Annotated in this window: 62 protein-coding genes and 2 pseudogenes; 42 read left to right on the top strand and 22 right to left on the bottom strand. The window is 36.7% G+C overall.

The features are described 5' to 3' along the window. Positions 1 to 95: 95 nt before the first annotated feature. Positions 96 to 296, bottom strand: a complete 201-nt coding sequence (locus ACIQLB_RS00320) for a hypothetical protein (RefSeq protein WP_400719643.1) — start codon at positions 294 to 296, stop codon at positions 96 to 98. A 64-nt stretch (positions 297 to 360) separates the two neighbouring features. Here ACIQLB_RS00320 and ACIQLB_RS00315 point away from each other — a divergent pair, with 64 nt between their 5' ends. Next, positions 361 to 597, top strand: a complete 237-nt coding sequence (locus ACIQLB_RS00315; RefSeq protein WP_400719641.1) for a hypothetical protein — start codon at positions 361 to 363, stop codon at positions 595 to 597. Between the two features lie 58 nt (positions 598 to 655). On the opposite strand, the gene ACIQLB_RS00310 is transcribed toward ACIQLB_RS00315, so the two are convergent. Further along, positions 656 to 877: a hypothetical protein gene (locus tag ACIQLB_RS00310; RefSeq protein WP_400719639.1), complete on the bottom strand. Its 222-nt coding sequence runs from the start codon at positions 875 to 877 to the stop codon at positions 656 to 658. Between the two features lie 650 nt (positions 878 to 1,527). Between ACIQLB_RS00310 and ACIQLB_RS00305 the strand changes: the two genes are divergently transcribed. Further along, the gene (locus ACIQLB_RS00305) at positions 1,528 to 2,742 is read left to right on the top strand and encodes a translocation protein TolB (RefSeq protein ID WP_400719637.1); all 1,215 of its coding nucleotides are present in this window, start codon (positions 1,528 to 1,530) and stop codon (positions 2,740 to 2,742) included. Positions 2,743 to 2,936: 194 nt separating this feature from the next. Here the strand turns inward: ACIQLB_RS00305 and ACIQLB_RS00300 are convergent, their stop codons facing one another. From ACIQLB_RS00300 to ACIQLB_RS00285, 4 genes and pseudogenes are all read right to left on the bottom strand, one after another. After that, positions 2,937 to 3,308 (bottom strand): hypothetical protein, encoded by a 372-nt coding sequence (locus tag ACIQLB_RS00300; protein WP_400719635.1) that lies wholly within the window; start codon positions 3,306 to 3,308, stop codon positions 2,937 to 2,939. Between the two features lie 509 nt (positions 3,309 to 3,817). Beyond that, complete coding sequence (locus ACIQLB_RS00295) at positions 3,818 to 4,243, bottom strand: cupin domain-containing protein (RefSeq protein ID WP_400719633.1); 426 nt, start codon at positions 4,241 to 4,243, stop codon at positions 3,818 to 3,820. 148 nt (positions 4,244 to 4,391) lie between these two features. After that, complete coding sequence (locus tag ACIQLB_RS00290; protein WP_400719631.1) at positions 4,392 to 4,853, bottom strand: DUF2975 domain-containing protein; 462 nt, start codon at positions 4,851 to 4,853, stop codon at positions 4,392 to 4,394. Positions 4,854 to 5,010: 157 nt separating this feature from the next. Further along, positions 5,011 to 6,038 (bottom strand): annotated as a pseudogene (locus ACIQLB_RS00285) (IS1595 family transposase). A gap of 259 nt (positions 6,039 to 6,297) precedes the next feature. Between ACIQLB_RS00285 and ACIQLB_RS00280 the strand changes: the two are divergent. The 3 genes from ACIQLB_RS00280 to ACIQLB_RS00270 all read left to right on the top strand — a co-directional run bounded on the left by ACIQLB_RS00280 (position 6,298) and on the right by ACIQLB_RS00270 (position 7,562). Beyond that, positions 6,298 to 6,750, top strand: a complete 453-nt coding sequence (locus tag ACIQLB_RS00280) for an NUDIX hydrolase (RefSeq protein WP_400719629.1) — start codon at positions 6,298 to 6,300, stop codon at positions 6,748 to 6,750. 214 nt (positions 6,751 to 6,964) lie between these two features. Beyond that, complete coding sequence (locus ACIQLB_RS00275; protein WP_400719627.1) at positions 6,965 to 7,369, top strand: GNAT family N-acetyltransferase; 405 nt, start codon at positions 6,965 to 6,967, stop codon at positions 7,367 to 7,369. 22 nt (positions 7,370 to 7,391) lie between these two features. After that, complete coding sequence (locus ACIQLB_RS00270) at positions 7,392 to 7,562, top strand: hypothetical protein (RefSeq protein ID WP_400719625.1); 171 nt, start codon at positions 7,392 to 7,394, stop codon at positions 7,560 to 7,562. A 274-nt stretch (positions 7,563 to 7,836) separates the two neighbouring features. On the opposite strand, the gene ACIQLB_RS00265 is transcribed toward ACIQLB_RS00270, so the two are convergent. Together ACIQLB_RS00265 and ACIQLB_RS00260 are read right to left on the bottom strand one after the other, a co-directional pair. Then, positions 7,837 to 8,310, bottom strand: coding sequence for a hypothetical protein (locus ACIQLB_RS00265; protein ID WP_400719623.1), 474 nt, complete (start codon positions 8,308 to 8,310; stop codon positions 7,837 to 7,839). Then, positions 8,276 to 8,635 (bottom strand): annotated as a pseudogene (locus ACIQLB_RS00260) (site-specific integrase); the annotation flags it as partial. The pseudogene ACIQLB_RS00260 and the gene ACIQLB_RS00265, both read right to left, overlap by 35 nt. 279 nt (positions 8,636 to 8,914) lie before the next feature. On the opposite strand from ACIQLB_RS00260, the gene ACIQLB_RS00255 reads away from it, so the two are divergent. Both ACIQLB_RS00255 and ACIQLB_RS00250 read left to right on the top strand, forming a co-directional pair. Further along, entirely contained in the window at positions 8,915 to 9,616 is a 702-nt protein-coding gene (locus ACIQLB_RS00255) for a hypothetical protein (protein ID WP_400719621.1), read from the top strand. Beyond that, complete coding sequence (locus ACIQLB_RS00250; RefSeq protein WP_400719619.1) at positions 9,558 to 9,893, top strand: GyrI-like domain-containing protein; 336 nt, start codon at positions 9,558 to 9,560, stop codon at positions 9,891 to 9,893. Before ACIQLB_RS00255 ends, ACIQLB_RS00250 begins: the two co-directional genes overlap by 59 nt. 219 nt (positions 9,894 to 10,112) lie before the next feature. On the opposite strand, the gene ACIQLB_RS00245 is transcribed toward ACIQLB_RS00250, so the two are convergent. Beyond that, entirely contained in the window at positions 10,113 to 10,934 is an 822-nt protein-coding gene (locus tag ACIQLB_RS00245; RefSeq protein WP_400719617.1) for a squalene/phytoene synthase family protein, read from the bottom strand. A gap of 693 nt (positions 10,935 to 11,627) precedes the next feature. Here ACIQLB_RS00245 and coaW point away from each other — a divergent pair. After that, a complete protein-coding gene (gene coaW, locus ACIQLB_RS00240; protein ID WP_400719615.1) occupies positions 11,628 to 12,464 on the top strand; it encodes a type II pantothenate kinase in 837 nt (278 codons plus the stop codon). 224 nt (positions 12,465 to 12,688) lie between these two features. On the opposite strand, the gene ACIQLB_RS00235 is transcribed toward coaW, so the two are convergent. Further along, positions 12,689 to 12,901, bottom strand: coding sequence for a hypothetical protein (locus ACIQLB_RS00235; RefSeq protein ID WP_400719613.1), 213 nt, complete (start codon positions 12,899 to 12,901; stop codon positions 12,689 to 12,691). Between the two features lie 130 nt (positions 12,902 to 13,031). On the opposite strand from ACIQLB_RS00235, the gene ACIQLB_RS00230 reads away from it, so the two are divergent. From ACIQLB_RS00230 to ACIQLB_RS00220, 3 genes are all read left to right on the top strand, one after another. Then, positions 13,032 to 13,268, top strand: coding sequence for a hypothetical protein (locus ACIQLB_RS00230; protein ID WP_400719611.1), 237 nt, complete (start codon positions 13,032 to 13,034; stop codon positions 13,266 to 13,268). A 23-nt stretch (positions 13,269 to 13,291) separates the two neighbouring features. Beyond that, positions 13,292 to 13,435, top strand: a complete 144-nt coding sequence (locus tag ACIQLB_RS00225; protein WP_185903432.1) for a hypothetical protein — start codon at positions 13,292 to 13,294, stop codon at positions 13,433 to 13,435. 111 nt (positions 13,436 to 13,546) lie between these two features. Further along, on the top strand, positions 13,547 to 13,861 hold the full coding sequence (locus tag ACIQLB_RS00220) for a DUF3889 domain-containing protein (protein WP_400719608.1): 315 nt from the start codon (positions 13,547 to 13,549) through the stop codon (positions 13,859 to 13,861). A gap of 37 nt (positions 13,862 to 13,898) precedes the next feature. Here ACIQLB_RS00220 and ACIQLB_RS00215 read toward each other — a convergent pair whose 3' ends face one another. Beyond that, positions 13,899 to 14,453, bottom strand: coding sequence for a DJ-1/PfpI family protein (locus ACIQLB_RS00215; protein WP_400719606.1), 555 nt, complete (start codon positions 14,451 to 14,453; stop codon positions 13,899 to 13,901). Positions 14,454 to 14,714: 261 nt separating this feature from the next. Between ACIQLB_RS00215 and ACIQLB_RS00210 the strand changes: the two genes are divergently transcribed. After that, on the top strand, positions 14,715 to 15,113 hold the full coding sequence (locus ACIQLB_RS00210) for a MarR family winged helix-turn-helix transcriptional regulator (protein ID WP_400719603.1): 399 nt from the start codon (positions 14,715 to 14,717) through the stop codon (positions 15,111 to 15,113). A 5-nt stretch (positions 15,114 to 15,118) separates the two neighbouring features. Then, entirely contained in the window at positions 15,119 to 16,309 is a 1,191-nt protein-coding gene (locus ACIQLB_RS00205) for an MFS transporter (protein WP_400719601.1), read from the top strand. Positions 16,310 to 16,351: 42 nt separating this feature from the next. Here the strand turns inward: ACIQLB_RS00205 and ACIQLB_RS00200 are convergent, their stop codons facing one another. Both ACIQLB_RS00200 and ACIQLB_RS00195 read right to left on the bottom strand, forming a co-directional pair. Continuing rightward, on the bottom strand, positions 16,352 to 16,996 hold the full coding sequence (locus ACIQLB_RS00200; RefSeq protein ID WP_400719599.1) for a C40 family peptidase: 645 nt from the start codon (positions 16,994 to 16,996) through the stop codon (positions 16,352 to 16,354). 376 nt (positions 16,997 to 17,372) lie between these two features. Then, positions 17,373 to 17,765 carry a ribonuclease HI family protein gene (locus ACIQLB_RS00195; RefSeq protein ID WP_400719597.1) on the bottom strand — a complete coding sequence of 131 codons (393 nt, stop codon included), beginning with the start codon at positions 17,763 to 17,765 and terminating at the stop codon, positions 17,373 to 17,375. Between the two features lie 169 nt (positions 17,766 to 17,934). On the opposite strand from ACIQLB_RS00195, the gene ACIQLB_RS00190 reads away from it, so the two are divergent. After that, complete coding sequence (locus tag ACIQLB_RS00190; protein ID WP_400719595.1) at positions 17,935 to 18,126, top strand: zinc-finger domain-containing protein; 192 nt, start codon at positions 17,935 to 17,937, stop codon at positions 18,124 to 18,126. Positions 18,127 to 18,435: 309 nt separating this feature from the next. Here ACIQLB_RS00190 and ACIQLB_RS00185 read toward each other — a convergent pair whose 3' ends face one another. Together ACIQLB_RS00185 and pepF are read right to left on the bottom strand one after the other, a co-directional pair. Further along, positions 18,436 to 19,419: an SEC-C domain-containing protein gene (locus tag ACIQLB_RS00185; RefSeq protein WP_400719593.1), complete on the bottom strand. Its 984-nt coding sequence runs from the start codon at positions 19,417 to 19,419 to the stop codon at positions 18,436 to 18,438. Positions 19,420 to 19,647: 228 nt separating this feature from the next. Next, positions 19,648 to 21,462, bottom strand: coding sequence for an oligoendopeptidase F (pepF, locus tag ACIQLB_RS00180; protein WP_400719591.1), 1,815 nt, complete (start codon positions 21,460 to 21,462; stop codon positions 19,648 to 19,650). Between the two features lie 169 nt (positions 21,463 to 21,631). On the opposite strand from pepF, the gene ACIQLB_RS00175 reads away from it, so the two are divergent. The 4 genes from ACIQLB_RS00175 (at position 21,632) to ACIQLB_RS00160 (ending at position 24,178) form a co-directional block, all read left to right on the top strand. Continuing rightward, entirely contained in the window at positions 21,632 to 22,570 is a 939-nt protein-coding gene (locus ACIQLB_RS00175; protein ID WP_400719589.1) for an RpnC/YadD family protein, read from the top strand. Between the two features lie 141 nt (positions 22,571 to 22,711). Next, positions 22,712 to 22,894, top strand: a complete 183-nt coding sequence (locus ACIQLB_RS00170) for a hypothetical protein (protein ID WP_400719587.1) — start codon at positions 22,712 to 22,714, stop codon at positions 22,892 to 22,894. Between the two features lie 275 nt (positions 22,895 to 23,169). Continuing rightward, positions 23,170 to 23,613: a Dps family protein gene (locus ACIQLB_RS00165; protein ID WP_400719585.1), complete on the top strand. Its 444-nt coding sequence runs from the start codon at positions 23,170 to 23,172 to the stop codon at positions 23,611 to 23,613. Between the two features lie 217 nt (positions 23,614 to 23,830). Continuing rightward, on the top strand, positions 23,831 to 24,178 hold the full coding sequence (locus tag ACIQLB_RS00160; RefSeq protein ID WP_400719583.1) for a general stress protein: 348 nt from the start codon (positions 23,831 to 23,833) through the stop codon (positions 24,176 to 24,178). Positions 24,179 to 24,339: 161 nt separating this feature from the next. Here the strand turns inward: ACIQLB_RS00160 and ACIQLB_RS00155 are convergent, their stop codons facing one another. Continuing rightward, the gene (locus ACIQLB_RS00155; RefSeq protein WP_400719581.1) at positions 24,340 to 25,239 is read right to left on the bottom strand and encodes a DMT family transporter; all 900 of its coding nucleotides are present in this window, start codon (positions 25,237 to 25,239) and stop codon (positions 24,340 to 24,342) included. Positions 25,240 to 25,373: 134 nt separating this feature from the next. Between ACIQLB_RS00155 and ACIQLB_RS00150 the strand changes: the two genes are divergently transcribed. From ACIQLB_RS00150 to ACIQLB_RS00140, 3 genes are all read left to right on the top strand, one after another. Continuing rightward, positions 25,374 to 26,249, top strand: a complete 876-nt coding sequence (locus ACIQLB_RS00150; RefSeq protein ID WP_400719579.1) for a LysR family transcriptional regulator — start codon at positions 25,374 to 25,376, stop codon at positions 26,247 to 26,249. 102 nt (positions 26,250 to 26,351) lie between these two features. After that, positions 26,352 to 27,026 (top strand): phosphopantothenoylcysteine decarboxylase domain-containing protein, encoded by a 675-nt coding sequence (locus ACIQLB_RS00145; protein WP_400719577.1) that lies wholly within the window; start codon positions 26,352 to 26,354, stop codon positions 27,024 to 27,026. A 360-nt stretch (positions 27,027 to 27,386) separates the two neighbouring features. Next, complete coding sequence (locus tag ACIQLB_RS00140) at positions 27,387 to 27,542, top strand: YezD family protein (protein WP_370043566.1); 156 nt, start codon at positions 27,387 to 27,389, stop codon at positions 27,540 to 27,542. A 252-nt stretch (positions 27,543 to 27,794) separates the two neighbouring features. Here the strand turns inward: ACIQLB_RS00140 and ACIQLB_RS00135 are convergent, their stop codons facing one another. After that, positions 27,795 to 28,283 carry a flavin reductase family protein gene (locus ACIQLB_RS00135; RefSeq protein WP_400719574.1) on the bottom strand — a complete coding sequence of 163 codons (489 nt, stop codon included), beginning with the start codon at positions 28,281 to 28,283 and terminating at the stop codon, positions 27,795 to 27,797. Between the two features lie 204 nt (positions 28,284 to 28,487). On the opposite strand from ACIQLB_RS00135, the gene ACIQLB_RS00130 reads away from it, so the two are divergent. After that, entirely contained in the window at positions 28,488 to 29,273 is a 786-nt protein-coding gene (locus ACIQLB_RS00130; RefSeq protein ID WP_400719572.1) for a VOC family protein, read from the top strand. A 93-nt stretch (positions 29,274 to 29,366) separates the two neighbouring features. On the opposite strand, the gene ACIQLB_RS00125 is transcribed toward ACIQLB_RS00130, so the two are convergent. Continuing rightward, the gene (locus ACIQLB_RS00125) at positions 29,367 to 29,567 is read right to left on the bottom strand and encodes a cold-shock protein (protein ID WP_079560081.1); all 201 of its coding nucleotides are present in this window, start codon (positions 29,565 to 29,567) and stop codon (positions 29,367 to 29,369) included. A 213-nt stretch (positions 29,568 to 29,780) separates the two neighbouring features. On the opposite strand from ACIQLB_RS00125, the gene ACIQLB_RS00120 reads away from it, so the two are divergent. From ACIQLB_RS00120 to ACIQLB_RS00090, 7 genes are all read left to right on the top strand, one after another. After that, complete coding sequence (locus ACIQLB_RS00120) at positions 29,781 to 31,460, top strand: formate--tetrahydrofolate ligase (RefSeq protein ID WP_400719569.1); 1,680 nt, start codon at positions 29,781 to 29,783, stop codon at positions 31,458 to 31,460. A 100-nt stretch (positions 31,461 to 31,560) separates the two neighbouring features. Beyond that, entirely contained in the window at positions 31,561 to 31,971 is a 411-nt protein-coding gene (locus ACIQLB_RS00115) for an Rpn family recombination-promoting nuclease/putative transposase (protein ID WP_400719567.1), read from the top strand. A gap of 103 nt (positions 31,972 to 32,074) precedes the next feature. Next, positions 32,075 to 32,302 (top strand): RpnC/YadD family protein, encoded by a 228-nt coding sequence (locus ACIQLB_RS00110; protein ID WP_400719565.1) that lies wholly within the window; start codon positions 32,075 to 32,077, stop codon positions 32,300 to 32,302. A 902-nt stretch (positions 32,303 to 33,204) separates the two neighbouring features. Further along, the gene (locus ACIQLB_RS00105; protein WP_400719563.1) at positions 33,205 to 33,819 is read left to right on the top strand and encodes an HD domain-containing protein; all 615 of its coding nucleotides are present in this window, start codon (positions 33,205 to 33,207) and stop codon (positions 33,817 to 33,819) included. Positions 33,820 to 34,375: 556 nt separating this feature from the next. Beyond that, the gene (locus ACIQLB_RS00100) at positions 34,376 to 35,800 is read left to right on the top strand and encodes an anion permease (RefSeq protein WP_400719561.1); all 1,425 of its coding nucleotides are present in this window, start codon (positions 34,376 to 34,378) and stop codon (positions 35,798 to 35,800) included. Positions 35,801 to 36,042: 242 nt separating this feature from the next. After that, entirely contained in the window at positions 36,043 to 37,929 is a 1,887-nt protein-coding gene (locus ACIQLB_RS00095; RefSeq protein ID WP_400719559.1) for an ABC-F family ATP-binding cassette domain-containing protein, read from the top strand. A 12-nt stretch (positions 37,930 to 37,941) separates the two neighbouring features. Then, positions 37,942 to 39,066, top strand: coding sequence for a conserved virulence factor C family protein (locus ACIQLB_RS00090; RefSeq protein ID WP_400719558.1), 1,125 nt, complete (start codon positions 37,942 to 37,944; stop codon positions 39,064 to 39,066). Positions 39,067 to 39,507: 441 nt separating this feature from the next. Here the strand turns inward: ACIQLB_RS00090 and ACIQLB_RS00085 are convergent, their stop codons facing one another. Then, on the bottom strand, positions 39,508 to 39,876 hold the full coding sequence (locus ACIQLB_RS00085) for a hypothetical protein (RefSeq protein ID WP_400719556.1): 369 nt from the start codon (positions 39,874 to 39,876) through the stop codon (positions 39,508 to 39,510). A 237-nt stretch (positions 39,877 to 40,113) separates the two neighbouring features. On the opposite strand from ACIQLB_RS00085, the gene ACIQLB_RS00080 reads away from it, so the two are divergent. Next, the gene (locus ACIQLB_RS00080; RefSeq protein ID WP_400719554.1) at positions 40,114 to 40,308 is read left to right on the top strand and encodes a hypothetical protein; all 195 of its coding nucleotides are present in this window, start codon (positions 40,114 to 40,116) and stop codon (positions 40,306 to 40,308) included. A 100-nt stretch (positions 40,309 to 40,408) separates the two neighbouring features. Then, complete coding sequence (locus tag ACIQLB_RS00075) at positions 40,409 to 40,498, top strand: DUF2196 domain-containing protein (RefSeq protein ID WP_400721616.1); 90 nt, start codon at positions 40,409 to 40,411, stop codon at positions 40,496 to 40,498. Between the two features lie 776 nt (positions 40,499 to 41,274). On the opposite strand, the gene ACIQLB_RS00070 is transcribed toward ACIQLB_RS00075, so the two are convergent. Then, a complete protein-coding gene (locus ACIQLB_RS00070; RefSeq protein WP_400719552.1) occupies positions 41,275 to 41,670 on the bottom strand; it encodes a DUF6262 family protein in 396 nt (131 codons plus the stop codon). A 945-nt stretch (positions 41,671 to 42,615) separates the two neighbouring features. Here ACIQLB_RS00070 and ACIQLB_RS00065 point away from each other — a divergent pair. The 10 genes from ACIQLB_RS00065 to ACIQLB_RS00020 are packed head-to-tail and all read left to right on the top strand — an operon-like array spanning position 42,616 to position 53,516. Further along, positions 42,616 to 43,848: a M20 family metallopeptidase gene (locus ACIQLB_RS00065; RefSeq protein ID WP_400719550.1), complete on the top strand. Its 1,233-nt coding sequence runs from the start codon at positions 42,616 to 42,618 to the stop codon at positions 43,846 to 43,848. After that, the gene (locus ACIQLB_RS00060; RefSeq protein WP_400719548.1) at positions 43,845 to 44,933 is read left to right on the top strand and encodes a tartrate dehydrogenase; all 1,089 of its coding nucleotides are present in this window, start codon (positions 43,845 to 43,847) and stop codon (positions 44,931 to 44,933) included. Before ACIQLB_RS00065 ends, ACIQLB_RS00060 begins: the two co-directional genes overlap by 4 nt. 1 nt (position 44,934) lies before the next feature. After that, on the top strand, positions 44,935 to 45,681 hold the full coding sequence (locus tag ACIQLB_RS00055; RefSeq protein ID WP_400719546.1) for an SDR family NAD(P)-dependent oxidoreductase: 747 nt from the start codon (positions 44,935 to 44,937) through the stop codon (positions 45,679 to 45,681). Between the two features lie 10 nt (positions 45,682 to 45,691). After that, positions 45,692 to 47,146, top strand: coding sequence for an aldehyde dehydrogenase family protein (locus ACIQLB_RS00050; RefSeq protein ID WP_400719544.1), 1,455 nt, complete (start codon positions 45,692 to 45,694; stop codon positions 47,144 to 47,146). A gap of 15 nt (positions 47,147 to 47,161) precedes the next feature. Next, complete coding sequence (locus ACIQLB_RS00045) at positions 47,162 to 48,190, top strand: ABC transporter ATP-binding protein (protein ID WP_400719542.1); 1,029 nt, start codon at positions 47,162 to 47,164, stop codon at positions 48,188 to 48,190. Then, a complete protein-coding gene (locus tag ACIQLB_RS00040) occupies positions 48,165 to 49,142 on the top strand; it encodes an ABC transporter ATP-binding protein (RefSeq protein ID WP_400719540.1) in 978 nt (325 codons plus the stop codon). The genes ACIQLB_RS00045 and ACIQLB_RS00040 overlap by 26 nt, the downstream gene beginning before the upstream one ends. Before the next feature lie 37 nt (positions 49,143 to 49,179). Beyond that, positions 49,180 to 50,151 carry a P1 family peptidase gene (locus ACIQLB_RS00035; RefSeq protein ID WP_400719538.1) on the top strand — a complete coding sequence of 324 codons (972 nt, stop codon included), beginning with the start codon at positions 49,180 to 49,182 and terminating at the stop codon, positions 50,149 to 50,151. A gap of 18 nt (positions 50,152 to 50,169) precedes the next feature. Further along, positions 50,170 to 51,717 (top strand): ABC transporter substrate-binding protein, encoded by a 1,548-nt coding sequence (locus tag ACIQLB_RS00030; protein ID WP_400719536.1) that lies wholly within the window; start codon positions 50,170 to 50,172, stop codon positions 51,715 to 51,717. Positions 51,718 to 51,734: 17 nt separating this feature from the next. Then, positions 51,735 to 52,676: an ABC transporter permease gene (locus ACIQLB_RS00025; RefSeq protein ID WP_400719534.1), complete on the top strand. Its 942-nt coding sequence runs from the start codon at positions 51,735 to 51,737 to the stop codon at positions 52,674 to 52,676. Positions 52,677 to 52,688: 12 nt separating this feature from the next. After that, positions 52,689 to 53,516, top strand: coding sequence for an ABC transporter permease (locus ACIQLB_RS00020; protein WP_400719532.1), 828 nt, complete (start codon positions 52,689 to 52,691; stop codon positions 53,514 to 53,516). Here the strand turns inward: ACIQLB_RS00020 and ACIQLB_RS00015 are convergent. After that, positions 53,505 to 55,142 carry a PucR family transcriptional regulator gene (locus ACIQLB_RS00015; protein ID WP_400719530.1) on the bottom strand — a complete coding sequence of 546 codons (1,638 nt, stop codon included), beginning with the start codon at positions 55,140 to 55,142 and terminating at the stop codon, positions 53,505 to 53,507. The two genes, ACIQLB_RS00020 and ACIQLB_RS00015, sit on opposite strands and share 12 nt — an antisense overlap. Positions 55,143 to 55,347: 205 nt before the next feature. Beyond that, positions 55,348 to 55,800, bottom strand: coding sequence for a MarR family winged helix-turn-helix transcriptional regulator (locus ACIQLB_RS00010; RefSeq protein ID WP_400719528.1), 453 nt, complete (start codon positions 55,798 to 55,800; stop codon positions 55,348 to 55,350). Positions 55,801 to 56,138: 338 nt separating this feature from the next. Here ACIQLB_RS00010 and ACIQLB_RS00005 point away from each other — a divergent pair, with 338 nt between their 5' ends. Beyond that, positions 56,139 to 56,570 (top strand): GNAT family N-acetyltransferase, encoded by a 432-nt coding sequence (locus ACIQLB_RS00005; RefSeq protein ID WP_400719526.1) that lies wholly within the window; start codon positions 56,139 to 56,141, stop codon positions 56,568 to 56,570. The last annotated feature ends 132 nt before the right edge of the window (positions 56,571 to 56,702 follow it).

Here is a 56,702-nt window from a genome sequence, read left to right as displayed (position 1 = left end):
GCCAAAATAAAAAAACTCTCATTCATAAGAGAACTCGTCGATTTGAATGGCACTAGCAACCCTTACAGGGGGTTTTAGTTCTACTTGATATAAAACTACTTCATTTGACTTTCAATAGTGTTCAGTTTGTTGTATATTCTATCGTTTTCTTGTGTCGAAAGTGTTTTGAACTCGTTTATATCCATTTTCAAGCCCTCGATCGCCTTATCAAGTTTATCAAAGCGTTGATTCATTCCTGTCATTTCTTGTCTCATCTCAGCTATTTCAGACTTCAACTCAGTTTTCATTGCTGCCATACATTCAGTAATGTTTGAGTGTTCTGAAGAGTATTTTGCAAATCGAATAGTTGATGAATCTGAAATGTTAGAAGGCAATGAATTGGTGACAGCAGCGACTGAACTTATTGATGAACTTTATGATAAACGGGATCGTGAAGAGCCCTCAGAAGGTTCTGAGTGCTTTAAAGCTTATGTTCTAAAACGAATGGTCAAAGAACTCGGAACAGATTTGGAAGGAGAAGTATCAATTAAAACGACTACTAAATTTTTGTCAAAGATCACGGAGGAACATAAAGATTATTTAGAGAGCGCTGTTTAGAAATGAGACACCAAATTTAAAAATCAGGTTTTTTTTGAATTATGTATATAAGAATTGGCTAAACTTCAAAATTCGCTACAATACTATAATCTACTTTAGAAGGTATGTCTCCTATAAACATTAAATCACGTAGCATCGTTAAACGAATGGCAACGTCCATATCGAAGTATTCATTCTCTCCAGCATTTAATTCAGAATAGGGAACTTTTTCGACTATATATTGTTTGCCATCAATAGTCCATACTACGCTTTTTGTTAAAAATGTGGTTTCTGGTTTCACAATGGCAACCTCCTTAGCTAACTGCTTTGAAATTATTTCTACCTCTTGTACATATTTTTCCCGAACGTATGGATATTAAAACATATTCTTTATATATTCTACTCTCTTTCCTATGTTCCTCTAAAGTGGAGGAACGATAGCCGGTGGAAAGCTTCCTTGATATCATTTCACCTTTCAGTTATCAATCATATTGAGATTCTATTATGCTACACAAGCTATGCAGCCACTTTTACCATCCTCTCAAAACTTCCAGTTACAAAAATTGTAATTATCCCTAATTATTAAAATTCGGTATGCAGCTAGAAAAAACCTTTAAATCTACATAAACGTTATTAATCCACATTCGGTACTGGAAAGAGCCTTAGCATAAAAGCTCAGGCTCTTTTTTTCAATTACCATACCGACTCCCCTAAACATATCCTTCTCTTCACCTTCAAAAAAAGATTATCTGCGCCCAATGGAAACACAACATTTGAAAGCAACAATCTTGAACAGCCTTTTTAAAAGATTATTGCTCCACAACTATTGAGGAAGATTGTTCAATTAGAGCAATCTCTTCTTGTGCTAACGGTGCAGAATAATTGAACAATGTTCGGAAACAATATCTCTAAAAAGAGGTCGAGAAAATGAAAAAAGCAGAGGTGTGATAAATGACAATTAGAATTTTATTATTAATACTATTCGTTAGTTTTAATCTTTCAATAGATGCTTCTGCTGAAGTTCTTCTTAAAGCTGCTTATATACGAAATCATCAGCTATGGATGAAGGAAGGAGATAAAGAAATACAGCTTACAACAGATAAGTATGTATCCTCTCCAAAGTGGTCAAAAGATGGTCAGTATATTGCCTATTTAGCAGGTAACGAGAATGGAGAAAAAACGTATCTGTATATTTATGATTTAAAGAAAAAGGAAAGCTATCAACCGTATCCATCAATTGAAACAAGTCAAATAAAATGGTCGCCAACATCAAATCAACTAGCTTACAATTCGGGTGGTGTCTTGAGTGTTACAAAAACAAAAAATGGGCGACCACACGGCTTTGAAAATGTATCCCTAGGTGTTAGTGATTTTGAATGGTTCCCCAATGGAAAAGCGTTTATCGTTTCATCTCAATCTAATTTACTTCCTATTGGATGGGAACCAGTTCGTCTTTTTAAAGTGCCCGTAGATGCCAATCTAGATACGAATAAAATCAAGCCTTTTTACACCATTCAAACAAATACACCCGACTTATTTGCAATTGATGCTAATTATTTTAAGTGGAGCCCTGATGGGAGCTGGGTTAGCTTTCTATTAACACCAACTGCGTCTTGGTCTAATGATAGCAATATATTAGGTGTACTTTCATCAGTTGGAGATCACTTTCAAGTTATAGGGAAAATGCTCGGGTATGAAAAATGGATAAAGTGGGCTCCTACAAGAAATCAACTAGCCTTCATATCGGGTGAAGGAAGATTTTTTGTTGTAAACAAAAGTACAGCCGTTACCGAGATTCCTACATTGAATAAACAAAAGGACTACACACCTAAAGGATATGTAGACCTAGATTTAGAATGGCTTTCTCCAGATGAAATAATTGTTGCTCGGGCGAAAGAAAACAAAGCGTGGAAAGTGGGACCGGTTCCAACTATGTTTACAGCGTTGTATGTAATTAATCTTGAATCAGGAGAACAAAAGCAGCTTACATTTCCAAACAATAAAATAGACAATACACCTCAAGTAGTTGGCTCAACTATTACTTGGTATCGAACATCCGAAAAAGAAGACCGAGGAGATGTTTGGATTAAAGATAGTATGGATGCTCAAGAACATCGGTGGTTAAAAAATGTAGACTCTCCACCAACCTTTTTCTATAAAAAGTAACTGGAACAAGGAATTCAGGAGCTAAAAAAATCATTAATGCAAGATCTAGGCCAAGACTTTAATGATTTAACAAGAGAAGATAAACCTTATGTGATTCTCTCGCTAACCTAACTTTTCAAAATATGGTAAGGTTAAAATGCAGAGTTAATTCTACACTTGTAGATTAGCTCTGCAAATTTGTTTGATATCGTTGCCTAACTAATTTTTCTTGCTTTAATAATTTGGAGTATTTCATTTACAAATTTTAATTTGTGAAGCTTGTGGATGAATATTTCAAACACCGTATAAGTTAACGTATGAGTTTTAATATAAATAATAACATCGTGAAAACCATTATCTTTCGCTTCCATAATAGTTTCTTTAACTTCGGGGAGATCCCTTATTTCACTATAAAGTACTTGCCATATATTTTCTTGATCTTCACATATAATATGACGTGTAACAAAATATTCATATTCACTCAAGAAGTTCTGAGATATCTCTACTGGTTTTAGATCTGCTATCTCCTCCTTCGAAAGTATATAAACCCCATTATCATAATAAGAATATTTAACCTGCCTAATCATAAACTTCATCCTCTCTTGTTTTTCAAAGGAATTATATTCAACTAAATTTCAAAAAACCACACACAAGAGAATGAATTACAAAATATCTACACAGCATAGAATGTTCTGATGAATAAGTATGAAAAATCGTAATTTGTAAGTTTGATGTTATGAGGGCTGAGTAAGAATAATTACTAATAGAGAATAGATAGTATGTAAATCACACTATTCCTAAAATGTTCGCTATTTTTTTATTTCAGTAAAGGGGGAGAAATTATTCTACAGTTTTGTAGATTAAATCTGCCTTTTTGTTTTAGGCTCTTTTCTTAAGGCTGTTTTCGTAAAGATTGTTGCTCTTTAACTAACGGAGCAGGTTAGTACAATAAAGTTAAAAAAACAATGGTAAGTACATCATAATCTTGCAAGAAAATCTAACAAGATTAGTAAAGAAATCACCCCAAATAAAAAGTACTCTCAATAAGAGGTGATTTTATGTGTATTTAAAAGTTATAAGAAATAATAGAAATGTATTATCTGTGTTCCAAAAATATTTCCATTGATCTTTTGTCATCTTTTTCGAGTTGTGCAAAATCTAATACGAACTTAACCCAATTTGATATCTGAGAGTTTTTCTGGGTACTTGTAGCAAACTGAATATCTTTGTAAACAGGATAGAGATCTTGAGAAACTTCATTAAGAAAAGAAGGGTTTAATTCGATTAAAAATTTTCTGTCATCTATTGCTAATTGTTTATGTTCATCTTGGGGGTTAAATAAAATAAATTGTTGATTATTAAGGGTAATCTGACTTCTGTTCGTCTGATAATCTATAGTTCCCATTAAAGAGTAAATAAATTTATAACAATCATCTGAACGCCAGTTGCTCTCTTGACTGAAATCTTTTTTATATAAGAAAACTCCATTATTGTTTTCTAGTAGTAATTTTGTTGAGCTCACATAATCACCTTCTTAGTTATTATAATAATTGTATCATAATGAATAAATGAAGCACGCATTAGTAGTTGGAACGGATAGTCATTCACTTCGAATAAAGATACGCAGCGTATGTTGCAATAGCTACCACTGGCCTCGGAGTGGTCTTTCATCAATTAGATAACTTCAATTGATTTTTTATAAGTACATTTTTTATAAAAGCTGATCCTGCCGCCACCATTATTGTAACGATAAGTATACCAAATCCCATTACCGCAATTACTGGTGGTAACGCATTTGCATAATAAAGGGAAAAAATTCCTAAGACATACAAAACAATAATGACAAATGCACAATATTTTATATGATTTAATCCTTGAACAATGCGACTTGAAAAGATAGATTTACGCTCAATGACTTGAATCATTTTCACTGTTTCATAAATTGCATAAAAAAAGGGCAGCGCTGTCGCATACATTCCTAATAAAATCGGATATCTTAGATATGCAACTTCTGGGTGTATTAGTACGGTTTCCTGTGCTGCCCTTGGCAAAACAAACACACACAATAACAAAATGATAGTACCTATTAAAACAATGACTGAACTTAAAATGGTGGAATTGATTTTTTGCATAGTATTCCCCCTTAATTTTTATAGTTATCAATATAACGTCAGAAAATTCTGAAGGTTCCCGAAAACATTTATGTTGGTTAAAAAATATCCAATAACACAGGTTTTTATTGAATTATCCTGCTTCGTTAGATGAATAACATTAAACCACTGAATCCGCTTAAAAAGCATCTGATAAATGATGCTCTTTACCTTTTCTTAATGCTTCAACTGTGAAATAGTTAGATTTTTGACAAGCTGAAATAAGCATTTGCTCTACCCGATTTTCAAATGCTAATTTTTTATGTAACTCAAGCCGACGATACCAATAAAGATATTTATCTAAATAATATGTGCCAACGCCTTGGAAACGTTCCATCCATCCTTTCAAACGGCGATGGAAGTTATTAACGTGTTGTATGTGGAATATCCCTTTTTTTACTCGTTGATTTTGATTAAGATTAACTGTTTCGTGTTTTAGATTTTTTGCTGCTGCAAATTTTTTATAGTTGGTAGCTGTATCCGTGCATAATAAAGAAGAATGGGCTATATAATCCCCGATAACCCCATCAATTTCTTCTGCTTTCACACGACCTCTACCCGCCATCCTCGCAATAATATTGTTATTTCGATCTTGTGCTACAACTACAGCAATTTTCTGATTTGAAATTCCTCGTTTTTCATCCTTTTCTCCTCGTTTTTTTGGTTTGCGATGTGTAAATCTACGACCTTTTAAAGATTCGCGAAAGAAAGTCTCATCACCTTCAATAATGCCAGATAATTGGTTGAAGCCGTGACTTCCTAAAGCGTTTAAAATCTTATGTCTCCAATGGTAGATATATGAATCTTTAAAGAGTCTGAAATCTTGGGTAATGTAACACCGTTTATCATCATTTTAATGTATTTAATCCATTTTTCCGGATAACGCGAACCTGAAAAAGGCGTATTTGTCATATCATTAAATGTTTTTCCGCAGTCCTTACATAAATATCTTTGTCTAGAACGATATTTACCGTTACGTTTTACGGCAGTACTACCACAATGAAGACAACCTAAACCAGGCGAAAAGCGAGACTCCTTGATCTTAGGAAGTAATTCGTCCATTTTATTTTCCTCTTTTGGATATAGATCTTGTTTCATTGCCCTAAATAAGGCTAGTTGATCTGCTTTTCCTAATTCTCCAACTGCTTCATATACATATCTCCACATTATTGAACGCCTCCTGAAAATGCATTATATTCAACCATATTCAGTATTTTCAAGAGAGCAACAATCTATAAGAAAACAGCCTTTCTTAAAGATTGTTGTTCTTCAACTAACGGGGCAGGTTAGTTGAATAGTGCTGTTTAACTTGTGTTCAACAATCGGGCCAGATTATTGAATATCTGATCAATCTTTTAATTGGATTTTTATGTTAAAATTAATAATTAACAATTAGATTAAAATATATCTGATATTGGAGGAAACCATGGGATACATTATGGATTTAAGAAATTTAGTGGGCAGTCGTCCTCTAATTATGGCTGGTGCATGTGTAATTCTTGTAAATAGTAAAAATGAATTACTGCTACAACTTCGTAAGGACAATAATTGTTGGGGATTGGCTGGTGGTTCCATGGAGATCGGGGAAGCATTAGAACAAGTAGCCAAAAGAGAATTATTAGAAGAGACGGGTTTGATTGCAAATGATTTGACCTTGTTCAATGTTTTTTCTGGACAAGAATTCTACTATAAATATCCTCATGGTGATGAAGTACATAATGTAGTAGCAGCTTATATTTGTAGAGATTATAAAGGGACATTAAAAAGAGAAGAAAATGAAGTTGATGCCTTAAAATTCTTTAATATGACTGACCTTCCTTCGAATATCAGTCCACCAGATTTACCAATTGTTAATGAATATTTACATAAGTTTTTATAAAGCAAACGGCCGCGATTGTTGAATAAGCTTCACTTTTCTTCTTCAACTAACGGGGTGCTTTACTTGAAGATCTTTGAGTTGCATAGGCAGCTCTTTTTTTCTTTATTGAACTAACGGGGCAGGTTAGTTCAGCAAAATAGAGAGAGCCTATATATGGTACAATCTTGATAAAGAGTAAATTATAGATAAACAGTTACTTGAAAGGAAGTCAAATATGAAAAATCATAATACACCAACTTTAGAAACAGAACGTTTGGTATTAAGAAAATTCACTGAAAATGACATAGAAGCCCTATTTGCTATCTACAAAGATGAAGAAGTGAATACCTATTTGCCGTGGTTTCCTTTAAAATCATTGGAAGAAGCTGAGAATTTTTTCAAAGACAAATATATCGAAGCCTATAAGCAGTCAAAAGGATATAAATATGCTATCTGCTTAAAGGAAGATAATATACCAATAGGCTATGTAAACGTGAGTATTGAAGAGAACCACGATTTAGGGTATGGACTGAGAAAAGAATTTTGGCATAAAGGAATTGTAACAGAAGCGAGTAGAGCTGTTGTTGAACAAGTAAAAAAAAGACGGTTTTCTTTATATCACTGCTACTCACGATATTGAAAATCCTCGCAGTGGCGGAGTTATGAAGCAGTTAGGTATGGAATATAAATATTCCTTTGAAGAACAATGGCAGCCTAAAGATATACTGGTTATATTCCGAATGTATCAATTAAACTTTGACGGGCAAAATGCTCGTGTGTATAAAGAATACTGGAATAAATATGCTGTTCATTTTATAGAAAATGATATATAAATTCCAGTTTGACAAGTAGTTGATTGTAACAGAATGAAAGAAAGTTAATCGTTGTGAAATATTGCACTTAAACTATCGGGTGCTTTAGTTGAATAAGGCTCATTTAATTGAACAAGCTTTTTTAAAAATGGAGTTTTTGCACTTTCTGATAAATAAAGGTTGAAGGGGATTTTTTATTCTAAAGCTACACGAGGACTTTAGTTGAACAAGATAGTTAAAAACTAGTCTTGTTAAAAGTAATTTAACAAGGCTAGTTTTGTATCTCGTTAATTATCTATTTGAACTGCTCAAATTGATTAGTTACCCATCGTTCTTGATTTTCTGCAATGTATTTTTCAACTGCTATTAATCTATTCACCAAATCCTCTTTTGAAAGCTGCAAATACCTCTTTTTGGTGATATTTACATCACGTTTAGATGAAATCCTTCTTATAGATGCTTCGTCAAATGTAGAAGGTATTACTGGTTTTTTACGCGTGTTTTTTACTTTATACGTTCTGCTATGCTTTCGATAATAAGAATGTAGTTCTTCATTGCGTTTAATCGTATTTAGATGGATGCCTTTTCCTTTTTCATCAAACGCTTTTGAATACTCACTAATGTTGTGATAAGTTACTGGAATCTCTTGTTCTACGAGAAAATCAATCGTTTGAATACCAATAGTAAGTGAACGGTCTCTACGTTTTTGATACACTTTATCAATCCATTGCCGCTTATCTGAATGGATTGCGCTTTGTGATTGGTTCATAATGACGTTCCTCTCTATCTTGTTTTATCAAGCCAATCTCTTTTAGTTCGATTTTTGCTTGCTTTGCCATTTCTTTCGCTTTACGAACTTCAACTTCTAACCCCATCTGCTTGAAGCGTTTCTCCATATCTTTTGATAATTGAATAACTTCTAAAAGTTCATCTTCTTGGTCCGGTTCAGGTACTTTCGCTTTACAACCCAAACATTCCATTTTAGTGGGGCAAACGTAATCAGTTACACATGTACCACCTAATACCTTATTAAACACACCGACTTTTTCCATGTAATCGTCTAATTCTTCTTGTAACTCTTTTGGGCTTCTTACATACGATACTTGCTTTCTATATGCTTTGGGCAGTATTCATACCAATACAAAAGCATTCACCTCCACTAATTAAAAACAACTAATATTACTTTAACTTTTTACTTTGTAATATGGTACATACTTTAATAAATTACAATGTAATACTTAACAAAATAAAAAATGTACACCACTAAAATTTATTTTAGTAATGTACATCTTCATAATTTGTGCAACATTATAAACAAGTTATGATCGAATCAAACACCATGTACAATTACTTGTTTTTAACCTTACAGAGTAATGTCTACTGTTTTTTTAAATGCAATATTCCCTGGAGTCCCTCACGCCCTGTGGATTATCCTATTAACTGCAACTATTGTAATACCTAGCATCTTGGGTGTTAAGTTCACCGCATCCACTGGTAAGATTTTTGTTATTGCACAAGTCATATTTGTTTTCATCTTCTGGATTTTGACGATCAAAAGCTTATTGGCAGATGTAGGAGCAGTTACACTTTTTTCCATTCAGCCTTTGTTCAATGCAGAAATCAAATTGCCAGTGATTTTGGCAGGAGCATCAATTCTTTGTTTCAGTTTTCTTGGCTTCGACTCTCTTACTACATTGTCTGAAGAAACGATGACTACAGATGAGATCAAGGAATATCTTAATGAACGCAATTTCAGTAAATCGTTAGATATCATGAAAATCAAACACGCAGAACTTGTTTCAAATCTGAAAGAATTGAACGAGATGGAAGAAAACATCAGGGGGAAGATTGCCTATTTGGAACAAGTGGAAAGAGAAAGTGAACTTCAGAAAGTCATATTCTGTGAAATGAAAAGTAGGCGATTACTTACCTTGCATGAGAAAATCAATAATAACTTCGAACTTTGTTATGGTGTATTGAATTTAGAAAATATGCTTACGGAGAAGACACCGATTCTTGCTACCAACAGACGGCATTATTATCGAAGAAACGAATCTAAAATTGGGGCGTTTTGAGGAACCTTCCACTATTTTCATCGTGGCAAAAAACAAGGAAGATATTCCAAATACATATCAATTAACGATTCCAGGGGGATTATTTGCATGTATCCGTTACAATGGAGAATTATTGTCGAGTCGTAGTGAAAGTTTAAGAAAAATACTTCATTATCTTAACAAAAACAGCTATCAGATCACTGGTGATGCATTGCAAATCATGCATCTAGATATTACGATTACGGATAAACCGAATGAGATAACCTTTGAAATCCAAGTTCCCTTTCGAAAACTATGATGCATGACAAACTTGTGAGAAATTATTTCAGTGAAACCATTTTTATTAAATTTTTTGTATAAATTTTCTTGATAAACAAACATTGGATTTGTAATAAAGAACGAACTAAATAACGAGTAAACGGCTTAAGTCTATTAAATACAGGCTCAAGCCGTTTAAATATTTTATAATGGTCACTGTCTACTTGATAGGTGGTTTATTTAAGGTAAGGCAACGGTTCTAGTCACCTTGTACCTCTTCAACCGTTTGCTCTACTTCTGCTCGTGACATTTTTTCACGACCTTCTTGCATTGCCTTCAATGTTTTGTGGGCTAATGCAAGTGGTAATCGACAGAATAATAATACCGTTCGTTTATTAATATCTTTCATATAAAGATCAGCTTTCGCAAGATTTTCCTCTGCGTATGCAAATAAATCTTCGCTTGTCCAGCCATCAGGAACGAAACTTACTCCACGCTCGTCCAAATCCTCATGCTGATTGCGTAAAATATTGACTGCTTGGAGACCTCGGCCATAGCCAATCGCTAAATCGCGATCTGTTTGAATGTCTGCACCCCACGCCCAAAGCTCGGACAACATTGTCCCAACAAGCCCAGCAACGTAGTATGTATAATCATCTAAATCCTCTCGCGTATGCACCTGCCAGTTTGCTTTTGCCCACTTCGCCATCCCAAATGCCATTTCACTCGTTGAATCTTGGACAATTTTACGTGAGCCTTCAGGACAAAACGTTAGCCAATCTGCTAAACGAAGAGATACCTCAGGTAGCTGCTCTGCATATGGCGCTAATAATGCTTCATAGGCTTCAGCATTAAATGGTTCACTTAATAACTCGCTTGTTGCCGTAAGTAAATCGAATTTCACATCATTAGAAAGGTTTTCATGATCTTCAATTTCATCTATAGCACGCATTGCTAAATATGCGGCTGCCACTGACAATTTTAAATCATTTTTTAAAAAAGTAATCGGTATATAAAAAGTGCGACTAGTATCCTTTAAAACTTGCATCGCTTCTTTATAAAGTTTCTTTTGATCTTTCACTTGTATTCCTCCGTTCAAATGGTAACACATCTATAGTATATCGTATCGTAAAAGTGATGAAAGATAAAACAGATTGTTCAATTTATAATCAACTATTTTCAAATGGTATAGATTAAGACAAAGAGAGTGTTGATAACGATGTTGTAATTTTTACAGGTAGGGACGGGCACAGCAATGGCAAAAATTGATTTCAATAAGCGAACTAGTGATTGTTGGTGAATTTCAGCTAGAATTGCAAAAGAAGTGATAATGCATCGAGTATCATTGCATTTTCACTTCTTTTGTTTTTATAGTAGAATAATGTTAAAGTTATAAAAATGCGACGAATATCGTGTGATTAATAGAAAATAATTGATATTTTTCGTGTTTTTTTCATGAAAGTTTGCTAAGTTATTGCACATTTATTTCAACAGCGTTAAAGTTTAGGAAGGACAAAGATACAACTTCACTTTTCGAGTAATTGCTGCTGACGCTTCGCTTTCGCGCAGTAAACAATTGTAGCTGTAGATTTGCTTTCGGTACTGAAATACAATTCATCGGATTTTGGCACAATAACTCCTTGCAAAATCCGTGACATTTGTTGATGCATGAACGTTATTCACAGGCTTCAAACGCCTCTTGAATAAAAGCAAAATCTAGTATATATCTCACCTTCTGAAATAGAGATTATACGTAAAGTCAAAGGAGAATGGTATGCCAAAGGCTATAGGTATTGATGCAGGCGGAACATTGACAAAAGTTGCTTATTTAGATGAGCATAATGAGCTCGTTTTAACAACTTTCCCGTCAAATGATTTGCTAGCTGTGCAGAATTGGATTATTAATCATCCAGATATTGAGGATATTGGTGTTACGGGAGGGCGTACAGAACAATTACTGGATGTCATCAAAACAATGAAATCGATTCATTATATAGTAGAGTTTGAAGCCACATTGAAGGGCGTTCGATTTTTGTTGCATAAAGAGGGGTACTTCTTCGAGCGAAGTATGATTACTAATATTGGTACTGGTACTTCAATTCATTATATGGAAGATAATACGCATATTCGTGTTGGTGGGACAGGCGTTGGTGGTGGAACATTGATTGGATTGTCAGCGCTTACAACCGGCATCACGGATTATAATGAAATAAGAGAACTGGCCTCTAAGGGTAATCGAGAAGAAATTGATTTACTAGTAAAGGATATTTATCAAGGGATGGACACACCTATTGATGGGCAATTGACAGCTAGTAATTTTGGGAAAGTTGGTATTACAGAGTCTGTCAAACATCCAACTGAAGATATTATTGCAACTGTACAAGGGCTTGTCGGTGAGGTTATTACTACACTTAGTATTCAATATGCCGAAGAAAAAAATACTCAACATATCGTTTATATCGGTTCAACTTTAAGTAATAATGAACATCTTACACGTGTTATTGCCAATTACACACGTACGAAAAAACATACACCAGTCTTTATAAATGACCACGGTTTTTCAGGTGCAGTTGGTGCATTATTAAATATAACTGAATATACAATTGTCTAACTACAATGTACATTACTAATTAATATTAGTGATGTACATTTTTTTTATCTTCATTCAGTAGAAGAGTTCTACCTATAAAGGTGGTGAGACGAATGCAGATGTGGTTCCTTTTCAGTGAGTGTCCAAACACCTACGAAAATAGAGGAACTCAGTCTAAGAACGCCACGTCCTGTGACAACGACTGAGTGACCAACATCACGTTGGCCCAAAGCCTCCGGCGGATGTCACGGATTTTGAAAGGAAGGAATAAAGGATGTTAGCCTAAAACCTTCGCATCCTGCGAAAACGGCTAACTGACCTGCATCGGTAAAAACGCCACGTCCTGTGGCATTACCGAAATGACCAACATCGTGTTGGCCCTCGGTAAAAACGCCACGTCCTGTGGCATTACCGAAATGACCGACATCGTGTCGGCCCTCGTGCAGGCCTAGGCACAATTCAAAATCCGGACGCAATTACGCCAAGGCGAAATTGATTGGACTGGAAACCTTTTAGTAATGCCTGCAGTTATCCCCAAAGCATAAAACCTTTTATCCTGAGCACATTACATGTAGGAGGTGAATATCCGTGGCCAATAGAAACACCAATAGAAACAACAAAAACAACAATAAAACAATGAATGTTAGAACGCATAATCCTTTTGATACCTATAAAAAAATAGACCTCGATAAATCCAATAGTAATAACAATAACCCGAATGACAATCTAAATGAAGAATTCGCTGCAGAATTTGATGCGAAAGCCAAAAATAAAGATAATAAAACGAACCATAAGAAAAATCAGCAGTCCAACAAAAACAAATAACTGAAATATTGGAGGCTTAAATAATGGCAAAGAAGAATAAAACAAGCTTCAAAAAGAAAAAGAAAGAAGATACACATAAAAGAAATGATCGTGAAGAATACTCAGCAGAATTTAATCAAGTAATTCATAACAATCCTCAACAACCAAAACAATCCAGTAAAAGATAACGAAAACTGCTCCTTAAGGTTGAGAATACTTAAGGAGCACTTATTTTTTGCTGTTTTGGCTACTTTATACCAAAAGAATATGAAAGGTTGATTAACTTGCGAAAATTTTGTGTGAAACTTGGCATTTTTCTTGTATTGTTTGCTGTATTTATAAATACCCCAAAAATTACTTATGCTCAACAGGGAATACCAGCCCATGCTCAATGGGGAAAAGTAGCGATAAAAGAGACACATGCAAAATACCCTCAAGCAAAAATCCTCGATTATTTGCATGAGGGAAGCGAGGTTATTGAAGACTCCACTATTGAAAAATTTAAGCTTTGGCTAAAACAAAGTGACAAGGAATTCGGTGTAAAGGTTCGAATCAAATATGTAACCAATACAAATAAAGTAGTGAAAATTGAATTCCAAGAAACCACTCCATAAAATAAGAGGATGCCTACTTTCAGGCATCCTCATTCCGTTAGCTTTCTAGCTTTTTAATAAATTCTCGCATTAATCCAGGTAAATCTGGCCATGCATGACCACTAATTAAATTGCCGTCTGTGTGAAGATTAGCATCGATATACGTTGCACCTGCTACTTGAACTTCGGGCTTGCAGGCAATATAGGCTGTTAGTTCACGTCCTTTCAGAACTTCTGGAATGGTCGCGAAAATTTGAGCTGCGTGACATACAGCAGCGATTGGTTTATTTGTTTCAAAGAAATGGCTCACTAGTGCTGGAACATGTTCATTTAAACGAATGTATTCTGGCGCTCGTCCACCAGGAATGATGAGCCCGTCAAATCGTGCTGGATCTACTTCTGCAAAGGATGAGTGTGCTTCTAAGCCATATGCTGTACGCTCGATGTATGTATCGACACCATCGACAAAATCGTGCAATACAGTCTGTAATTTCTTTGCAGATGGTGCTGCAATCGTTACATCATAGCCAGCCTCAAGACAACGATAATAAGGATAAAAAATTTCTAAAGCTTCAACTGCGTCTCCTGCAAGTATTAATACCTTTTTCCCCATGCTTCCATCTCCTTTTATTTGTAATCTATTAGCTTAATTCGACATTTTCAAAAATTTCCCTTCTGATATTTAGTACGTCGGAGAAAATCGCTGATAAATGCAAGCTAATAGCTGATGATAATGAATCATACGTCAGTCGGCTAAGAATCATTACGCTTAAAATGCACGCCATCAAATCTTCAAACAACTTGCTTTACAACGAAAAAAATGAAGCGTATAGTACTTATTTAGCTAGGTAAATAAATTCAGGAGGACAATAACATGAATCCTATATTTCATGCTTTATTCCAAAAAAGTCGTTATTTAACGAATTGTTTAAATGAAGTACTGAAACAGCACAACTTGTATAGCTCACAATGGGCTATTTTATATTGCTTACATAATCATGGGCCAATGACATTAACACAAATTTGGAAGTATTTAAACGTTGAGGCACCAAGTATAACTAGAGCAATTACTCGACTCGAGACTTTAGGTTGGGTACTTAGAATTGATGGTGAAGATAAACGTGAAAAAATCGTTACCTTATCACCATATGCAGAGGAACATTTGCCTGCTATCACTAAAACTATCTTAGCTTTTGAGGAAGAAATGGTAGGGGCATTGACTGTCGAGGAACAACAGCAATTTATAATTTTATTGGAAAAAATGAAAGGTTGATAGACGTGCAGCAAGAGGAGAATACAAAAATATGGACGAAGCGGTTTATTAGTCTCTTTTTAACAAATATCTCGGTATTTTTTGTTTTTTATGGATTGGTAACGACTTTGCCGCTATATGCGATTGGTGAGTTGCACCAGACAGACAAGGAAGCGGGATTGTTGATATCAGGATTTTTATTATCAGCCATTATCGTTCGTCCTTTTTCGGGTAAACTATTAGATGTTTTTGGGAAGAAAAAGCTTTTAGTTATTTCAATTATAGGCTATTTTTTATGTACAGTTTTATATTTATTTATTCATCCTTTTGGACTTTTACTAGGACTACGTTTTATTCAAGGGATTTTCTTTAGTATTATTACAACAGCAGCTGGCTCTTTAGCTGCAGATATAGTGCCAGCCAATCGAAAAGGTGCAGGTCTAGGCTATTTCGCAATGTCTACTAACTTAGCAGTAGTTATTGGACCATTTATCGGTTTGCTGCTTATTCAATATTGTAGCTTCAATGTATTATTTATTGTGATGAGTATTTGTATATTAGCAGGGGGCAGCCTAGCTGTAACGATAAAAACTGATGATTTACCCAACCCTAAACATCAGGGTAAATTGACGTTTAAATTTGATGATTTATTTGAACGTCGTGCACTTCCAGTTGCGGCGATTGCTAGTTTAGTAGCTTTTTCATATTCGAGTGTTTTATCGTTTTTATCAGTCTACGCACAGCAAAAAGATTTAATGGCTGTAGCGAGTCTATTTTATGCAGTTTTTGCAGCAGCAATGCTTATTACACGTCCGTATACAGGTAAACTTTATGATACAAAAGGGCCGCAGTTTGTTATTATACCTGGTATTATACTCTTTGCTATCGGTCTTGTTATGCTTGCATTTGTCACAGGAGCAGCATTGTTTTTATTTGCAGCCATCTTTATTGGATTTGGCTATGGGGCAGTGACTACAAGCTTACAAGCAATAGCTATACAGTCTACATCACATACACGTAGTGGCTATGCAACAGCAACGTTCTTTACCATGTTTGACATAGGCATTGCGCTTGGCTCTTATATTTTAGGAATGGTGGCCGTGCAAGCAGGCTATGCTTCAGTATATCTAGCTGGAGCAGGCCTACTAGTTGTTGTCTTTATCATTTATTTAATACGTTTAGCAAAAATAAAATCGAAAAAAGTAGCACATGTATAAAGAAAAAAACAGTTGGGATTTCCCAACTGTTTTTGTTATTTACTATATACGACCATATCCAGCAAAGTGTGTTTTCCAATAAGAGCTATTGATGTTAGCAACAGAAACACCACCGTCACTTGCGCTAATCATTTGATTATTACCAATATAAATGCCTACATGTGAGATACCAGCTTTATATGTATTAGCGAAAAATACTAAATCTCCTACTTGAGGTGCACTTACTTTTTTAGTTGTACTGTAAAATCCAGCTGCTGACTTACGAGCTGTAGAAATACCAGCATTATTATATACGTAAGTGACATAGCCTGAGCAATCAAAACCTGTACTCGGTTTACTTCCACCAAATGTATATTTTACGCCTAATTGTTGTTTAGCAACTTGCACTAGGTTTGTTGGTTTAGGTGTAATTGAAACTGTTGGTTTAGGTGTAGGTGTTGATATTGTTGATGTGGTATTGAGGTTTAACTTTTGTCCAACGCGAATTGTTGAAGAAGATAAGTTATTCCATTTCATCAATGTTTGATAAGTAACACCGTACTGATTGGCAATCTTCCATAAAGAATCACCAGATTTTACTGTATAAGTTGCCGCTGATGCTGTGTCAATTGTTGAAAAAAGTACAGATGAACTGAAAGCCAATGTAGCTAATTTCAATCCCCATCTATACTTTTTATTCTTTTTCATAATATGTATCCTCCTAAAAACTTTAAAAGCTTAATATATATATGATATTAACATTGTAATATTACAATAGTATGTCAATAAAATAACATTAAGGATACAAATTATACTAATGATAATTGGAAAATATATTATTTTATGGATCATCATCAAAAATCAGGGGTGATATTTGTATACATATGCCATGTATATAAGTTATTGGATGGGGACTTGGTGATTCCTATGCGGTCCTTAATGAGCATATATTTTGTTTATTTATGAAAACGAAGATGATAAAAATGAAATATTGGGGGATATTAAGTATCTGAATGAAGTTAGGCAGATGAAGGGAGGAGACCGACTCTTTGCATAATTGATTGCAAGGGACAGTCCCCATAGTTTAATTTTTTTCTTTTTGAATTGCTTTACGTGCAAGTGCATCTGCAGCTTTATTTTGCGTATCTGGAACCCATTTAATAAAAAATAAATCGAAGCTACTCGCAAGTGTAAGTGCCTGCTCAAGATAAGGTTTAAATTCCTCATTTTTCACATATTCTTTTTCCATAGAGGCAACAACAATTTTTGAATCGGAGCGCACTGAGACTAGGTTTGAACTTAGCTTTAGTGCTTCTTCAAGGCCACGTACTAAGGCTGTAAACTCAGCAATATGATTATTGGCTTGCCCTATATACTCACTGATTTGTATATGATGGCCTTCGCCTTTAATAAATATGCCAATACCACTGGGGCCAGGATTTCCTGCACTAGCAGCATCTATATATACTTCTAACATAAAATCCCTACTTTTTGATTTAGATTTTACTTTAATTGTACATCAATAGTGCTTTTTCACAATATCTAAGTAGATGTTTAATGGAAAAACAAAATAGTTGCTTGTTCAAAATGTTCACTTCATAATAGTAAGAAGCGAAATTTGGACGTGAAAGGAGCGAGAGTTCAATTTGGATAAAGTGGCGGTTATGAAAGATATTGATGAACTGCATGATACGTATTGTGCTGATTGCTTAGTGATAAAGCAATTACGAAAAGAGCGTGGGAAACATGGAGCTCATCGTTTCTGTATTGAAGCCTGCTCAGTAGGAGAGCGACTACAATTTCTCGGAGAAGAGCTCTTGAAGGTATATAGTAAATAATGTTTTTAACATATAACAGAAATGTCTTTTCTACTGTGGCAAAGCAATCATAGGTACTTAACGGACTATGTTTAAATAAAGTAAAGCTTAATGATAAAAGTTTCATTTTTGATCAATAAATAATCATATTTACTAAATTCGATGCATAAATAACAATATGTTCGGAAAAAATTGTATTGGTTGGTTACCATAGAAAAAGCTACTTTGTTGTCGGCTCACTGCCGATAACAACTGTAGCTTTTTTCTATGTAGACTAAAATGCGCCGCACACTCCAAGATTGCTTAGAGCGTGTGGCGCTATTTTAAACATTATTTAGCTGAAGCATAGTTACTTAAGTCTTGGTAGTATTTTGTAAGAGAGGAAGCTGAAATATCGAACGTCGCTGCAATTTCTTTTACTGTCATTGATAGCGACTCGAATAGCTCTTTTTCTTGACCATATCGAATCGCGCCAGCAGCAATGGCAGCCTCTTTACGCGCAGATGGTTGTCCTTCAATTAAATAGTCCTCTAAAAGCTCTAACATAGGAGCTGTTTCTCGCTCATTTTGCTCAAGGAAATCTTTAACTTGTGTGATTACATTGCTCTCAAAGTTCGTGAATTCCTCGCCTTTATAACCATTCGACACAAGTAACTCCCAGAAGGATAAATGCTCTTCTTTTAAGAATGTACTAACCTTCTTCTCAGAAGCCTCAAAATTTTGCTTAAATTGCTCAAATACTTTTGCATGATCTTCCGGGAAGAAGATAAGCGTTGAAACAGCTAAATAATACTCTGATTTTTTTGTACCATCTGGTAAGATGAATGCAAAAACATGCATACCTTCAGGGATCGGTTTGTCATTTTCACGACGAATATAAATTTCTTCATTTGTTAACACATGTGTAGCTTTGAAATATTTTTCCTCTACAACTGACACGGAACCAATAAATAGATGAGGTTGTGACCAGTCTTCTAATACTTTTACTGTAGAAGGTCTTACCGTTTTTTTCTTTATTTTCTTTAAGTAACCTTTCCAAATAGATGGCTCTTGATGGAAGAAGAAGTCGTCTAACGCGATCGCCTCAATTAGCTCTCTTTGTAGTACGCTCTCTAATTTAGGCTGCCATGTACCTACATGTTCGATATAAGCACGAACATCTTTGCGTTCTGGATATTCTAAGTAAAATGTTTGTAGTACACGCTCTAATTCTTCAATTGCTACAGCTTCTACTGTAACTTGCTGTTTACCTTCACAACATTTTTTATATTTTTTGCCGCTACCGCATGGGCATGGATCATTACGTTTTACCATAATTAGAAACACTTCCTTTGAAAATTGTTAGTCGAATATTGCTAAATAAATTGCTTACATTTAATAATAACGGTACATTTGTACGAAGGAAAATGATAGTCTATTTAGAAATATCAAAAAATGTGGATGGACGCCCTGATTCTAGTATATGTACTAAATTACCAGCTTAGAACTAAAAAAAGAAAACCATCTACGCTTTAGAAATAGCATAGATGGTTCTCGCAATGTTTAGCCTTTGATAGCTTCCATTTCTGTCGTTAATCGTTCAAGCTCTTCTATAAGGTGACCAATGTAAGCAATCGTATCTCGAAGCGGCTGGTCTGTTGTAACATCGACACCCGCCATTTGAGCTAGCTCTACAGGTGATTTCGTACCTCCAGCTTGCAGGACTGCTAACCATTCATCTACAGCCGTCTTACCTTCTTTTAAGATCCGCTTGGATACTTGTGTCGAAATTGTTAAGCCAGCGCTATATGTGTATGGATATAGGCCCATATAATAGTGTGGTTGACGCATCCAAGTTAGCTCGGCTCCCTCAGTAATATCGACAGTGTCACCCCAGAAATCTTCTAATACTGAGCGTTTTAATTGATTTAAAACGGTAGCATTCACAGCTTCTCCAGCGTCGATTAATTCATACACTTTTCGTTGATAAGCTGCCTCTAGTAAGTGTGTGACGAAGTTATGATAATACGTTTTGGACACAATATTTGAAATTACCCAACGTTTGAAGCGAAGATCATCGTTATGGGTTAATAAATAATTGGCTAGCAGCATTTCATTCATTGTCGACGGTGCCTCGATGAAGTATAAAGAAGGACGACTGTTAAAATAAGATTGATGGGCATGTGCATTCGCAAAATGCCCTGCGTGCCCAAGCTCATGAATTAAAGTGAATACCTCATTCATACGTTCATTCCAAGACATTAAAATATACGGATGACTACCATATGGACTTGAACAGAATGCCCCAGTCGATTTTCCTTTGTTTGGTGCATAGTCAATCCAGCGTTCGTTAAACGCCTTTTCGATCATCTCTTTGTAATCCTCACCCATAACGTCTAATGCTTTTTCAACATATTCTTTTGCTTCAGCTATTGTTAATTTCGGATCATAGTCTGGATCAAGGGCGATCTTTAAATCAGCAAATGTCATTTTTTCAATGCCATTTGCTTGTTGAATAAGCTTTGCGTAACGGCGCATATGAGGTGCAAGCTCTTTTGTAATAAGATCTATTTGACGATTATAAAGTGATCGATCAACATCCTGATCAAAAAGTAAGTAATCAATGATAGAGTCAAAGCCACGTAAATCCGCCATTGTTTTTTCCTGTTGAATATGTGTGTTATAGATTTTCGCAGTGGTGTGTTGATAATCGCGTAATTTATTCGTAAATGCTTGGAATGCAGCATGGCGTACTTTTGTATCAGCGTCAAACTCCCAGTCATTTTCGTATAATACAAAACTAAGTGGATGTTTTTCGCCATTGGCCTCAAACTCTCCAAAATGCATATCTACAAGCTTTGTCGTGTTATACGTTTCATATGGTGCATAAAAAGTAGAGCTAAATGCAGCTAGTGCTTTTTCTACCTCTGGATGCAGCTGATGAGGCTTTTGTTTTAATAATTCCTCTAAATAGACTTTATAATTAGGGCTCAATGTAGCAGCTTCCTCTAAAATAGACTCATCTAGAGCTAGCAATTCACTCCGTACGAAAGAAAATGTACTACTTATTTTTCCGACTGCCGTACCATATTTTGCAGCACGCATTTGGGCTTCATTATCTGTATGATCAGCTTGATTATTTAAGCTTGCATAAGTACCAATAGGAATTATGCTTTCATATAGTGCTTCATAAGCTGTTAAAACATCAATTACCTTTTGGGCATCCGTAATTGTACCTTGATACGTGCGTTCGAAATTTTTTGCATCTTCCACAAGCTTCGCTAATTCAGGCTCAAAATCCGCGTCATTTTCAAGTAAATCTGTTAAATCCCATGTTTGCTTCACTGGTACATCTTTTCGTAATGGCAATACCTCCATTAATTAACACCCCTTTTTAAGTAAGTGATTTCATTATAACGAAACTATTTCGGAAAGTGAAATGATTATAGAGAATAGTTTTAATGTTCGTAAAAATATAACAATGATGTAGAAACCTATGTTCGTGTTAGCTATAATGGATTTAAGGTAAAGGGGGGATGTAATTATAATGCAGTTAGTTTGGGAGAAACCAGATGTGTATAAGCTTAGTCACGTAAATCAAGATAATCTATGGAAGAAGTTAATTGCGGATTTGTTTGAAGATTTTTTGTTGTTCTTTTTGCCAGACTTACATGCTGAAGTGGATTTTTCAAAGCAAGTTGAGCTTTTACAGCAGGAGCTTTTCAAAGAAATTATTGAACATCGTCAAGGGCGCAAAGTAGCTGATCAAATTGCGAAGGTTCATCTGAAAAGTGGTAAAGAGCAATGGATCCTTGTCCATACAGAAATACAAGCTGTAGATGAAGTGCATTTTGCAAAGCGTATGTTTGAGTATTTCTATCGTATCAGTGATCGCTATGGTAAAAAGATTGTGGCTATTGCTATCTTTACAAATAAGAGTACAAAAAGCACGAATCAGTATCATGAAAAATATTTTGGTACAGAAATAATGTATACTTTTAACAAGTTTGTCGTGTCAGATTTTGATGAAGAAGAATTAAAAAAATCACCGAAGCTGTTTAGTAAGGCTATCCTAGCATCTATTTATTTGTATCAGACAAAAAACAAAATGAGTCTTCGGAGCGCTTACAAAAGAGTATTACTAAGCGAAGTATGGTTATTAAGTAATGTTGAACGAACAGAAATACGTGCGCTTCTTTACTTCATTGATTATTTATTAAACCTACCAAAATCTATGTCTGAGCAGCTTATAAGAGATGTAAAAGACGAAATTAAAGGGGAGGAAGAAATTTTGCATCTATCTAAAGAAGATTTACCACCGACACTTGCTGGAGTTTTGGAATTAGAAAGGCAGGAAGGAATTGAACAAACCATTAAACAAATAATCAGTGGTTTGATTGAAACGGGTGCTGACGATGAGTGGATTGCTGAAGTTTCAAAGCTTCCAGTGACAAAGATAAAAGAAATTCGTAAGGAACTTAAATAATTAAAAAGTATTTAGAATGTTGAACGAACAGAAGTAAGTGCGTTGCTTTACATCATAGATTACTTATTAAAACTATCAAGTACTATGTCTAAACAGCTTGTAAGAGAAATGAAAGATTAAATTAGAGAGGAGGAAGAAATTTTGCATCTAAATAAAGAAGATTTACCACCGACACTTGTTGGAGTTTTGGATTTAGAGAGACTGGAAGGATTTGAGCAAGGTTTCAAGGAAGGCTTTGAGAAAGGCATGAAACAGATAATCACTGGTTTGATTGAAAAGGTGCTGAGGACGAATGGATTGCTGAGGTTTCAAATCTTCCAGTGAATAATATAAAGGAAATTCGAAAGAAACGGAAATAGACTAATTGTGTCGAAAGATAAAAATGATAATCCCGCATTAGGTTTGTTGGAAGTTTTTAACATCCGATTGATGGAATTCATTTGTTTTTAAGGAATGTCTTTATAGTGGAAAATGTTTTGGTTTGTATTTACAAATGTCCTTAAAAATTGTTTGTGTCAATGAGAAAAATGTGTGTATAGTCAGCATACTTTGCAACGCATACTAATGGCTAGAATGACTGGCACATTGGAGGAGAAATAATGACACAAAACTTAAATAAACAATTGAATAAGCTTGTCGCTACATGGTCTGTACTTTATACGAAATTGCACAATTATCATTGGTATGTTACGGGAAATGCCTTTTTTACACTACATGCAAAATTTGAAGAATTATATAATGAAACAACGTTAAATTTAGATGAAATTGCAGAGCGTATTCTTTCGAAAGATGGAAAACCAGTGGCTACATTAAAAGAACATCTTGAGCTATCCTGTATAGAGGAAGCGACAGGGAATGAGACTACAGAGGAAATGGTGGCTACAACCATTGCTGATTTCCAAAAACTTATGAAAGCTTTAAATTCAACAATGGAACTTTCGGCAGAAGAAGGGGACGATCGAACAGAGGATTTACTAAATGCTATGTACCAGTCCCTTGAAAAGCATACATGGATGTTGAAAGCCTTCCTTGGTCACAAATAACCGCAAGTAAATGATAGACAATGGGAGCTCTTAGTGAGCTCCCATTGTCTATTTTTTTGACGTTTCATAAAACTATATAACCATTGTTTCAATTCGTGAACATGTATCGCAAAGAGACAACATATATTACAGTTCGATAAAGAACGGACAAAATAGGTTTTATTTATAAATAGGTAGGGTAGATATCTAGTAAGCCATAGATTAGGAGGAATTGAACATGAAGAATGAACAAAATCCGGAAATTGAAGTGGCCCATACAAGGGAAGAAATGCTTCATATTTTAGACAGTATGCGATTAGAAGCATATCAAATAGAGGACATTCACGTTATAGCAAAGGATCCGAGCCATTTTGAGGATGTAAAATGGGATCATAATGTAAAAACACATGAGGTAGGGAATTGGATGGATCATTTTAAATCATGGTTTACCGGTGAATCGGCTGTAACAGAGGGAATAAAGCGATTTGATCTTACAGAAGGACAAACAGCTTACTATGCCCATCTCGTAGAACAAGGTGTTATTGTATTATTGACTGAGCAGTCAATTGCATCTAAGACAACATAATCAGATGATTGCTAGTCGTCTTGATTCACGTGTTAGATGGAGATTTTCCTCTCAAAAAATACGTGAGCGTTTAAATGCAGAAGTAAAATATATATTTAGAATAAACAGAGTGAGTGCACGTGCATCACTCTGTTTTTTGCATAGGGAGGACTCAAAGCTGTTTAATGTACAGCTTTTTCATGTTCATGTTTTTTAATAAAGCGTAATACATGGAGATGCTCTAATTGAGCAACAAGGTTACCCAATAGAATAAAGCTACCACCTATAATTAATTTTATTGTTATTCCTTCCCCGATAAACATCATGGCAAACATCGCTGCAAAAATGGGTTCTAAGGAAAATATTAGTCCTGTATGTGTAGCAGAAGTAAACTGTTGTGCAACAGTTTGACCTACGAAGCAAAATGCACTGCAAATGACACCGAGTCCTATAATAGCAATCCAAGAAGTCGTTGAATTTGGAAGTGATGGTGTTTCGAAAATTAATGTTAAAACGAGTGCATAAAGTCCAGCAAAACCGAGCTGGTAAATGCCATAGGAAATTGATTCAACGCTCCGTGTAAATGTACTGTTTAACAGTAAGTAAATCGAATAACATAGTGCAGCGATGGCTACTAGAATATCCCCTTTTTGAAAGGTAAGTGAGCCATGAACAGTTAACACTGTAATCCCGATCATTGTGCAAACAATCGCAAAGCTAACTGCTCTTGAAGGTAGTTTCTTTTCAATAAAACTGCTGAAAATAGGTACTAAGACAACTGTTAGACTTAAAATAAATCCAGCATTTGATACCGATGTTGTTGCTAGTCCATATAAGCTTAGAACGAACACAATGAATAGTAGAAACCCTTGAATAGCTGCATATTTTAAAGTTTTAGCATTGACCTTAATCATGCGTTTATAAAAGATGATACCTGCTGCGAAAAATGCGATGATACAACGCAATGCCACCACATTATAAACCGCCAATGTTTCAAGCCCCATGACCATAAAGGTATAAGATAATCCCCAAAACATTGTCACTATAACCATTAATAAATTTGCTTTTCCTTGGACACTCATTATGCTCACCTACATTCTGTGTACTAAAACAGTTTTCATACTAAAATTTACTATATATCTTGTATTGTGATTAGTAAAACGAATGTTTATAATAATTAGTATTAAAAAAATTCATGTATATAGAGGACAAGCCAATGAGTTTAGTCAAATATGAGATTTTGAATAAAGTGGCTGAGGTAGCTAGCTTTACAAAAGCAGCAGATGCATTAGGGTTAACCCAATCTGCTGTAAGTCATGCTGTTTCAAGTTTAGAAAAGGAGTTCGGCTTTGCACTCATTCACAGAAGTCGAGCAGGTGTCACGTTAACGAGTGAAGGAGATACAATGCTAAGGGCAATGAGACATGTCCTCGATGCAGAGGAACTGTTAGAGCAAGAAGCAGCACATATACTTGGTGTTACTCGTGGGAAAGTGCGAATCGGTGTAATTTCAAGTATTTCTTCAAACTGGATGCCTGAAATTGTTCGTATTATGGACAATCAATTTCCTGGTATTCAAGTTGAATTACGTGAGGGAGATTATTATGAAATTGAACAATGGCTATTAAGTGGAGAGGTTGATGCAGGATTTCTAAATGGTCAAAAGTCTAAGCAATTTCGGTATACTGAACTACAGCAGGATCCATTGCTGTGTATTGTCTCCGATAAAAGTCCGCTTTATGATAAAGCAGAAATTGATATTGTTGAACTAGAAGATTTGCCATTTATCATGACTTCATATAAAGGGACAAATGATGTGAAAGTACTGTTAGAGCAATATCACGTGAAGCCAAATATTCGCTTTGAATTATCGGAAGAGGTAGGGATTATTTCGATGATTTCTCACCAGCTTGGAATTAGTATTTTACCAAAATTAGTGATAAATAACTTGCCACCTACGATAAAAGCCATACCTTTAAAACAAGGTGGCTATCGCACAATTGGATTAGCTATGAAACACCAAGCATCACCAGTAACGAAGAAATTTGCGGAGATATTAAGCTCCTGGTTAAAAGAACAAAATATGAAATGATTTTTTTTGGAGAGCAACATGCTCTATAAAAACAACATTGAAGCATCACATAGCATTACGTTAAAATAGTATTTGTATATTTTCAAGAAAAAAGGTGAGTGTATGGGGACATTACGAGGTAAGACCGTACTCATTACAAGTGGGGGAACACTTGAAAAATGGGATCGTGTGCGTGGGCATACGAATTTATCGAAAGGGTCGATGGGCTGTTATTTAGCTGAAGCGGCACTAGAGGCTGGGGCAAACGTATTGTATATGCATGGTTATTTCGCACAGCTTCCGACGAATAAAGATAAAATGCGTACCATTCGATTTGAAGGCATTGAAGATTTAGGCGAGAAAGTTAGACATGCTATTCAGGAAGAACAGGTGGATATCGTTATTATGGCAGCTGCAGGTTCTGATTGGCTCATTGACAAAGTGTATGACCAATGTGGGAACTTAATGGAGGAAGCAGGTAAAATGCCATCTGATGAGCCACCTATCATTCACTTTAAAAAGGCACCTAAAATTTTAGGTCAAATAAAAGGGTGGCAGTCGAAAGTTACTTTAGTGGGCTTTAAACTTGAGGCAACAGATGATGAGGAATTTTTACTGTCCCGTGCACGTCTACGAATGGAATCGGCCAACGCTCAATTTATGGTAGCTAATAGCTCACAGTCTTTATATGGTGGGGATGAGCCACACTGGATTGTACCGGCTCAAGGCGAACCGCTAAAGATTATGGGCAAGCAAAAGACAGCGAAAGCATTAATGGATGTTTTACAAAATGATTAAAACAAAAACTGTGTAGAGGTAAATATTTCTACACAGTTTTTGTTTTTTTGTACTATGAAGACTGGTGATACTTATTGGCAAAAAAAAATAAACGAAAAAATACTTCCTTTTTCTCAATTACATAGTATTCAGCTAGGTTTTATAATATTTATATTGACAATAGGTTTTCTGAATTATAGAATTATTTCCAAGAAACGTAATACTCTTATCTAAAGAGGTGCAGGACTTGGTCCAAAATGAAGCTTCGATAACAAATAGTGTAGGTCAAGTCTAATAGAGCTACCTAAGAGATAAGAGAGCTATGATTGACGTGTTGGTCTCTTTTGTACAAAAAATATGGTAAAAGAAGGTGTGTATCGGATGACTCAACAGGTAAAGGTAGATGACAAAAAACTAGAGGCAATTGCAAAGGCAATTCAAAATTTGGAATTTGGAGAAGTACACGTTACGATTCAAGATGGTGTCATTGTGCAAATTAACAGACTTGAAAAGCAAAGATTTCCACAGAAAAAGTAACCGATATGACGATAGTTGAACGGATGTTTGGAGGCCACAGAAATTATTTCCTTGTGGACATTTTTTTGTTTAGGTACTGCTAAGTGGGCTATTCTTAATAGTGATTTTGAAGGTGCTTTTCATTATATTACTCCTAGAATTACTTTTCATCAACCAAACTTAATATTTCGATAAAGGGCTGGAGAATACGACAAAAAACAGGATGATTACGATGAATCACCCTGTTTTTGCGTATATTTTCCTTGCAATAGCCTATTCATAAAAACTTTTTGGGATTTCACCAATATGTCTGCGATGATACAGTAAGGGCTCCTTCTGTGAATCATCAATTTCTAGGACCTGCCCAATAAATATCGTATGATCTCCAGCATCAATTTGCTGAGATATTTTGCATTGCAAAATGGCTGCAGTATCATGCAAAACTGGTAGACCTAAAGCAGAGGTTGACCATTTAGCCTGGGCGAAACGATCGGGAATTTTACTTGAAAATAGCGTACATAAGTGTTCTTGATTGCTCGCTAAAATATTAACAGCAAACTTCTGAGCTGCAGTAAAATATGGATGCAGCTGTGATTTTTTATCGAGCGACCATAAAATAAGGAGTGGATCTATGGAAACTGACGTAAAGGAATTGACAGTTAAGCCAATAGGTTCATTTACGTCATTACAAGCAGTGACAATTGTAACACCTGTTGGATAATTACCTAATGCAAGTTTAAAAGCAGCTACTTTGTCTGTCATTCTAATCACCTCTTCATTGATTTGCGGAAATGAAAAATCTTCTTTTGATGAACCATCGGCATCGAAATCATTTCGTTGCCGAGCATTTTAAAATAGATATCATAAAATAGCAACTTCTCAATAATTATAATATTCTTAATTTTATTTTAAACCAACAAAACTAACAGGTAAAGTATATAATAGAGGAAAAAAGGAGGTTTAGTCATGACTTTATATTTTGACCATCTAGTTCATCAAGTTCAATCGCCAGAGAATACAAAGGTTTTCTTAAATAAACGTAATATCCTTACAGTTAACGGTGGTCAACATACAATGTGGGGGACATACAATACGTTAAGCTATTTTGGATTAAACTATATTGAGCAAATAGCCATTTATGATCGTAATTTATTTGAAAATGCAGTGAAACTACCTTATTCCCTACATTATACGTTTAAAAGTGCTAACGAGCGCTATGGTTTTTCAAGAATTGCATTACGTACAAAAAAAATCGAGGAAGAGGCACAACGTTTACGTGCACTTGGCTTTGATGTTTATGGACCTGATGCTTGTAGTCGTACTAGACCGGATGGCTCCGTAGTCGAATGGAAGCTATTGCATTTTGGCAAGCCAGAGCAGGTAATTGATTTTCCATTTTTGATTGAGTGGGCTGATACAGATGAGGAACGTATTGCACAAATAAAAGCAAATGGAGCTATTGATACGAATCAATCAATAGCGATGGAATCTGTACAATTTTATGTAAAAGATGTGCAAGCTACTGTGAATTTGTGGAGGGAAGTATTACAACTACCAGAGCCTGAACAACAAGAACAGTTTATTTCCTTACAGTTACCAAATATACGTCTAGATTTTTATGACGAAGTCGCGGCAGCTACTATGACGCTAGGCCATTTAAATGAAGGGCCGATTGGGGTTACACTTACGGATACTGACAGAACGAAGGAAACGCTAGTTTTTCCAGGAGCATTTTATTGGATCAATCGCTGAAGTTAGCGTATTTAGATGATAAAGCAACGCTAATACAATTAAGAGCATTTGAAAAAAAAGGAGCCGTTCATCCAACGAACAGCTCCCTTGTGATTAAAATTTAACAACATTTGACGCCTGTGGTCCTCGATTACCTTCCACTACATCAAATGATACCTTTTGACCTTCTTCAAGTGTACGGAAGCCTTCCTCTTGGATTCCCGTAAAATGTACAAATACATCTTCTCCATCATCACATTCAATAAAGCCATAACCTTTTTCATTATTGAACCACTTTACGATTCCCTGTTGCATAAGCATTCGCCTCCCATGCGCTTGAAATGTAGAATAAAATCAATTAAGTCGTGACATAACCTGCGAAAATGTGAAAAAATGCATTTTCATTAAGAACATACATGAATTGAGCAAAGTTGTCAATTGATTGTCGAAATGCTTGTATAACTAACTATGATTTATTTCACAATAAAGTCTATAATGGACTTATTAATATTGAAAGTAGGATGCCAAATGACAACGAAAAATCAACCTTTAACAGATCTAGAAATCGCTAGTCAAGCGGTTATGAAGCCTATTACAGAAATAGCGAAAGCTGCAGGCATTCCAGAGGATGCTCTTGAGCAGTATGGTCGCTACAAAGCAAAAATTGATCCATTAAAAATAACAGCACATGGTGAGGACGCAAAAGTTGTATTAGTTACAGCCATTAGTCCAACTCCAGCAGGTGAAGGGAAATCAACTGTAACGGTTGGCCTTGCTGATGCACTGCATCAATTGAATAAAAATGTTGTTGTGGCTTTACGTGAGCCATCACTCGGCCCTGTGATGGGTGTGAAAGGTGGAGCAACAGGTGGTGGATACGCACAGGTTGTACCGATGGAGGATATTAACTTGCATTTTACTGGTGACCTTCACGCGATTACGACTGCGAATAATGCATTATCAGCCTTTATTGATAATCATATCCACCAAGGAAATGCTTTAAACATTGATCCTCGCCGTATTATTTGGAAGCGTGTAATGGATTTAAATGATCGCGCCCTTCGTAAAGTTGTTGTGGGTCTCGGTGGTCCTGTTCAAGGGATGCCACGTGAGGACGGCTTTGACATTACCGTTGCATCAGAAATTATGGCAGTTTTCTGTTTAGCTACAAGTATTGAAGATTTACGTGAACGTATAGCAAGTATCGTAATTGGCTATACATTTGAGCGTGAGCCTGTATTCGTGCGTGATCTTCAAGTTGAAGGTGCCTTAACATTATTATTAAAAGATGCCTTTAAACCAAACTTAGTGCAAACACTTGAGGGGACACCTGCCATTATTCACGGTGGACCATTTGCCAACATCGCACATGGCTGTAACTCGATTATGGCGACGCAAACAGCACGTAAACTAGCCGATATTGTTGTGACAGAAGCGGGCTTTGGTTCAGATTTAGGCGCTGAAAAATTCATGAACATTAAAGCGCGTAAAGCCGGCTTTAAGCCAAGTGCAGTTGTGATCGTAGCTACTATTCGTGCATTAAAAATGCATGGCGGTGTAGAGAAAACAGAATTAGTTGGCGAAAATGTAGAGGCGCTTTTACAAGGAATTGAAAACTTAGAGAAGCATGTCGAGACGATTCGTACATTTGGTGTAGAGCCAATTATTGCGCTTAATCGCTTTATTACAGATACAGAGGCTGAACTTACTGCCGTATTAGATTGGTGTCAAGAAAAGCATGTTCGCATTGCTCGTACGAACGTTTGGGAGGAAGGCGGAAAAGGTGGTCTAGGCTTAGCTGAACAAGTGCTAGCTGTTCTTAATGAAGAAAACAATTTCTCACCTTTATATGATGTAACTGAATCTATTGAGGAAAAAGTACGTACAATTGTGCAAAAAGTTTATGGTGGGAAAGATGTGCAATTTACCGATCAAGCGAAGAAGCAAATTGCCCAAATCGAAAAATTTGGCTGGAATGTACTACCGATTTGTATGGCCAAAACGCAATACTCATTATCGGACCAACCGAAACTGTTAGGACGTCCAGAAGGATTTACAATCACTATTCGTGAAGTCATTCCTAAGCTTGGTGCAGGCTTCCTAGTTTGCTTAACTGGGGATATTATGACAATGCCAGGTTTACCAAAAGCACCTGCTGCTTTACGTATGGGTGTTGATAATGAAGGACGTGCGGTAGGATTGTTCTAGAAAAGAAAAAAATAAATACAACATACAAAGCTGTTCCTTTAAGTTATAAAGGGCAGCTTTTTCAAGATTAGATATTGTTGTGAAAACGTAGGATCAGCAAATGATTAATATTGAAATTCAATTGTCTAATCAGCACGATATGTTTAAGCGTACATTATTTTACTGGGCTCAACTTTATACACCACAATTACAAAAGGGTATGGGGTATCATAAACTGCTACCGACGATTACCATTAATATATGTAATTTCACGGTGTTTCCTCAAAGTGCATATTATCACAGTACCTTCCGATTATATGAGGATAAAACATTAAAGCGATTAGTTATACAAGATGATGCTTTGGAAGTGCACTTTATTGAAATGAATAAATTCCTTGAACAATGGCAGAGGGGAGTTCTTAAGCCACTGGATGATATTTTAGCACGCTGGTTATTGTTGTTAGGAATGGTCGATGCACGAAAGAATAAGGTCTATGATAAAATTTATCGTGAATTGGAGGAACTAGTTTAATGTTTGAGAAGAGCTAAGTTTATCACAGGAAGATGTTATTGCCTATCAATCTCGCTTAAAGTATATCCTTGATGAAGAGGGAAAGTTAGAGGATATAAAGCATATGGCAGAGCAACAAGGGATAGAAAAAGGGATAGAAAAAGGGATAGAAAAAGGAAGGAAAGAAGGGAAAAGGGAAGGTAAAATAGAAGAAAAAGAAGAAACCGCTAACAAACTTTTAGTGAATGATATGGATATTGATTTTATTTGTAAAATAACAGGCTTATCTACGGAGCGTATTGAAGAAATCAAAGAAAGACTAATTCAAAATCATGATGATAAACAACCATAAGGTTAACAAGGTTAGTCATGTCTCTAAAATCTCCCGTGTCCAGAATAATTTTTTTCCTTAGGTTTGTCTTAGAAGGGAATGGGGAAAAACATGAAGCAGGGAAAAGGGAGTTAGGAGATAGGAGATATATGTCTTTAAAATGGAAATTGAAGAAACAATAAAAGCTGCCTTCATCTATTATAAATAAGATGGGCAGCTTTTATTGTTTCTTCAGCGGGTGGGTATTACATAACATAACTATCGTTCCTACTTCCTTCATAACTTAATACTTCATTTACGGCATAAATGAAATTCGAAAAAAATTTTGCCTAAAAAAGTATTCCCTAGTTTTGTTAGCACGACTCTGATGATTCAGCTTTTCGCATATGTTGGCAAGAAATTGGTGTACTATTTGCCACTAATGGGAGGAGTTACGTTCACACATATTCAAGATCATGAATAGAAGAAGGTAACATCAATTAATGATAAAGATATCACACGTTTGCGACATTTGGTCAAAGCCTTCTTGGTCGTGAAAACAGGCTAATTGTTTGTTCACTCATTTCGTCATGTACATTCACTATGCGGGTTAAAACAAAGAATTTCTAAGGGAAAGTGTTCACTTTTATTTTTTTTTTAGATGATTGCTATACTCTATAAGCACGTCATCTTCAACACAATATTCAATTGTAATCCCGCTGAAGTTGTTAAATTTGTCAAAACATAGTTCTTGTACACCACTGAAATAGTGAGCTTACAGAACAAAACTAGTTGTTCTGTATATTTATCTTACAATATTCTGAAAAATTAGTCAATTGAAAACAACTTTCCGTGTTGTCTTTTTGTTGAGCCAAGAGATTCATAACTACTAACTATTCTAAGCAATACAGTATAATAAAGTATGAAGGGACTGAACAAAGAATATGAACAATTTAATGAACAAAGTACGAGATATTTATGAGCAATTTGATGCTAGTCATGATTTTCAACACATTGAACGTGTTTATCAAAATGCATTATCGATATTATTTACAGAGCCGGAAGCCGATGCAGAAGTCGTGAAAATTGCTGTTCTTTTGCATGATGTAAGTGATAAAAAGTATACCGATAGCAAGGAACAAGAAAGTAAGCTAATTGCCGAGCTGTCTTTAAGCGAAGAGAAAAAGCAGCATATTCGAGATTGCATCGCACAAGTATCGTTTAATGGTGGCAATGAGCTAGAAGCAACTTCTATCGAAGCAAAAATAGTGCGAGATGCAGATCGCTTAGATGCGATTGGGGCAATCGGTATTGCACGCACATTTGCTTTTGGTGGAGCTAAAGGTCGAAAGCTTTATGATAAGGAAGAGGATGCACGTACGGATATGACAGAGGAGGAGTATCGTCGTAAAAATACATCCTCAGTTACACATTTTTATGAGAAGTTATTATTGCTGAAGGATTTAATGATTACAGAAAAGGGCAAGCAAATGGCTGAAGAACGCCATCAATTTATGGTACAGTTTTTAGAGCAATTACAAAATGAAATAGGTAAGTAATTCCTCACGCTATTAAAAAAATCCGCTGTCTATTTCAATAGACAACGGATTTTTTGATTCATTTACTTCGGAAGGAGAGTGAATAAAAAATCAGGTAAGTTTTTTTTACTTCAATTTTTTTCTGCCGCTAGAGCAGGATATGAGTCTGCAATTGTATTATCACTGTGAAACCATACCTCTACTTTATTACCGGGTGATTTCACTTTTTTTACAGTATGAAATTTGAGGGATTGATTCTCGCATTGAAGCTAATTTAAACGAAATGAGTATCTTTTCAGTGGATCTGGCACATGCTAAATTCGATGGATTTGATATTGCCGAAAATTTCTAACAAGAAAATTAATATAAAAAAGGGCGATATTTCTAATTTTTATTCATTTTTTTAAAAGAAATGAACCAAAACTCTTTTCATCCATTACATAAAGCATATATAATTATTTATGTTTTTTCGACAAGGGGGATCTAGAATTAGGTCTATTTTTCATTCACATATTAGATCGTGGGAGAAATCTCCTTTTAAATACATTGGGGTAACCGTCAAAGGAGTCTTAACATCATGAAAGAAGAAGCAAAAAGCGCAGTCAAATGGGTTCCTTTCTTTATTACCCTTGCTGTTGGCGTAGCTATCTGGTTTTGTCCAGTACCTTCAGGAGTAGAGGAAAAAGCGTGGCATCTGTTTGCTATTTTTGTTGCGACAATTATAGGATTTATAACGAAACCATTGCCAATGGGAGCTATATCCTTTATTGCTATGGCTATGATTGCCATAACGAATACATTAACCATTGAAGAGACATTAAGCGGTTTTGGCAATTCAACGATTTGGCTAATTGTTATTGCCTTCTTTATTTCTCGTGGATTTATTAAAACGGGATTAGGAGAACGAATTGCCTATGTATTTGTTCGTCTTTTTGGGAAAAAAACCTTGAGTCTGTCTTACTCTTTACTAGCTAGTGACCTAATATTAGCGCCAGCTATTCCTAGTAATACAGCTCGTGCTGGTGGTGTTATATTTCCAATCATCCAGTCACTATCTCATACTTTCGGATCTAAACCAGAAGACGGAACAGAGCGTAAGATGGGTGCCTTTCTTTTAAAGGTAGGCTTTCAAGGGAATTTAATAACGTCTGCTATGTTTATGACAGCCATGGCAGCAAATCCTTTAATTGTTAAACTAGCTAGTGATTCAGCTGGCGTAACTATTACTTGGTTTGGTTGGGCAGTAGCCATGATTGTTCCTGGGTTAACAGCTTTAATTGTTGTTCCTTATGTTATTTATAAAATTTATCCACCTGAAATCAAGGAAACACCTGAGGCAGCAGCAATCGCTAAACAGAAACTGGATGAATTTGGTCCACTGAAAAGTTCTGAAAAACGAATGATCGTAGTATTTGTTGCTGTGTTGTCGTTATGGATTGGCGGAGACTACTTAGGGATTAGTGCCACTACAGCAGCACTTATTGGTCTTTCATTGCTTTTATTGTTAGATGTATTAACATGGGCAGATATTAAGAAGGAAGAAGGCGCATGGGATACACTAATCTGGTTTGCAACATTATTTATGATGGCATCTTTTATGAACAAACTAGGGTTGATTCCATGGTTTAGTAATGAAGTGGGTGGACTTGTATCTGGATATAGTTGGATATGGGCTGTGTTAATATTAGCATTAGTCTATTTCTATTCTCATTATTTCTTTGCGAGTTCCACTGCTCATATTAGTGCGATGTATGCAGCATTTTTATCTGTTATGCTGCAAGCAGGAGCACCTGCTATGTTGGCAGCTATATTATTAGCGGCATTTAGTAATTTATTTGGCGCCACTACTCATTATGGTTCTGGTCCAGCACCGGTCTTCTTTGGTGCAGGTTATATTGACCAAAAGAAATGGTGGACAGTTGGATTTGTAGTTTCCATTGTTACCATCCTGATTTTTGTTATAGTAGGAGGACTATGGTGGAAGCTTCTTGGCTATTGGTGAAATAATTAGCTTCTGTATCCGGATAGAAATATTTTCTATCCGGATATTTTTTTGTGATTTTTAACTCTTCTTCATTTTTGCAATTAATGGAGGAGGTTTTTTTAGATAGGTAAGAAGAGTTTGTTGTCCTTTGTTTACCTGTCGTTTGGTGTTATGATAAAAATGGATAGCAATAATAAACTACATATTAAAAGTAGTAAGGACACTAAACAACACCTAAATGAAAGAGATGGATCAGTGTAATGAGTCATTTAATAGTACAAAATTTAACGAAAACAGTGGGCGATAAAACGCTCTTTCAAAATATTGAATTTACGATTTATGAAGGGGAGCGAGCTGGGCTAATTGGTATTAATGGTACTGGTAAATCCACATTGCTTTCTATTTTAGCTGGTGAAATCGAAGCGGATTCAATGAATGTTGACCGCCCAAATAAATACCGTGTGGCTTATCTACCACAGGAGCCTATTTTTGAAAGCGGAGAAACTGTGTTACAAGCAGTGTTTGCAGGGGATTCACCTATTTTAAAACTTAATCGTGAATATGAGGAAACGGTTGCTGCACTTGCGTTAAATCCGACTTCAGAAAGTTTACAAAAAACGCTATTTAGCTTGCAGCATCGTATGGATGAGGAGCAAGCATGGGATGTCAATGCACTCGCTAAGACAGCACTTACGAAGTTTGGAATTGAAATGTTTGATAAAGAAGTATTAACACTGTCAGGTGGTCAGCAAAAGCGCGTTGCTTTAGCTAAAGTATTAATAGAGCCGGCAGATCTTTATTTATTGGACGAGCCTACCAATCATTTGGATGTGCAGTCAACGGAGTGGCTGCAGGAAATGGTATTGCGATTAAAGGGAGCAGTTATATTTATTACCCATGATCGTTATTTCTTAGATGAGCTGTCTACTCATATTTACGAGCTAGCTGATCAAACATTATATCGACATACTGGGAATTATGGGGATTATTTAGAAGCCCGTGCTATTCGTGAGGAAATGAAAGCAGCCTCTGCACAAAAAGACCGTAACCGCTATCGCTCAGAACTAAAATGGATTCGTCGTGGAGCGAAAGCGCGTTCTACGAAGCAAAAGGCACGTATCCAGCGCTTTGAGCAGTTAGAGGATAACTTGGAGCGTAAATCTGAGGATGTTTCTCTTGACATTGGCCTGGCAACAACACGTCTCGGTCGGAAGGTTTTAGAGGCTGAAAATATTTCAAAGGCTTTTGGTCATCAAAAAATCCTTGATCACTTTTCATTTTTACTACAGCAGGGCGATCGTATCGGTATTATCGGAGCTAATGGTGTAGGAAAATCAACATTATTGAACATGCTTGCAGGAGAACTAACACCTGATGCTGGTGAAATTCTTGTTGGTTCGACAGTAAAGTTAGCGCATTTTAAACAAACTTTACCAAAAATGAATGAAAATGAGCGTATGATTGAATATATCCGTGAAGCTTCAAATGATATAACAGATGCAGAGGGTGTACGTTATTCAGCTGCTCAAATGCTCGAGCGTTTCTTATTCCCACTTCATGCACACGGTACACCTATCGGTAAATTATCGGGTGGTGAGCGTAAACGTCTGCATTTATTACGATTATTAATGGAGCAACCAAACGTACTGTTACTAGATGAGCCTACAAATGATTTGGATATTGAAACATTAGGTGTGCTCGAGGATTTCATTGAGCATTTCCCTGGAGTCGTTATCACTATATCCCACGATCGCTTTTTCTTAGATCGAATTGCGAAAAAGCTGTGGATTTTAGATGGTCTTGGACATGTTAAAGAGACGCTTGATATTTACAGTGAATATTTACAAAAGCGTGAACAGGAAGTCGCTGTAAAGGTAGAAGCGCCAAAAGTCGAAAAACCTAAGACCGAAAAGCCTAAATCGGACAAGAAAAAATTATCCTTTAAAGAGCAAAAAGAATGGGAAACGATTGCTGCTGAAATAGAAAAGACGGAAACAGCGATTATGGAGACAGAAGAAGGTATTGCCAACGCTGGTGCTGATTTTACAAAGCTGCAGGAATTAACAGCGAAGCTAGATGAGCTAAATGCACAATATGAACACCTTATTGAAAGATGGTCATATTTAGATGAAATCGTAAATGGATAAGGAGCGATAGACATGAAGATTATTACAATTGAACCGACACCAAGCCCTAATTCTATGAAGATTGTCGTTGATACAGAGTTACCTTTTGGCAAAAGCTATAATTTTACAAAGGATAATAAAGATAAAGCTACTGGTGAAGCAGCAGCCATTTTAGCAATTGAAGGTGTTAAAGGCGTTTATCATGTAGCAGATTTCTTCGCCGTTGAGCGTAATGCAAAGTACGCATGGGAAGGTATTTTAGCAAGCATTCGTCAAGAGTTAGGGGAAGATGTACAGGAAGTAAACAAAGAACAAGTAGCCAACGAATTTTATGGTGAAGTGTACGTTCATGTGCAGTTTTATAAGCAAGTACCACTTCAAGTAAAGGTATTTGATAATCAACGTGAGCACCGTGCAAGCTGTGGTGAGCGCTTTGTGGAAGCTTTCAATAAAATTATCGAGACAGCAGTTGATGAAAATTATATTTTCCAACGTAAGTGGATTGACTATGGCGTACGTTATGGAGAGCTTGAGGAAATTGCGGAAGCAGTAAAAGAGGAAATCGATGTCACATATTCTGAAGAACGTTTAGCAGAGATTGTCGCAACGATTAATGATTCTGAGAAAACTATTGACAAGCCAGCTAAACTAAAAATTACTGTTGAACAGTTTAAGCAACCGGAATGGGAAAAACGTTTCCAATTGCTTGACCAAATGGCAGATCCAGAGCTAGATGATTTACCACTTTTAGATTTGGCGTTACAAGATGAGCAAATGTCTATCCGTCGACTGGCAACCGTTTATTTAGGAATGATTGAAGATGTGGCAGTTGTTCCATATTTGGAAAAGGCATTACAGGACAAAAGTGCAGCGGTACGTCGAACTGCAGGAGATTGTATGAGTGATCTTGGCTTCGTGGAGTTTGAAGACGCGATGCAGCAAGCATTACAGGATAAAAACAAACTTGTTCGTTGGCGTGCAGCCATGTACTTATATGAAGTCGGTACCGAGAAATCATTAGCGGCATTAAAGGCTGCTGCAGAAGATAAAGAGTTTGAAGTGAAGCTACAAGTAAAAATGGCGATTGCCCGCATCGAACAGGGTGAGGAAGCAAAAGGTTCTGTTTGGAAGCAAATGACAGAATCTCGCCAACAATAAATTGAAACTTTAATCAGTGACCCGTTAATGGGAATAAAAGAAATAAACCAGCTCTCTGCTAAGAATCTAGTTCAACAGAGACGCTGGTTTTCTTTTATTGTTGCTTTTGGTAAAAAGTAAAATTCTCTACTAACGTTCCAATAAAAATATTAACCTTAGATAAATGATAAAACAAACTTGTTGTTTCGAAATTGTATACATCCCATTTCTTTCGGAAGTTCCAATTTGTCTTTTAATCTTCAAATGTAGTAGCACGATGTTATTAAAACTAGGCTGTTTTCTCAAAGATTGTTACTTCTGGTTTGGCTATCTTATTCTTCAACTAAAAAATTAGTTTAAGTACATTCTTTCACAAACTTTATTGATTTAGCAAAATTAAACAGTTTATATATTACAGAAATACTACTCCGTTAGCAGGAATTACTTCTTTTCGTTTCATATTTACATATTTCTTTGGCTGTTAATATGACCTTGCTTGCTAAATACTCTTATAATTAATTGCCCTAAAATATAAATAATTGAAACAAATATAATGGCGGCATCTCTGCCAAAAGGTTTAAACCAACCTCCATCATCAACTATAAAAAAATAGCCAAATATTAAAGAAATAACGGTCATAATAAAATTTAAGCCAAAGAACAAAGGAAATTTAATGTTTCTCGATGATATACCTACAACAATAATGAACACTAGAAATATCGGAAACAAAAAATCAGCGTGTTGCCTAGCAAGATGACTATTATATTCGTAAAAATGAAATAAAAAAGGAACTGGAAATAAAGACAAAATACTTATAATAAACCTCTTCAATTTATATATACCCCCTATATTAAATTGATAAGGAAAAACAACCTTATAGTGTAATTTTACATTATAAGGTTGTTTTTTTAATATGCTGTAGTTTTTTTATTTCTAATTCTTATTTAACTAAACTGCTTCGTTAGTAAAAAAGCGTCTTTACTTGTTGTATGTTAAAGTGAAAAATTTCACAAATAATAGAAAATAGATTATACTGGACTAACTATCATATAAAAAGGAGCATTTCCTATGACCGAGAATAATCAATCCGAAGTACCCCAAAAAAAAATCAGCCTGCAAGAGGCAGTAAAACAGCAGCTTGAAAACAAAAAGAACCATTCCTCTGCTAATAAAGGAAAAAAGAATGCCGACCTATCAACAAAAAAAATGAAAAGCCAGCAAACGAAAAAAACAAGCAATACCCGTAGAAAAATGGGTGTCTAATATACGGACAATATTGGAAAGACATATTGCCAGGCAAAGCTGTTGATATTGTTAAAAAAGAATCGAAAAAGGGAAGATTACCAGAGATATCATTTAAGATATTTTTACCAAATCGGGCACTCTTCCCCACGGAATTAAAGTCAGGCTAACAGATGGACAGATTGGACGTGTACAGGAAATCCACTCTTAATAAAAGAAGCGAAAAAGCATTCAAGGGCGAACTGTTCCCTGAATGCTTTTTTTAATTATTTTATTCTTTTCATTTTATAACTTGTTTAGCTAAATGCTTCATTAGTTCAATAAAGAAAAAAAGAGCTTCCTATGCAACTCAATGATCTTTAATTAACGCCACCGTTAGTTTAAGAAGAACAGCGAAGCTTATTAAACAATCGCTCCCTATTGTTGAAGATAGCAAAATATAAAAAGTGACGACTGCATACATACGTTGTAATGAAGTAAACTAAACTAATAAAGCACAAATGATTTTGTGTTTTATTAGTTTAATTTGACTCTTCAACAGGAGTTGGGTAATTACAGAATATAAGGTAGGAATTATTAAGAAACGAAGGAGAGAGATACGATGTTCGATCAAGTTGCGTATTTTATTTTTAGAGCCCTAGTAATTCTAACGGTTTTGGTTGTTGTGGTTGGAATCCCTCTTGGGGATACACTGATTAGAAAAAAATAAGACTGCATCCAAATGTTATCTTAGGGTGACAACCTTCAAACGTATGTAAATAAATAGACCAAACATATTATACATATAAAATATATTGGTCTATTTTTTATGATTCTGTTCGTAACGATTGTTGTTTTATCTTGTCTTACTCAACTAACGGAGCAGTTTAGTTCAATAAGCATCACTATTGTATTTAGTTATTTTTCCATATGTTGTATAATTTTGGGTAGTAATATTTAACTTTTAGTATTTTTAATAAATTATTTCGGGAGGTAAAACTGCCTTTGTTATAAATTTTTCATATAATCTGCTAGTTCTGTACTTTCTGTTTTGCGTAATTTTTTGTTTTCATCTTCCAACTCTTCAATTCTTCCTTCCAATTTTTTGATTCTCCGCCTAAGAGAAGCGATCATTGCGTCTTGATTTGCTTCGTCTCGCTTAACTCTTGCATTACTATATGCTTTTTCTTGTTGATCTCGTAAGAATTCAATACGTTCTCGAATGTCAGAATGATTATACAAGGTCGCTTTCGTTACGCCAGCTTCTTTTGCTACACTGTTGAAATTAATAGCCTTAGAATCCTTAGTAAGCCGTTTAATGGCGTTTTCAACCTTTTCTTTTGTCTTACGTTTACGTTCCTCGTGTAAGTGCCTTATTTGCTCTTCTCGGTCGATACTAGCCATTCTTAACACCTTTCTTCTGTACATATTTTTCATTACTTGGATGGCATTTTTTCAACTTTTTATTAAGTTTACTTATTGTTTCTTCATATCCTAAATCGATTTTGGATTTATTGGAATTCCTCTAAATAATTGTATATTCTTCCACGACTTCAATTTCACCGAAACCACCAAACAAAATATCATTAAATGCATCGAGGTTTCTGTTCCACTTCATACTTTCCAGAAAGAACAACTCTCGAAAACTCCTTACAAAATTCCTTACAAAATTCCTTAAAGCTTGAAAAATTATTCCCATCTACGACAAAAACTTTTTTCAGTTTAACCACCTTAAATGCATAGTATGTTTGATTTTTTTATCATACTTCCTCGCTGCACTAATCTGCTCCTCAGTTGAATAGCAACAATCTTTTCGAGAACAGCTTAAAACTAAAAGCTATTTATTTTTTTATCACCGAAAAATGAGATGACATGTTGATAAAATCTAAGTCATGCGAATAAGTTGATTGTAGTGGAGATCTGACGCCCCCAGGAAGCTTTGCTCTGCGCGAAAGCGAAGCGTCAGCGACAAATGTTTAATCTGCGCGAAAGCGAAACGTCAGCAACAAATGTTTAATCTGCGCGAAAGCGAAGCGTCAGCAACAAATGTTTAATCTGTGCGAAAGCGAAGCGTCAGCGACAAATGTTTAATCTGTGCGAAAGCGAAGCGTCAGCGACAAAGCGCCCAATCGGAACGGAAATCAATCACACGTTATGGTAATGATCCAATATTTTTTTATCGAAAAAATAACATAATGTAGAAAATTTAGTTATTTTCTAGCTTTTTACTACTAAACAAAACGTTAATAGCATTCTATGTTTTATTAACAAAGTGTCTAATACTTGTCTAATAGGACAATGTTAAAATGATTTAAATTCAGAATATTCTATAAAATAGGAGGCGCTTGAATGACAGTAACAAGTTTAAAGACAACGGAATCTTATATGCGTGACCGAAAAGCAGTTATTGAGCTTACACAAAAGCTAGTGCGTATAGAAAGCGTTTATCGAGAAGGTGATCCGAATGGCAATGAACAAGAAGTCGCGAATTTTGTCGCTCAATATTTACGTGATCTCGGGATTGAAACACATATAGAGGAGGTAGTGCCAGGCAGGCCGAATGTCATTGGTATTATTGATTCGGGTAAGCCAGGAAAAACACTACTCTTTGAAGGACACACAGATGTCGTTACTGAAGGAAATCGTGAAGCATGGACGTACGATCCATTCGGTGCAGAAATTATTGATGGTCGAATGTACGGCCGAGGCACAAATGATACAAAAGGAAATCTTGCGTGTATGATTACAGCTTGTCAGTCGTTGTTACTGGATCAGGAAGAATTTACAGGCAAGATTATTTTATGTATTCCATGTGATGAAGAAGGATTGATGCTAGGTATTAAACATTTTATAAAAAATGGCTGGGCAGATGATGTGGATGGGGCGATTATCTGTGAGCCAGAGGAAAATAATGTTTGTATCGCACAACGTGGGGCAATACGCTTGAAAGTAGATATTTTCGGTAAAATGGCGCACGGTGCAATTTCTTGGAGTGGCATTAACCCGAACTGGCGCATGGCACGCTTTATCGTGGAGCTTGAAAAATTGGAAAAAGAAGAGCAAGCACGTTTAGGTCGTGATCCGATGCTTCATTGGCCATCTATTACACCAACGATTTTACGAGCACCTGTAAAAGGGGATGCGCAAATTAATGTGATTCCTGATCATTGTATGACGACGCTTGATATTCGTACTGTACCTGCACAGGATCATGATGAGCTTCTCGGTAAAATCGAGACAATTATTAAGCGTCTGCAAGCAGATGATCCAGATTTTAAAGTGGAGCTAACGGTGCTTGACAATCGCCCTGCTACAGCAACTGCGAAGGAGGATCCTGTTGTACAAGCCATTTATGAGGCAGTTGCTGAGGTAACGGAAAAAGAGCCGAAATATAACGGTGTCCCAGGTGCTACTGATGGAACGTTCCTTCATGTCCATGGAGTACCGATAGTTACCGTTGGAGCAGGTGATCGTGATATTCCCCATCAAATTGATGAATATGTCGATATCGAAGAATTAGCAGAAACAACAGCCATTTACCGTTTGGCAGCATTAAAGTTTTTAGCAGGTGATGCACAATGACTCTCGCAAAGATCGCAGTCATTTCAGGTGATGGGATTGGAAAGGAAGTTATGGAGGAAGCACTAAAGGTACTAAATTTCCTTCATGAACATGATTCATCTTTACAAATAGAAACAACAATGTTTCCTTGGAGCTCAGATTATTACCTCAAACACGGTCGGATGATGCCAGACAATGCATTAGAGATATTGAAAGAGTATGATGCGATATTATTCGGAGCTATTGGAGATGCTCGTGTTCCAGATGACGTGACAGTATGGGAATTAATTATGCCAATACGAAAAAGCTTCCAGCAATATGTTAATTTCCGGCCGATTAAATCGCTACCTGGCATAGTCTCACCGCTTGCCAGCGGAAGAGATATTGATTTTGTTATCTTCCGGGAAAATACGGAGGGGGAATATTCCGATAGTGGTGGTCGAATTTATCAAAATCAACCACAGGAAATGACCATTCAAAACACGATTATGACACGTATCGGAATTGAAAAAATTGTCCAAGCCGCCTGTGATTATGCCTATAAAAATGGCAAAACAAAAATTACGAGTGCGACAAAATCGAATGCTATTATTCATTCAATGAAGTTCTGGGATGAGCATACTAGAAGAATTCTTGCGCAAAGCTCAACAGCGCTAGAGCTAGAATCTATCTATATCGACGCTTTAGTAGCCTATTTCGTGGAGCGACCGCAAGATTTTCAGATTGTTGTTGCCTCTAATTTATTCGGAGATATTTTATCAGATTTAGGGTCTGCCATTGTTGGTGGTCTTGGGTTGTCACCGTCAGCTAATTTAAATCCAGAAAAGGCATTCCCGTCTATGTTTGAGCCTGTGCATGGGTCAGCACCAGATATTGCAGGAAAGGGCATAGCAAACCCGATCGCACAAATTTGGTCACTTGCTTTGTTACTTGGACATATTGGGAGATCGGATTTAGAAGAGCTAATTGTACATGCGATTGAGACGGTTCTTCGAGAAGGGATCGTGAAAACCGCAGATATTGGTGGACAGGCGACAACAGCACAAATGGGTGATGCGATTTGTCAGGAAATTATCAAAATGAATTTAGCGGCAAGGGGTGTATAGGATGGCAGTAGAACAACAGGTCATCATCGTTACAGGTGCTGGCGGCGGTATGGGAAAAGCCATTATTCAGGAGCAGCTTGCAAAGGGTAATATTGTAGTTGGGCTCGATTTATCAGTAGCTTCTCTTAGCGATTTAGCGCAGGATGCCTTGCAATGCTTTGAAGTCAATGTCTTGCAAGAGGAGCGTGTGAACGAAGTATTCAAGCAGGTTTTTACCAAGTATGGACGGATTGATGGACTTGTCAATGCGCTTGGTATAGCGCAGGCAGCAACACCAATTGAGCAAGTAACGATGGACGAGTGGAATCGGTTAATGGATGTAAATGTTAAAAGCTTATTTATTACAACAAAGGCAGTCGTTCCTTATATGAAAGAGCGGCAAAAGGGCTCCATTGTAACAATCGCATCCATTTCTGCTGTACGTCCACGTCCAGGTTTGCAGGCTTATATTGCTTCTAAAGGGGCGGCAGAGAGCTTTACACGTGGTTTAGCTATTGAGCTAGCGCCGTTTCAATTACGTGTTAACACGATTCACCCAGGGCCAGCTGATACACAGATGCTCGGTCAATTTACGGCACAAGGAGCAGACGTCGAGCAAACAAAGCAAAGTGTCTTTGTTCAATCGGTCCCCCTTGGACGCTTAGTAGATCCATCAGACATTGCAGGAGCAGTAAGTTATTTACTCTCTGATGCAGCGAGTATGGTTACAGGAACGACATTACATGTAGACGGTGGTCGTGGACTATAGGAGGGATAAGGTGAAAAAAATTCCGATGTTGATAAATGGTGAGTGGGTTCACGCTGATATGGAGGCATTATTAGATGTTATGAACCCCTCGACTGGTGAAGTTGTTGCCCAAATTACGAATGCGAGTAAAGCTCATGTCGACGAGGCTGTACGTGCTGCACGTGTAGCGTTTGAAAGTGAAGAGTGGCGGAAAATAAAGGCCTATGAACGAGGACAGCTACTTGTTGAATTCGCCCACTATATACGCAAGCATGCAGAGGAATGGAGTTTATTAGAATGTCGTGATGTTGGAAAGCCGTTAACCCAAGCAAGAGCGGATATTGAAGCGGCAGCACGCTATTTTGAGTTTTATGGCGGAGCTGCTGATAAAGTAATGGGGGACACGATTCCCATTGAAGACGGTATTTTAAATGCGGTAGTGTTAGAGCCTGTCGGAATTACCGTACATATCGTGCCTTGGAATTATCCTATTCAAATTACAGCGAGAAGTGTAGCAGCTGCCATTGCTACTGGCAATGCAGTAATTGTCAAAAGTGCGGAGGATACGCCATTAACTACACACGCCATAACGGAATGGTTTGCGGGTAAATTGCCAAGAGGTATTTTTCAGCATATTACAGGTTTAGGTCGTGAAGTTGGGCCATATTTAACATCTCATCCTGATATTAATCACATTACGTTTACAGGCTCTGTTCCAACAGGCATTGCAGTGATGAAGTCAGCTGCTGAAAATGTTGTACCTGTAACGTTAGAGCTTGGTGGGAAATCACCAAATATTGTTTTTGCGGACGCCAACATGGAGCAAGCACTTGATGGAGTTGTACGTGCCATTATTCAGAATGCCGGACAAACATGCTCTGCAGGGGCTAGACTATTAATTGAAGAAAGTGTCAAAGAAAAATTTATGGCACAATTAGTGCAAAAATTTCAAGCTTTAAAAGTTGGTCCGGGTGAAGCAGACGTTGATATGGGGCCACTTCTAAATGAACGACAATATACGAAGATTTCAACACTGTTGCAAAAAGCGAAGGAAGATGGTTATGTGGTCACTGGTGGTGAAACACTGACGATTGAAGGCTATGAACATGGCTATTATGTTGAACCAACAATACTGGCAGGAGTAGAAGCTAACGATCCACTCGCACAGGAGGAAATTTTCGGACCGGTGTTGACTGTATTGACATTTACGACGGTTGAGGAAGCAATTGCTGTAGCGAACAGTACAGATTACGGTTTAGTTGCAGGGGTTTGGTCAAAGGATTTAGATACGGCACATTATGTCGCTAGCCGTGTAAAAGCTGGACAAGTGTTCGTTAATAACTATGGAGCAGCAGGCGGAATTCAAATGCCGTTTGGTGGCTATAAAAAGAGCGGTATTGGTCGAGAAAAAGGTTTTGTCGCGTTGAGGAATTATACGCAAATGAAAAATATCGCAATTCGCTATGCACTACCAAATCAAATATGAGATGGAGGTATGCATATGGAACAGCCAAAAGAAAATCAGGTGCTCCTAGAGGTAAATCATTTAAAAATAAAATTCCATTTAAAAAATGGTCAGCAGGCGAAAGTTGTTGATGATGTGAGTTTTGCCATTCGTAAGGGAGAGACGGTTGCGCTTGTAGGTGAGTCTGGAAGCGGTAAAAGTATATCATCGTTATCCATTATGCGATTATTGCCCATACCACCAGGAGAAATTACAGCTGGTACGATTAAATTGAATGGTAAAAATCTCTTAGACTATAAAAATAAAGAGATGAGCAATATAAGAGGCAAGGAAATTAGTATGATTTTTCAAGAGCCGATGACATCATTAGATCCAGTTTTTACAATCGCTAATCAAATGATGGAAGGAATTCGTAGGCATCAAGGGATTTCAAAAAAAGAAGCGAGGGAGAAATCTCTACAGCTCTTAAAAGAAGTTGGTATTGCCAATGCAGAAAAGGTTATTGCTGAATATCCGCATCAATTATCAGGTGGTATGCGTCAGCGTGTCATGATTGCGATTGCAATGTCCAATAACCCTCAGTTGCTGATTGCTGATGAGCCGACAACGGCACTTGATGTAACAGTACAAGCACAAATTTTAAAGCTTATGATGAAGATGAAGGAAGAACATCATTCGGCTATATTATTTATTACGCATGATATGAGCGTTGTAGCGGAAACGGCAGACCGAGTTATGGTCATGTATGCAGGACAAATCGTAGAAGAAGCCCCCGTGCGAGAGCTTTTTATGAATCCAAAGCATCCGTATACAACAGCTCTTTTAAAAACAATGCCTAATCTAGACGCAGATGTTAAAAGGTTACCGTCAATCCCAGGCACTGTTCCACCAGGTTATGCGTTACCAGAGGGCTGTCGCTTTGCACCACGCTGTCCATTTGCGATGGAACAATGCCATGAGGTGCAGCCTGAGGTAATCCATATTCAAGACGAGCATAAAGTGCGCTGTCATTTATTTACGGAGAAGGGGGCGCTTGATCATGACGAAGAAAGAAGTTTTGCTTGAAATTAATCATTTAAAAGCCTACTTTCCTGTTAAACGTAAGTCGATGAAGGAAGAGAAAAAGGTCATTAAAGCAGTCGATGATATTTCTCTTGAAATTTTCCGTGGCGAGACGCTTGGTATCGTTGGAGAATCCGGCTCCGGAAAATCGACGTTTGGTCGAACTATTTTAAAACTCGTTGAACCGACCGAGGGAGAAATTTTCTATAAAGGACAGCCCATTCAGCAGTTAAAGGGAAGTAAGCTGCAAACCTATCGTAATCAAATGCAAATGATTTTTCAGGATCCTTTTGCATCACTCAATCCCCGTATGCGAATAGGTGCCATTATCGAAGAGCCGATGAAGCTACAATTAACATTAACGAAAGAGCAACGCAAAGAACGTCTAAAGGAGCTTTTACAAAAGGTTGGTCTACCAGAAGATGCTATGCAAAAGTTCCCGCATGAATTTTCCGGCGGCCAAAGACAACGAATCGGGATTGCGCGGGCTCTTGCTATTCATCCAGAGTTCATTATTGCGGATGAGCCTGTGTCTGCACTAGATGTTTCGGTGCAGTCACAGGTCTTGAACTTAATGATGGATTTACAGGATGAATTTCATTTGACCTATTTATTTATTTCACATGATTTAAGTGTTGTGAAACATATTAGCGATCGAGTGGCTGTATTGTATTTAGGGAGGGTAGTGGAAATTGGCGCAAAGAAAGAATTATATGCGAATCCTCTGCATCCATATACGCAGGCACTGCTATCAGCCATTCCAATTATCAATTTTGATCAACCGAAACAAGAAATATCGTTACAGGGAGAATTGCCAAGCCCTATGAATCCTCCTGTAGGTTGTGTGTTTCATACACGTTGTCCATATGTGATGGAAAGATGTCATCAGGAACGACCTGTGCTTCAGGAAGAAAATATACAACAACGGGTAGCGTGCTTTTTATATGATAAATAAACTGAAAATTTAGTTTTTATAGGGTGAGGTGTGTATTATGTTTGGAAATATTACAGATGTGCCTGGAGTTAAGGTTGGGCATTCAGAAAATAGTGAAGGAATTACTGGCTGTACAGCGATTTTAGTGGAAAATGGTGCAGTTTGCGGTGTCGATGTAAGAGGCTCTGCACCAGGCACTCGAGAGACTGATGCACTTGATCCCATTAACGAAATTGATCATGTACATGGGATTTGCTTGTCCGGAGGAAGTGCATTCGGATTGGATGCTGCGACAGGAGTAATGCAATTTTTAGAGGAGCAGGGTATTGGTGTGGATGCAGGTGTTGCTACCATTCCAATTGTTCCTAGTGCTGTACTGTTCGATCTATTTATAGGTGATCCAAAGACAAGACCAACTGCTCCAATGGGCTATGAAGCAGCTAAGAGTGCGGTTATTGGTCCATTTGCAAATGGTAATACAGGAGCCGGTTTTGGTGCGACTGTAGGGAAATTGGCAGGTCCTCAATTTTGTATGAAAGGTGGGCTTGGTAGCGCCTCTATAGCAGGCAAAGAGGGTGTTATAGCTGGGGCTATTGTTGCTGTCAACGCTGTTGGGGATGTAAAAGATCCTAATACAAGAGAAACGCTAGCAGGTGCAAGGAATCCGAAAACAGGGGAATGGATTGATTGCTGTACTTATTTAGAAGAGTATGTGCAATCGGAAGCATTGTCTGGTACGAATACGACAATCGGTGTCATTGCAGTGAATGCCAGGCTGACAAAAGCAGAGGCGAAAAAAATAGCCCAGCTTACACAAAATGCTCTCGCACGAACGATTTATCCTGTTCACACAATGCTGGATGGAGATACAATTTTCGTGCTAGGTACAGGAGATAAAACATATCCAGTTGACTATTTGGGCCATTTGGCTACGAGAGCTATGGAGGTAGCGATCATCGCTGGCATTAAAGCTGCTGATAAATTAGCTGAAATAGAAAGCTTTAAAAGCATTCAAATAATGACCACATAGGGGATAGGGGGAAATGACATGAGGCTGAAGAACAATTGGTTGATGCTGTTGTTGATATTGATAGTAGGTTTACTAATAAGTGCCTGTTCAAGTAATGACGGAAAAGATGCAAGTTCTGGTGGAAAGTCAGTAGCAGATTTACCTCAAGACATCGTAGTCCGTGTGAATGATGATCCAGATTTTTTAGATCCACATAAAGCAACAGCATCTATATCGTACCAAATGATTCTTAATATTTTTGAAGGACTAATGGCACCGGAAACGGATGGTACTTTAAAAGAAGGGTTAGCCGAAAGCTATGAGATATCTGACGATGGCTTAACCTATACATTCAAAATTCGTCCGGGTGTGAAATTTCATAATGGTGAGGATTTAACGATTGAGGATATTCAGTATTCATTTGATCGTTTAATGGGGAAAAACGGTGGCGAAAAGATGTCAAACAGCTTTGATAATGTTGCGTCAACGGAAGCACCAGATGCCAATACATTTGTGATCAAGCTAAAGGAGCCAAACTCCAACTTCTTATATTCATTAACTGCTCGACAATCAGCCATCTTACCAAAAAGTAATGATGGAAAGCATAATGAAAACCCAATAGGTACTGGACCTTTTGCTTATGTAAAATACTCTCCTGGTACAAATTTAGAATTGAAGAAAAATGAACACTACTGGAAGAAAGGGTTACCTTACTTGAATAAAGTGACATTTACCTTCCAATCGGATGATCAAGCGGCGATTATGAGTTTAATGGCCAATGAAGTCGATTTGACGAGTGTACCTTGGCAGCGCGTAAGTGAAGTAGAAAGTAACTATAACTTATCTCATCAAAATAATAACTCATCATTAATCGTTACATTTAATGAAACTAAAGCCCCTTTTGATAATGTAAAGGTCCGTCAAGCAATGAACTACGCTATTAGTAAGTCCGATATTATTGATTCAGTGTTTGCAGGCTATGCGGTACCACTTGGTTCAAATATGAGTCCAGCGATGGGGGACTATCAAAAGAAAGGCTTAGAAAATATGTATAAGCGTGATGTGGAAAAAGCCAAAGCATTATTAGCAGAAGCGGGCTATCCTAAAGGCTTTAAAACAAAAATCACAGTGTCTTCTCATAATGATATGTATTCAAATATCGCGCAAATCGTAGCGGCTAATTTAAAGGAAATCGGTATTGATGTGGAAATTGAGGTTGTAGAATGGGGCATTTGGCTAGACCGAGTTTACTTTGGTCGCGACTATCAAATGACAACAATCGATTTAACAGGTCGTGCATCTGCCTATGAAATATTAAATGATTATATTTCAACAAATGATGGTGAAAACTTCTTCAAATTTAAAAATAATGAATACGACAAAATTATGGCAGACGTTTTAAAAGAAAAAGATCAGGCAAAACAAATTGATTATTACCATCGTGCACAGGAAATTTTAGCTGAGCAGGCAGCAGCGGTTTACATCGCAGATTATCAGATTGTTTGGGGTTCTAATAAAAAAGTTACTGGATTAAAGAGCTACCCATTCTGGTACCATGATATGTCTGAAGTTAAATTTTCCAACTAGAAAGGGATGAGTGCTAGATGATGTATATAATACGTCGATTCATCCTGTTAATAACAACCATCCTTCTAGTGTCAATAATTACATTCGGTGTTTTTCAAATTTTACCTGGTGATCCGGTTCGGACAATGTTAGGCACCGAAGCGGATCCCACACAAATTGAAAATTTGCGATCAGAGCTTGGCTTGAATCGCCCCCTTTATGAGCAATATACAGATTGGATGAAGGGATTATTGACAGGGGAATTAGGAAATTCCATTCGTTTTTCAATGCCAGTAAAAGAATTACTGTTTGACAGACTTCCTGTAACGATGTCATTAGCTGGGCTCACCCTCTTAATTGTGTTACTCATTTCCTTACCATTGGGGATGTTTGCGGCGAGAAGACAAAATAAGCTCAGTGATGTGTCGTTGTCGACAGTGACGCAAGTTGGCATGGCCATTCCTTCTTTCTGGCTTGGTATGATACTCATTTTATATATTGGCATGCAGTTCAGCTTCTTTAAAATAAGTGGGTATATTCCGTGGACACAAAGTGTAGCAGGAGCGTTAAGTACGCTCGTTCTCCCAGCGTTAACAATTGCGATTCCACAAATTGCGGTCAATTTCCGCTATGTTCGTACGGCTATTTTAGAGCAAGTTCAGCTCGATTATGTGCGTACGATTCGTAGTAAAGGGATGTCTGAGCACAATGTTATGTATAAGCATGTCTTAAAAAATTCGATGATTCCAATATTAACGGTATTTGGGTTGATCATGGCTGAAGTTGTTGCTGGAACGATTATTGTGGAGCAAGTATTTTCGCTACCAGGTGTCGGTCAACTCCTCATCACGGCTATTAGTAATCGTGATTTTCCATTAGTACAGGGAATCGTGATGTATATTACTGTTGCGGTGGTCATGATCAATTTTATGGTCGATATTTTATATTCTGTGTTAGATCCTAGAATCCGATTACGATGAAAGGTGGATACGATGAAAAATATACAAAGGTACATGAAAAATATCAATTTAATCATTGGTCTACTAGTCATTGTCGGTTTTCTAATCGTAATGATTATCAGCTTTTTTTATACACCACATGATGTGAACTCGATGAATATACCTCAAAAATTACGTAGCCCAAGTAGTGATTATCTTTTTGGTACGGATGAATTTGGCCGTGATATTTTTAGCCGTATTATGAAAGGAACACAAACGGCCTTTGCAGTCGGACTACTGACGGTATTTATCGGAATAATTTTTGGTATTTTAATTGGGGGTATAGCGGGGTATGTAGGAGGCTGGATTGATGAAATTTTTATGCGCATGATGGATGCATTAATGGCCTTTCCAGGAATTATATTAGCTTTAATGCTCGTTGCGGTATTTGGACCAGGGATTGTTAATACTGCTATTGCATTAGGCATTATTGCCATACCGGCCATTGCTAGAATTGCGCGTAGTGGATTCGTCCAACATCGTGACACTGAATATGTCTTAGCAGCAAAGTTAATCGGCGTAAAACCTTATAGCATAATGTTTCGCCATATATTACCCAATATTTCATCGCAGATTATCGTCGCCGCAACTGTAACCTTTGCAACTGCGATGCTTGCGGAGGCGGCACTGAGTTATTTAGGGCTTGGCGTGCAGCCACCAAACCCTAGTTGGGGACGAATGTTAAAAGATTCACAAGCTTATTTAGTTGGAGCCCCTTGGTACACTTATGCACCAGGTGGAGCCATTACAGTACTTGTATTAGGTTTGTATATGCTTAGCAATGCGTTACGCGATTTTATGGATCCACGTTCAAAAGCGTAAAATATCAGGTGCTGTTTTTTTCAATAATTCATAGGCCTTCACCGCTATTTCTATATTGAGGCGGTGAGGGGCCTGTAAAAAATCAGCTCCTAAAATATTTTCTAGTCGTTCAATTCGTTTATAGAGTGTTTGACGGACAATAAATAGTTGTTCAGCTGTATCATTCTTGGCACCATTACATGCTAAATAAACACAGAGCGTTTGATAAAGGTCATTACCATTCTTTTGATCAATCAACAGTATTTCTTGTAAATAATCTTTAACGTATTGCAAAAGGGCAACATGATCCTGATGTAATAACAATCTGTAAACACCTAAATCCTTGTAGTAAATAGAAGAAGCAAGTTCATTGTGTTGCATTTGAATGGTTGTTTTTGCCTCTTTATAGCCTTGTTGTACGCTGTTAATGGATTGATAAACATTGCTAATACCAAAGGTAAGGGTTATTTGCTCGAAAAGCTGTGGTGTTTTTCGAGCAACAATCTGCTGTATAGCTTGATTAAAAGAGTCGCGATTTTCCTCCATATCATCTGCAGCAATGTAAAATGCAAGGATAATAATTTCATGCTGTCGAACCGACACGGTAGGGAAAAAGCCAAGTTTTTTTATAATGGAACGAACAAACATGACATTTTGTAGCTGTATTTCTTGCCAGTCTTCCTCTGAAAAGGTATTGGCATAATCAAGCATATTAAACACGACTACGCGATAAAATAAGTTGCGACTTTCCATCGGCAAATAACTTTGATAATACTGAAGATCAATCGGTTCTCCTTGTATTAAGGCGAGGATAAATTCATCCTCACGACTTTGCTGCCGTTCCTGTAGCATTCGATTACGCATTAATATTTGGGCAATAGACATTGTTGCACGTTCAAGGTTTAACAATGTATAATCACTTGGCTTCGGCAGTGCAGAACGCATACATAAATAGCCCCATACTTGTCCAAGTCCATTGACTGGAATGATGACGAAATAATCTTTATCAATGGACAGTAGTTGAATAGGTTCGTGTAATTCTAGTTGCTGACAGTGGTCCTCCATAAGTTGTAAATACTTTTTGGCTTCTATTGGATAATAAAAGCTTTTTGTATCTTCAGAGACAAATAAAAATAATGCATCTGTATCTTGATGAAGCACCTGTAAAATTTTTAAAATCCCATTTGGCATTAACGACAATTCCATAAAAGTCCTTGATATCGTATCAAGCTGTGTTAATGCTTGCTGATGCTGATTAATAATGTAAGTATGTAGATCCTGCGTAATATCGATAAATCTTACAACCTCTTCAAAAATGATGATAGGAAAATCATGAGCATTAGCCATTGCAACCAGTTCTGCAGGGACATAATTAAAATAATCACCAATCTCAATACAAAGAGCTGCAGCACCGTTACGAATAAGGTTTTGTAAGTAAGCAATTTGTGTTTCACGCTCTAATTGTAAACCTACACCGGTTGTTAATATGAGCTCACCGCCATTTATTAAAGTATCAAAATCTTTTATTTCTAAAATATGTGTCCATAGTACTTGTCGATTTAGGCCTTGTTGTCCTGCGATTAGCTTGGCAGATTCAAAATGCTTTCGCTTTAATACATCACGTACAAGTAGAGGATGTTTCGACATAAATAAGCACCTACCCTTCGATTGTACTTTAATAATTATGTTAGATTAATCAGAAATTTTCAACATTAACTAGAATAATAGAGTAAATTCGTTGAATAAGGGTTCCCGGGGATAGAGGCGGACGGATGTACGGCGTGAAGAGATAAAAAGGTATTCTTCGCAAAGAAAGGCGATTCCAAATGTTCAGAAGCGCAAGGAATCGCCTTTAATAATTTCGTGTATGACCTTTTTTTACATATTCCCAATCAGTTTCAATGTTTTGACGAATACGAATTAATAAGTCGTGAATACTGTCAATTTCTTCAGGAGAAAAACCATCTAATGCTCTAGCATTCGAATAGTCTCCTTCTCGCTTTAACAATGGATAAATCTTTAGACTTTTTTCTGTTGGGAAAAGCTGTTTGTTTTTCTTGTTACCAACTTCATTACGCTTTTCTACAAAGCCTTTTGTTTCTAATTTTTGAATCGCTCGGGAGGCAGTTGTGCGATCTACCTTCAATAGTTCCGCAACCTTTTCCTGAATAATACCAGGGTTTTCACAGATGCGGGTGACATACAAATATTGTCCCTTTGTTAAATCGAGTTCTTTAAACTCAATATTACTAATGGAATCAAGTGCCCGTGCAATCGCACCAATATCTCGCAAAATTTCCTTCATTGATTGCCTCCGAAAAAAATATTGTATTTGCAATAAAAAATGCTCTATACTATATATTATCATCCATGCAAAGAAATTTCACTTCATATATACAGTGGGGTTCTTTTGTAAGGCGGTTCTAGCGGCGAAGAGGACGGCTTTAGCGGCGGAAAAAACAGTTTTAGCGGCGAAGAGGACGGCTTTAGCGGCGGAAAAAACAATTTTAGCGGCGAAGAGGACGGCTTTAGCGGCGGAAAAAGCAGTTTTAGCAGCGAAGCATACGGCTCTACCGACGGAAAACAAAGTTCTATCAACGGAGAGTACGCTCCTAACAGCAAAAAACGAGGAGGAATATAAAGATGAACACGAAAAAAATTATAGATGAACAGGATTTACAAACAGCATTTGCCATTCGTCAAAAAGTTTTTATTGAGGAGCAAAAGGTGCCAAAGGAAGAAGAATTTGATGAATTCGACACACTAGATGCAGCATGTGATCATATTCTTGTGTACTATAACGAACAACCTGTTGGAACTGGCAGACTGCGAGTTGTTGATGGCTACGGCAAACTAGAGCGTATATGTATATTAATAGAATTCCGCAAATTTGGTCTAGGTAAAGTGATTATCCAAAGTTTAGAGGAAATAGCACTTGAAAAAGGTTTAACAAAATCTAAATTAAACGCACAATCCTATGCAGAGGGCTTTTATGAAAAATTAGGCTATAAGCGTGAAGGTGAAGAATTTATGGATTGTGGCATCCCACATATTTTAATGAAAAAAATAATTTAATAGGGTGTAGTGGTATTTATTTTTCATTTTAAAAAATGAGGCTGGGACAAAACCCTCCTCTGAAAACTAATAAGCCGTTGAAATTTTACGACGAGTAAAATTTCAACGGCTTTGATTGTTTTTTACATTAAA

Source organism: Lysinibacillus sp. NPDC092081 (assembly GCF_044755845.1).
Lineage (GTDB): Bacteria > Bacillota > Bacilli > Bacillales_A > Planococcaceae > Lysinibacillus.
Note: the sequence above shows the minus strand (reverse complement) of the source record. Positions and strands in the feature narration are given on the sequence as shown.

What these genes read in the sequence shown, in the direction of transcription:
- ACIQLB_RS00095 (WP_400719559.1), top strand. Translation starts at nt 36,043, where the DNA reads ATGAGTCATTTAATAGTACAAAATTTAACGAAAACAGTGGGCGATAAA.
- ACIQLB_RS00090 (WP_400719558.1), top strand. Translation starts at nt 37,942, where the DNA reads ATGAAGATTATTACAATTGAACCGACACCAAGCCCTAATTCTATGAAG.
- ACIQLB_RS00305 (WP_400719637.1), top strand. Translation starts at nt 1,528, where the DNA reads ATGACAATTAGAATTTTATTATTAATACTATTCGTTAGTTTTAATCTT.
- ACIQLB_RS00290 (WP_400719631.1), bottom strand. Translation starts at nt 4,853, where the DNA reads ATGCAAAAAATCAATTCCACCATTTTAAGTTCAGTCATTGTTTTAATA.
- ACIQLB_RS00055 (WP_400719546.1), top strand. Translation starts at nt 44,935, where the DNA reads ATGGCAGTAGAACAACAGGTCATCATCGTTACAGGTGCTGGCGGCGGT.
- coaW (WP_400719615.1), top strand. Translation starts at nt 11,628, where the DNA reads ATGCCAAAGGCTATAGGTATTGATGCAGGCGGAACATTGACAAAAGTT.
- ACIQLB_RS00040 (WP_400719540.1), top strand. Translation starts at nt 48,165, where the DNA reads ATGACGAAGAAAGAAGTTTTGCTTGAAATTAATCATTTAAAAGCCTAC.
- ACIQLB_RS00210 (WP_400719603.1), top strand. Translation starts at nt 14,715, where the DNA reads ATGAATCCTATATTTCATGCTTTATTCCAAAAAAGTCGTTATTTAACG.
- ACIQLB_RS00060 (WP_400719548.1), top strand. Translation starts at nt 43,845, where the DNA reads ATGACTCTCGCAAAGATCGCAGTCATTTCAGGTGATGGGATTGGAAAG.
- ACIQLB_RS00275 (WP_400719627.1), top strand. Translation starts at nt 6,965, where the DNA reads ATGAAAAATCATAATACACCAACTTTAGAAACAGAACGTTTGGTATTA.
- ACIQLB_RS00130 (WP_400719572.1), top strand. Translation starts at nt 28,488, where the DNA reads ATGACTTTATATTTTGACCATCTAGTTCATCAAGTTCAATCGCCAGAG.
- ACIQLB_RS00225 (WP_185903432.1), top strand. Translation starts at nt 13,292, where the DNA reads ATGGCAAAGAAGAATAAAACAAGCTTCAAAAAGAAAAAGAAAGAAGAT.
- ACIQLB_RS00160 (WP_400719583.1), top strand. Translation starts at nt 23,831, where the DNA reads ATGAAGAATGAACAAAATCCGGAAATTGAAGTGGCCCATACAAGGGAA.
- ACIQLB_RS00185 (WP_400719593.1), bottom strand. Translation starts at nt 19,419, where the DNA reads ATGGTAAAACGTAATGATCCATGCCCATGCGGTAGCGGCAAAAAATAT.
- ACIQLB_RS00140 (WP_370043566.1), top strand. Translation starts at nt 27,387, where the DNA reads ATGACTCAACAGGTAAAGGTAGATGACAAAAAACTAGAGGCAATTGCA.
- ACIQLB_RS00175 (WP_400719589.1), top strand. Translation starts at nt 21,632, where the DNA reads ATGCAGTTAGTTTGGGAGAAACCAGATGTGTATAAGCTTAGTCACGTA.
- ACIQLB_RS00010 (WP_400719528.1), bottom strand. Translation starts at nt 55,800, where the DNA reads ATGAAGGAAATTTTGCGAGATATTGGTGCGATTGCACGGGCACTTGAT.
- ACIQLB_RS00100 (WP_400719561.1), top strand. Translation starts at nt 34,376, where the DNA reads ATGAAAGAAGAAGCAAAAAGCGCAGTCAAATGGGTTCCTTTCTTTATT.
- ACIQLB_RS00030 (WP_400719536.1), top strand. Translation starts at nt 50,170, where the DNA reads ATGAGGCTGAAGAACAATTGGTTGATGCTGTTGTTGATATTGATAGTA.
- pepF (WP_400719591.1), bottom strand. Translation starts at nt 21,462, where the DNA reads ATGGAGGTATTGCCATTACGAAAAGATGTACCAGTGAAGCAAACATGG.
- ACIQLB_RS00080 (WP_400719554.1), top strand. Translation starts at nt 40,114, where the DNA reads ATGACCGAGAATAATCAATCCGAAGTACCCCAAAAAAAAATCAGCCTG.
- ACIQLB_RS00150 (WP_400719579.1), top strand. Translation starts at nt 25,374, where the DNA reads ATGAGTTTAGTCAAATATGAGATTTTGAATAAAGTGGCTGAGGTAGCT.
- ACIQLB_RS00015 (WP_400719530.1), bottom strand. Translation starts at nt 55,142, where the DNA reads ATGTCGAAACATCCTCTACTTGTACGTGATGTATTAAAGCGAAAGCAT.
- ACIQLB_RS00125 (WP_079560081.1), bottom strand. Translation starts at nt 29,567, where the DNA reads ATGCAACAGGGAATCGTAAAGTGGTTCAATAATGAAAAAGGTTATGGC.
- ACIQLB_RS00265 (WP_400719623.1), bottom strand. Translation starts at nt 8,310, where the DNA reads ATGAACCAATCACAAAGCGCAATCCATTCAGATAAGCGGCAATGGATT.
- ACIQLB_RS00195 (WP_400719597.1), bottom strand. Translation starts at nt 17,765, where the DNA reads ATGTTAGAAGTATATATAGATGCTGCTAGTGCAGGAAATCCTGGCCCC.
- ACIQLB_RS00165 (WP_400719585.1), top strand. Translation starts at nt 23,170, where the DNA reads ATGACACAAAACTTAAATAAACAATTGAATAAGCTTGTCGCTACATGG.
- ACIQLB_RS00255 (WP_400719621.1), top strand. Translation starts at nt 8,915, where the DNA reads ATGTCTACTGTTTTTTTAAATGCAATATTCCCTGGAGTCCCTCACGCC.
- ACIQLB_RS00270 (WP_400719625.1), top strand. Translation starts at nt 7,392, where the DNA reads ATGAAGCAGTTAGGTATGGAATATAAATATTCCTTTGAAGAACAATGG.
- ACIQLB_RS00035 (WP_400719538.1), top strand. Translation starts at nt 49,180, where the DNA reads ATGTTTGGAAATATTACAGATGTGCCTGGAGTTAAGGTTGGGCATTCA.
- ACIQLB_RS00105 (WP_400719563.1), top strand. Translation starts at nt 33,205, where the DNA reads ATGAACAATTTAATGAACAAAGTACGAGATATTTATGAGCAATTTGAT.
- ACIQLB_RS00145 (WP_400719577.1), top strand. Translation starts at nt 26,352, where the DNA reads ATGGGGACATTACGAGGTAAGACCGTACTCATTACAAGTGGGGGAACA.
- ACIQLB_RS00115 (WP_400719567.1), top strand. Translation starts at nt 31,561, where the DNA reads ATGATTAATATTGAAATTCAATTGTCTAATCAGCACGATATGTTTAAG.
- ACIQLB_RS00045 (WP_400719542.1), top strand. Translation starts at nt 47,162, where the DNA reads ATGGAACAGCCAAAAGAAAATCAGGTGCTCCTAGAGGTAAATCATTTA.
- ACIQLB_RS00320 (WP_400719643.1), bottom strand. Translation starts at nt 296, where the DNA reads ATGGCAGCAATGAAAACTGAGTTGAAGTCTGAAATAGCTGAGATGAGA.
- ACIQLB_RS00005 (WP_400719526.1), top strand. Translation starts at nt 56,139, where the DNA reads ATGAACACGAAAAAAATTATAGATGAACAGGATTTACAAACAGCATTT.
- ACIQLB_RS00070 (WP_400719552.1), bottom strand. Translation starts at nt 41,670, where the DNA reads ATGGCTAGTATCGACCGAGAAGAGCAAATAAGGCACTTACACGAGGAA.
- ACIQLB_RS00065 (WP_400719550.1), top strand. Translation starts at nt 42,616, where the DNA reads ATGACAGTAACAAGTTTAAAGACAACGGAATCTTATATGCGTGACCGA.
- ACIQLB_RS00020 (WP_400719532.1), top strand. Translation starts at nt 52,689, where the DNA reads ATGAAAAATATACAAAGGTACATGAAAAATATCAATTTAATCATTGGT.
- ACIQLB_RS00200 (WP_400719599.1), bottom strand. Translation starts at nt 16,996, where the DNA reads ATGAAAAAGAATAAAAAGTATAGATGGGGATTGAAATTAGCTACATTG.
- ACIQLB_RS00280 (WP_400719629.1), top strand. Translation starts at nt 6,298, where the DNA reads ATGGGATACATTATGGATTTAAGAAATTTAGTGGGCAGTCGTCCTCTA.
- ACIQLB_RS00155 (WP_400719581.1), bottom strand. Translation starts at nt 25,239, where the DNA reads ATGAGTGTCCAAGGAAAAGCAAATTTATTAATGGTTATAGTGACAATG.
- ACIQLB_RS00315 (WP_400719641.1), top strand. Translation starts at nt 361, where the DNA reads ATGTTAGAAGGCAATGAATTGGTGACAGCAGCGACTGAACTTATTGAT.
- ACIQLB_RS00025 (WP_400719534.1), top strand. Translation starts at nt 51,735, where the DNA reads ATGATGTATATAATACGTCGATTCATCCTGTTAATAACAACCATCCTT.
- ACIQLB_RS00215 (WP_400719606.1), bottom strand. Translation starts at nt 14,453, where the DNA reads ATGGGGAAAAAGGTATTAATACTTGCAGGAGACGCAGTTGAAGCTTTA.
- ACIQLB_RS00110 (WP_400719565.1), top strand. Translation starts at nt 32,075, where the DNA reads ATGGCAGAGCAACAAGGGATAGAAAAAGGGATAGAAAAAGGGATAGAA.
- ACIQLB_RS00120 (WP_400719569.1), top strand. Translation starts at nt 29,781, where the DNA reads ATGACAACGAAAAATCAACCTTTAACAGATCTAGAAATCGCTAGTCAA.
- ACIQLB_RS00300 (WP_400719635.1), bottom strand. Translation starts at nt 3,308, where the DNA reads ATGATTAGGCAGGTTAAATATTCTTATTATGATAATGGGGTTTATATA.
- ACIQLB_RS00135 (WP_400719574.1), bottom strand. Translation starts at nt 28,283, where the DNA reads ATGACAGACAAAGTAGCTGCTTTTAAACTTGCATTAGGTAATTATCCA.